At 60.9% G+C, this 57,671-nt stretch carries 42 protein-coding genes (1 of these 42 running past the window's edge); 35 read left to right on the top strand and 7 right to left on the bottom strand.

The annotated features are described in order from the left end of the window. Positions 1-4,400: retention module-containing protein (locus BMY54_RS26160; protein WP_139213444.1), on the bottom strand; the 4,400-nt coding region annotated here is incomplete at its 3' end. Positions 4,401-4,760: 360 nt separating this feature from the next. Between BMY54_RS26160 and BMY54_RS26165 the strand changes: the two genes are divergently transcribed. The 10 genes from BMY54_RS26165 to BMY54_RS26210 all read left to right on the top strand — a co-directional run bounded on the left by BMY54_RS26165 (position 4,761) and on the right by BMY54_RS26210 (position 18,216). Next, the gene (locus BMY54_RS26165) at positions 4,761-6,113 is read left to right on the top strand and encodes a TolC family outer membrane protein (RefSeq protein WP_093440182.1); all 1,353 of its coding nucleotides are present in this window, start codon (positions 4,761-4,763) and stop codon (positions 6,111-6,113) included. Positions 6,114-6,147: 34 nt separating this feature from the next. Further along, positions 6,148-8,304 carry a type I secretion system permease/ATPase gene (locus BMY54_RS26170; protein ID WP_093440187.1) on the top strand — a complete coding sequence of 719 codons (2,157 nt, stop codon included), beginning with the start codon at positions 6,148-6,150 and terminating at the stop codon, positions 8,302-8,304. After that, positions 8,294-9,661 (top strand): HlyD family type I secretion periplasmic adaptor subunit, encoded by a 1,368-nt coding sequence (locus BMY54_RS26175; protein ID WP_093440190.1) that lies wholly within the window; start codon positions 8,294-8,296, stop codon positions 9,659-9,661. The genes BMY54_RS26170 and BMY54_RS26175 overlap by 11 nt, the downstream gene beginning before the upstream one ends. Before the next feature lie 377 nt (positions 9,662-10,038). Continuing rightward, positions 10,039-10,935 (top strand): TauD/TfdA dioxygenase family protein, encoded by an 897-nt coding sequence (locus tag BMY54_RS26180; protein ID WP_093440195.1) that lies wholly within the window; start codon positions 10,039-10,041, stop codon positions 10,933-10,935. Positions 10,936-10,957: 22 nt separating this feature from the next. Continuing rightward, positions 10,958-11,818, top strand: coding sequence for an ABC transporter ATP-binding protein (locus tag BMY54_RS26185; protein WP_093440199.1), 861 nt, complete (start codon positions 10,958-10,960; stop codon positions 11,816-11,818). 20 nt (positions 11,819-11,838) lie between these two features. Further along, a complete protein-coding gene (locus BMY54_RS26190) occupies positions 11,839-12,705 on the top strand; it encodes an ABC transporter permease (RefSeq protein ID WP_093440204.1) in 867 nt (288 codons plus the stop codon). Positions 12,706-12,879: 174 nt separating this feature from the next. Continuing rightward, the gene (locus tag BMY54_RS26195) at positions 12,880-13,797 is read left to right on the top strand and encodes a LysR family transcriptional regulator (RefSeq protein ID WP_093440208.1); all 918 of its coding nucleotides are present in this window, start codon (positions 12,880-12,882) and stop codon (positions 13,795-13,797) included. A gap of 223 nt (positions 13,798-14,020) precedes the next feature. Beyond that, complete coding sequence (locus BMY54_RS26200; RefSeq protein WP_093440212.1) at positions 14,021-15,559, top strand: MFS transporter; 1,539 nt, start codon at positions 14,021-14,023, stop codon at positions 15,557-15,559. A 27-nt stretch (positions 15,560-15,586) separates the two neighbouring features. Beyond that, positions 15,587-16,657 carry an HlyD family secretion protein gene (locus BMY54_RS26205; protein ID WP_093440215.1) on the top strand — a complete coding sequence of 357 codons (1,071 nt, stop codon included), beginning with the start codon at positions 15,587-15,589 and terminating at the stop codon, positions 16,655-16,657. Next, positions 16,654-18,216, top strand: coding sequence for an efflux transporter outer membrane subunit (locus tag BMY54_RS26210; protein ID WP_175559668.1), 1,563 nt, complete (start codon positions 16,654-16,656; stop codon positions 18,214-18,216). Before BMY54_RS26205 ends, BMY54_RS26210 begins: the two co-directional genes overlap by 4 nt. Here the strand turns inward: BMY54_RS26210 and BMY54_RS26215 are convergent. Beyond that, a complete protein-coding gene (locus BMY54_RS26215) occupies positions 18,197-18,886 on the bottom strand; it encodes an NYN domain-containing protein (protein ID WP_093440220.1) in 690 nt (229 codons plus the stop codon). The genes BMY54_RS26210 and BMY54_RS26215 overlap by 20 nt on opposite strands. Before the next feature lie 486 nt (positions 18,887-19,372). Between BMY54_RS26215 and BMY54_RS26220 the strand changes: the two genes are divergently transcribed. The 4 genes from BMY54_RS26220 to BMY54_RS26235 are packed head-to-tail and all read left to right on the top strand — an operon-like array spanning position 19,373 to position 24,071. After that, positions 19,373-20,152 carry an efflux RND transporter periplasmic adaptor subunit gene (locus BMY54_RS26220; RefSeq protein WP_093440224.1) on the top strand — a complete coding sequence of 260 codons (780 nt, stop codon included), beginning with the start codon at positions 19,373-19,375 and terminating at the stop codon, positions 20,150-20,152. Then, a complete protein-coding gene (locus tag BMY54_RS26225; RefSeq protein WP_093440229.1) occupies positions 20,149-21,468 on the top strand; it encodes an efflux RND transporter periplasmic adaptor subunit in 1,320 nt (439 codons plus the stop codon). Before BMY54_RS26220 ends, BMY54_RS26225 begins: the two co-directional genes overlap by 4 nt. Then, the gene (locus BMY54_RS26230; protein ID WP_093440233.1) at positions 21,469-23,565 is read left to right on the top strand and encodes a site-2 protease family protein; all 2,097 of its coding nucleotides are present in this window, start codon (positions 21,469-21,471) and stop codon (positions 23,563-23,565) included. It begins immediately after the preceding gene. A gap of 11 nt (positions 23,566-23,576) precedes the next feature. After that, positions 23,577-24,071: a GNAT family N-acetyltransferase gene (locus BMY54_RS26235; protein WP_093440237.1), complete on the top strand. Its 495-nt coding sequence runs from the start codon at positions 23,577-23,579 to the stop codon at positions 24,069-24,071. Between the two features lie 42 nt (positions 24,072-24,113). On the opposite strand, the gene BMY54_RS26240 is transcribed toward BMY54_RS26235, so the two are convergent. Together BMY54_RS26240 and BMY54_RS26245 are read right to left on the bottom strand one after the other, a co-directional pair. After that, positions 24,114-24,425 carry a DUF6916 family protein gene (locus BMY54_RS26240; protein WP_093440242.1) on the bottom strand — a complete coding sequence of 104 codons (312 nt, stop codon included), beginning with the start codon at positions 24,423-24,425 and terminating at the stop codon, positions 24,114-24,116. 54 nt (positions 24,426-24,479) lie between these two features. Beyond that, positions 24,480-25,067 (bottom strand): phage tail protein, encoded by a 588-nt coding sequence (locus BMY54_RS26245; protein WP_093440246.1) that lies wholly within the window; start codon positions 25,065-25,067, stop codon positions 24,480-24,482. A 238-nt stretch (positions 25,068-25,305) separates the two neighbouring features. Between BMY54_RS26245 and BMY54_RS26250 the strand changes: the two genes are divergently transcribed. From BMY54_RS26250 to BMY54_RS26280, 7 genes are all read left to right on the top strand, one after another. Continuing rightward, a complete protein-coding gene (locus BMY54_RS26250) occupies positions 25,306-26,886 on the top strand; it encodes a glycosyltransferase family 39 protein (protein ID WP_093440252.1) in 1,581 nt (526 codons plus the stop codon). A gap of 150 nt (positions 26,887-27,036) precedes the next feature. Beyond that, complete coding sequence (locus BMY54_RS26255; protein WP_093440257.1) at positions 27,037-27,882, top strand: sulfotransferase family protein; 846 nt, start codon at positions 27,037-27,039, stop codon at positions 27,880-27,882. A gap of 56 nt (positions 27,883-27,938) precedes the next feature. Continuing rightward, the gene (locus BMY54_RS26260) at positions 27,939-34,346 is read left to right on the top strand and encodes an Ig-like domain-containing protein (protein WP_093440262.1); all 6,408 of its coding nucleotides are present in this window, start codon (positions 27,939-27,941) and stop codon (positions 34,344-34,346) included. A gap of 46 nt (positions 34,347-34,392) precedes the next feature. Beyond that, positions 34,393-35,910, top strand: coding sequence for a TolC family protein (locus tag BMY54_RS26265; RefSeq protein WP_093440267.1), 1,518 nt, complete (start codon positions 34,393-34,395; stop codon positions 35,908-35,910). Next, positions 35,894-36,499 (top strand): adenylyl-sulfate kinase, encoded by a 606-nt coding sequence (gene cysC, locus BMY54_RS26270; protein ID WP_093440273.1) that lies wholly within the window; start codon positions 35,894-35,896, stop codon positions 36,497-36,499. Before BMY54_RS26265 ends, cysC begins: the two co-directional genes overlap by 17 nt. Beyond that, the gene (locus BMY54_RS26275; RefSeq protein WP_093440282.1) at positions 36,496-37,281 is read left to right on the top strand and encodes an aspartyl/asparaginyl beta-hydroxylase domain-containing protein; all 786 of its coding nucleotides are present in this window, start codon (positions 36,496-36,498) and stop codon (positions 37,279-37,281) included. The genes cysC and BMY54_RS26275 overlap by 4 nt, the downstream gene beginning before the upstream one ends. Further along, complete coding sequence (locus BMY54_RS26280; RefSeq protein WP_093440287.1) at positions 37,269-38,252, top strand: sulfotransferase family protein; 984 nt, start codon at positions 37,269-37,271, stop codon at positions 38,250-38,252. The genes BMY54_RS26275 and BMY54_RS26280 overlap by 13 nt, the downstream gene beginning before the upstream one ends. Before the next feature lie 37 nt (positions 38,253-38,289). Here the strand turns inward: BMY54_RS26280 and BMY54_RS26285 are convergent, their stop codons facing one another. Together BMY54_RS26285 and BMY54_RS26290 are read right to left on the bottom strand one after the other, a co-directional pair. Next, positions 38,290-39,048: a slipin family protein gene (locus BMY54_RS26285; RefSeq protein WP_007917711.1), complete on the bottom strand. Its 759-nt coding sequence runs from the start codon at positions 39,046-39,048 to the stop codon at positions 38,290-38,292. Between the two features lie 2 nt (positions 39,049-39,050). Next, positions 39,051-39,602 (bottom strand): NfeD family protein, encoded by a 552-nt coding sequence (locus BMY54_RS26290; RefSeq protein WP_093440291.1) that lies wholly within the window; start codon positions 39,600-39,602, stop codon positions 39,051-39,053. Positions 39,603-39,755: 153 nt separating this feature from the next. Here BMY54_RS26290 and BMY54_RS26295 point away from each other — a divergent pair, with 153 nt between their 5' ends. From BMY54_RS26295 to pgaD, 14 genes are all read left to right on the top strand, one after another. After that, positions 39,756-40,217 (top strand): aminoacyl-tRNA deacylase, encoded by a 462-nt coding sequence (locus BMY54_RS26295; protein ID WP_093440296.1) that lies wholly within the window; start codon positions 39,756-39,758, stop codon positions 40,215-40,217. Positions 40,218-40,345: 128 nt separating this feature from the next. Further along, positions 40,346-40,591 carry a DUF2789 domain-containing protein gene (locus BMY54_RS26300; protein WP_093440300.1) on the top strand — a complete coding sequence of 82 codons (246 nt, stop codon included), beginning with the start codon at positions 40,346-40,348 and terminating at the stop codon, positions 40,589-40,591. A gap of 100 nt (positions 40,592-40,691) precedes the next feature. Then, the gene (locus tag BMY54_RS26305; protein WP_175559669.1) at positions 40,692-42,167 is read left to right on the top strand and encodes a Fic family protein; all 1,476 of its coding nucleotides are present in this window, start codon (positions 40,692-40,694) and stop codon (positions 42,165-42,167) included. 117 nt (positions 42,168-42,284) lie between these two features. After that, positions 42,285-42,713 carry a MarR family winged helix-turn-helix transcriptional regulator gene (locus BMY54_RS26310; protein ID WP_093440308.1) on the top strand — a complete coding sequence of 143 codons (429 nt, stop codon included), beginning with the start codon at positions 42,285-42,287 and terminating at the stop codon, positions 42,711-42,713. Then, the gene (locus BMY54_RS26315; protein WP_093440313.1) at positions 42,710-44,773 is read left to right on the top strand and encodes an FUSC family protein; all 2,064 of its coding nucleotides are present in this window, start codon (positions 42,710-42,712) and stop codon (positions 44,771-44,773) included. Before BMY54_RS26310 ends, BMY54_RS26315 begins: the two co-directional genes overlap by 4 nt. Continuing rightward, entirely contained in the window at positions 44,770-44,979 is a 210-nt protein-coding gene (locus BMY54_RS26320) for a DUF1656 domain-containing protein (protein ID WP_034151805.1), read from the top strand. Before BMY54_RS26315 ends, BMY54_RS26320 begins: the two co-directional genes overlap by 4 nt. Further along, positions 44,976-45,878, top strand: coding sequence for an efflux RND transporter periplasmic adaptor subunit (locus BMY54_RS26325; protein WP_093440317.1), 903 nt, complete (start codon positions 44,976-44,978; stop codon positions 45,876-45,878). The genes BMY54_RS26320 and BMY54_RS26325 overlap by 4 nt, the downstream gene beginning before the upstream one ends. Beyond that, positions 45,875-47,317: an efflux transporter outer membrane subunit gene (locus BMY54_RS26330; protein ID WP_093440321.1), complete on the top strand. Its 1,443-nt coding sequence runs from the start codon at positions 45,875-45,877 to the stop codon at positions 47,315-47,317. Before BMY54_RS26325 ends, BMY54_RS26330 begins: the two co-directional genes overlap by 4 nt. Positions 47,318-47,410: 93 nt before the next feature. Next, the gene (locus BMY54_RS26335) at positions 47,411-48,046 is read left to right on the top strand and encodes an NADH:ubiquinone oxidoreductase subunit N (protein WP_093440326.1); all 636 of its coding nucleotides are present in this window, start codon (positions 47,411-47,413) and stop codon (positions 48,044-48,046) included. Between the two features lie 303 nt (positions 48,047-48,349). After that, positions 48,350-49,855, top strand: coding sequence for a YdgA family protein (locus tag BMY54_RS26340; RefSeq protein WP_093440331.1), 1,506 nt, complete (start codon positions 48,350-48,352; stop codon positions 49,853-49,855). 250 nt (positions 49,856-50,105) lie between these two features. Beyond that, positions 50,106-52,586: a poly-beta-1,6 N-acetyl-D-glucosamine export porin PgaA gene (gene pgaA, locus BMY54_RS26345; RefSeq protein ID WP_093440336.1), complete on the top strand. Its 2,481-nt coding sequence runs from the start codon at positions 50,106-50,108 to the stop codon at positions 52,584-52,586. 12 nt (positions 52,587-52,598) lie between these two features. Further along, positions 52,599-54,596 (top strand): poly-beta-1,6-N-acetyl-D-glucosamine N-deacetylase PgaB, encoded by a 1,998-nt coding sequence (pgaB, locus tag BMY54_RS26350; protein ID WP_093440345.1) that lies wholly within the window; start codon positions 52,599-52,601, stop codon positions 54,594-54,596. A 1-nt stretch (position 54,597) separates the two neighbouring features. Further along, positions 54,598-55,953 carry a poly-beta-1,6-N-acetyl-D-glucosamine synthase gene (gene pgaC, locus BMY54_RS26355; RefSeq protein WP_093440350.1) on the top strand — a complete coding sequence of 452 codons (1,356 nt, stop codon included), beginning with the start codon at positions 54,598-54,600 and terminating at the stop codon, positions 55,951-55,953. Beyond that, a complete protein-coding gene (gene pgaD / locus BMY54_RS26360; RefSeq protein ID WP_093440355.1) occupies positions 55,950-56,477 on the top strand; it encodes a poly-beta-1,6-N-acetyl-D-glucosamine biosynthesis protein PgaD in 528 nt (175 codons plus the stop codon). Before pgaC ends, pgaD begins: the two co-directional genes overlap by 4 nt. A gap of 102 nt (positions 56,478-56,579) precedes the next feature. On the opposite strand, the gene BMY54_RS26365 is transcribed toward pgaD, so the two are convergent. After that, positions 56,580-57,671, bottom strand: the 3' portion of a protein-coding gene (locus BMY54_RS26365; RefSeq protein WP_093440360.1) for an FAD-dependent oxidoreductase. The gene runs 438 nt beyond the window's last position; 1,092 of the gene's 1,530 nt are visible here — the last part of the coding sequence; its start codon lies beyond the right edge, outside the window; its stop codon occupies positions 56,580-56,582.

Raw genomic sequence — 57,671 nt, forward strand, 5'->3', positions numbered from 1 at the left:
TCGGTAACGGCTGGCGTGGTGCTCGGGACCAGGTTCTCGAAATTACCGCCAGACACATCCTTGATGGTGACTTCGACTTTGCCGGCGTCTTTGTAGACGTCATCGGCTGGCGCAGCGACAGTCACGGTGCCGGTGGTTTTACCGGCCTCGATGGTAATGACCGAGCCGTTCGACAGGGTCACAGTCACCGGCGAGCCAGCCGGGTTGGTCAGCGTCGCGGTGTAGATGATCGAACCGCCCTCGGCGACCGAGTTGGTGGCGCTGAGCGAGAGGTCAGTGGTGTCGACGGTGTCAGTGACCGTGGTCGAAACTGGGGTCTTGTCGGCAACGAGGTTCTCGTAGTTACCACCGCTCACGTCAGTAATCGCGTTGGTCAGCGGCGTGTGGCCAGTCAGCGCATCGTTAGGTGCGGTGGTGGTCACGGTGCCGGTGGTTTTGCCGACTTCAATGGTGATGTTCTGGCCGTTGGCCAGAGTCACGACCACCGGCGAACCGGTCACCGGTGCGCCAACAGTGGCGGTGTAAGTGACGGTGCCACCTTCAGCGGCAGTCTCGGTGGCGGTCAGTTTGACCGTCGAGGTGTCGATGGTATCGGTTACGTCAGTGACAGCCGGAACGGTGCTTGGCACCAGGTTCTCGAAGTTGCCGCCAGTCGCGTCCTTGATCGTGACTTCGACTTTGCCGGCGTCTTTGTAGACGTCATCGACGGGCGCTGCAACGGTCACGGTGCCAGTGGTTTTGCCGGCCTCGATGGTGATCACCGAGCCGTTCGACAGGGTCACGGTAACAGGCGAACCTGCGGCATTCGTCAGGGTCGCGGTGTAAGTGATCTGGCCGCCTTCAGCCACGGTGCCCGTCGCGCTCAGGGTCAGGTTGGTGGTGTCAGTGGTGTCGGTGACCGTGGTGCTGACCGGGGTTTTGTCAGCCACCAGATCTTCGTAGTTGCCGCCGCTCACGCCTGTGATCGCGTTGGTGATCGGCGCGTGGCCAGTCAGCGCATCGTTTGGTGCAGTGGTGGTCACGGTGCCGGTGGTTTTGCCGACTTCAATGATGATGTTCTGACCATTGGCCAGAGTCACGACCACAGGCGAACCGGTGACTGGCGCGCCGACAGTGGCGGTATAGGTGACGGTGCCACCTTCAGCGGCCGTCTCGGTGGCGGTCAGTTTCACCGTCGAGGTATCAACGGTATCGGTCACGTCGGTGACGGCAGGAACGGTGCTCGGCACCAGGTTTTCGAAGTTGCCGCCAGTGGCGTCCTTGATCGTGACTTCGACTTTGCCGGCGTCTTTGTAGACGTCATCGGCGGGCGCCGGAACGGTCACTGTGCCAGTGGTTTTCCCCGCCTCGATGATGATCACCGAACCGTTCGACAGGGTTACGGTAACAGGCGAACCTGCGGCATTGGTCAGGGTCGCGGTGTAAGTGATCTGGCCGCCTTCAGCCACGGTGCCCGTCGCGCTCAGCGTCAGGTCGGTGGTGTCAGTGGTGTCGGTGACGGTGGTGCTGACCGGGGTTTTGTCGGCAACGAGGTCTTCGTAATTGCCGCCGCTCACGCCCGTGATCGCATTGGTAATCGGCGCGTGGCCGGTCAACGCATCGTTCGGTGCAATGGTCGTCACGGTGCCGGTTGTTTTGCCGACTTCAATGGTGATGTTCTGACCATTGGCCAGAGTCACGACCACAGGCGAACCGGTCACTGGAGCGCCGACAGTGGCGGTATAGGTGACGGTGCCACCTTCAGCGACCGAGGTGTCAGCCGTCAGCTTTACGGTCGACGTATCGATGGTGTCAGTGACGTCGGTCACGGCTGGCGTGGTGCTCGGCACCAGATTCTCGAAATTACCGCCAGACACATCCTTGATGGTGACTTCGACTTTGCCGGCGTCTTTGTAAACGTCATCAGCTGGCGCCGGAACAGTCACGGTGCCAGTGGTTTTACCCGCGTCGATGGTGATCACCGAGCCGTTGCTCAGGGTCACGGTAACGGGCGTGCCGGCCGGATTGGTCAGCGTCGCGGTGTAAACGATCGAACCACCCTCGGCCACGGAACCGGTCGCGCTCAGCGACAGGTCGGTGGTGTCGGCGACATCGGTAACAGTGGTCGATACCGGGGTCTTGTCGGCAACCAGATCTTCGTAATTACCACCGGAAACACCGGTGATCGAGTTGGTCAGCGGCGCATTGCCGGTCAACGCATCGTTAGGAGCGGTGGTGGTCACGGTGCCGCTGGTTTTACCGACTTCGATGGTGATGTTCTGACCGTTGGCCAGGGTCACGATCACTGGCGAGCCAGTCACCGGCGCACCGACGGTGGCGGTGTAAGTGACGGTGCCGCCTTCAGGCACCGAGGTGTCAGCCGTCAGTTTCACGGTCGACGTGTCGATGGTGTCGGTCACTTCGGTCACGGCTGGAACGGTGCTTGGCACCAGATTCTCGAAGTTGCCGCCGGAAGCGTCCTTGATGGTCACTTCAACTTTGCCGGCGTCTTTATAGACGTCATCGGCTGGCGCCGGAACGGTCACGGTGCCAGTGGTTTTGCCTGCCTCGATGGTGATCACCGAGCCATTGCTCAGGGTCACGGTGACTGGGGTGCCGGCAGGATTGGTCAGGGTCGCGGTGTAAACAATCGAACCACCTTCGGCCACGGTCCCGGTTGCCGTCAGCGACAGGTTGGTGTCGTCGATCGAGTCGGTAATCGTGGTGGTCGCTGGCGTCGTGTTCGGCACCAGATTTTCGAAGTTGCCGCCGGTAGTACCGGTGATGGTGGTGCTGACGGTGCTGCCATTGTTGTAAACGTCGTTGGCCGCTGTCGGCACGTTGACGGTGCCGGTGGTCTGGCCGGCGTCAATGGTGATGGTCGAGCCGTTCGACAGGGTGATCGTTACCGGAGTCTGCGCAGCATTGGTCAGCGTCGCGGTGTAAGTGATCTGGCCGCCTTCGACGACCGTACCGGTGGCGGTAAGGCTCACGCTGGTGGTGTCGATCGAATCGGTAACGGTGGTGGTCGCAGGCGTAGTGTTCGGCACCAGGCTTTCAAAATTGCCGCCAGTAGCGCCGGTAATGGTGGTGCTGACGGTGCCGCCATTGTTGTAGACGTCATTGGCCGCAGTCGGCACGTTGACGGTGCCGGTGGTCTGGCCGGCGTCAATGGTGATGGTCGAACCGTTCGACAGGGTGACCGTTACCGGGGTTTGCGCCGGGTTGGTCAGAGTCGCGGTGTAGGTGATCTGGCCGCCTTCGACCACTGTGCCGGTGGCGGTCAGGGTCAGATTAGTGGTGTCGATCGAATCGGTGATGGTGGTCACCGCTGGCGTCGGGTTCGGCACCAGGTTTTCGAAGTTGCCGCCAGTGGCACCGGTAATCGTCGTGGTGACAGTGCTGCCGTTGTTATAGACGTCGTTGGCCGGGGTCGGCACGTTGACGGTGCCGCTGGTCTGGCCGGCGCCGATGGTGATGGTCGAGCCGTTCGACAGGGTGACGGTCACCGGGGTTTGCGCCGGGTTGGTCAGGGTCGCGGTGTAAGTGATCTGCCCGCCTTCAGTGACACTCGGCCCAGCCGTCAGGGTGACGGTGGTGGTGTCGATGGTGTCAGTGACCTGGGTCGTGGCCGGAGTGGTCGGCGGGGTCACGGTGATGCCATTGCCGCCGGTGGTGCCGGTGACGGTCACGTCGATCTGGGTCGGGTCGTTGTAAACGGTGTCGTTCGGGGCCAGCGGCACGTTGACGGTGCCCGTGGTGGAACCGGCTGGAATCACAATCACCGCGCCGTTGGACAGGGTGATGGTCAGGTCGGTCAGCGGCGCCTGGGTCAGGGTCGCGGTGTACACCAGCACGCCGCCGGCTTCGGTGATGGACGGCGTGGCGCTGAGGCTCAGGGTCGAATCACGCAGGGCGTTGGTGGTGGTGTCGGTGGTCTGGCCGCCGGTAATGTTTTGCGCAGCTTGACCGGCAGCGTTGATGCCTGCGGTCGGGAAGCCAATGGTCGGGTCAACGCGGCCAGCGGTGGCGTCGAGCATTACAAAGCTGTGGCCACCACCGGCAGCACCGCCAGTGCCTGCAGCGCTTGGGCCGGCAGCGGTGGCATCAAGGGCGGTGGTCGGGTCGACACCGGCGGCGATGGCTTGCTGCAGTTCGGCTACCGACGGCGCTGCCTGCGCAGTGGCCTCGGCCAGGTCAGTGCTGGAGTCAGGCGCGTTGGCGCTCCACTGGGTTTCTCGGCCCAGATCGAGGGTGCGGCCATCAGCCAATTCAAGCGACACGGCGCCGGAGAGGCCGGTGTCGATCTGGTCACCCACGAACAGGCGATCGCCTTCAACGAGTACGCGACGTACACCCTCAGGGGAGACTACAAATACCTGACCGACAATGCTTTTGACGATGGCAACAACACTGCTCATTGAAGACTCTCCGGGGGTGTCACGTTCAGTTGACTTCCATAGACCTGATGGCTTTTGGCGCCGACTCAGTCTGGACGTACTTTTAAATTTTGCGAATCAAGTTTGACGCATCTAATCGTCAATAATTTGGCTATATTCTTTCGCTATTAACTTTATGCCAAACTATTGACCTTCTGGGTGCCATCCTAAACAATCGCCCCACTAATGTCACATTGATATTTCCGCGGCGACCTGTCCTTTAGCGTGTGATCCAGTTCCTGTTTTGAACTTTCCGACATACGGTCAATCTGGTTGCCATCATCCGACGCAGCGCCACGTTTTGCTGTGATTCAAGACAAGAAGTTCTGGGAAATTCCTATCATGCGTTCGCCCCTGCTTTTCGCCGTACCCTTCGCCCTCGCCGCCTCTTTTGTACAAGCACAATCCTTACCAGAAGCCATGCAGCAGGCACTGGATGTCCATCCGGAAATCCAGGCAGGGGTCAACAGTCGTTTGGCTGCGGATTATCAATTAAGAGCGGCGAAAGGGGGATACCTGCCGAAGGTCGATCTGCTCGGCGGTTATGGCCGTGAAGGCACCGACAGCGTCACCACCCGCGCCAATGGCGGCGGCAACCACTGGGAAACCCTGAACCGCAGCGAGTCAAGTTTACGTCTATCGCAAATGGTCTTTGACGGTTTTGCGACGTCCAGCGAAGTCGGGCGTCAACAAGCCACCGTCAACTCCCGCGCCTACTCGTTGCTCGGCACTTCCGAGCGCACCGCGCTGACCGTCGCCCAGGTCTACCTGGATGTGCTGACCCGCCGCGAATTCGTGCGCTTGGCCGAGGACAACCTCAAGAGCCATCAGCGCATCTACGACCAGATCCAGTTGCGCACCCAGCGCGGCGTCGGCAGCGGTGCCGACCTCGATCAAGCCGAAGCGCGGATGGCCCAGGCTCGCAACAACCTGATCACCGAGCAAACCAATCTGGCCGACTCGGAAACCAACTTCCTCAGCGCCGTCGGCCAGATGCCTGATCAACTGGAGCGGCCGGCACCGTTCATGGCGATGATGCCGGCCAACCTCAATGAAGCGCGCCAGCAGATGCTGGAAAACAGCCCGATCCTGCGTTCGGCCGAGTCCGATATCGCCGCTGCCGAGAAACAGTACGAAACCGCCAAGTCGACCTTCTACCCACGTTTCGACGCCGAACTGGGCCGTACCGCCGACAACGACCTCGACGGCCAGAACGGTCACAACAACGAATGGCAAGCGATGCTGCGCATGCGCTTCAACCTGTATTCCGGTGGCAGCAACAAGGCTGATCTGGAATCCAAGTCGTACCTGTCGAACCAAGCGCTGGACATCCGCAACAACGCCCTGCGCCAGTTGAACGAAGAACTCGGTCTGGCCTGGAACGCCTTGAACAACGCCAACGCGCAGGTGCCGATCGCCCAGCAATATGTCGACCACAGCACCTCGGTGCGCACCGCCTACCAGCGTCAGTTCAGCCTCGGCGAACGGACCCTGCTCGATTTGCTCGACAGCGAAAACGAGTTGTTCACCGCTTCGCGGCGTCTGGCGGAAATCAAAAACATTCAGTTATTTACTCAGTACCGAATCAAGGCGACCATGGGCGAGTTGCTCAGAAGCCAGGGAGTGGTCGCACCGTTGGCATCCGTTGTGCAGAACGACGTGAAGCCCAAGGTCCAGCTGCCTGGGATGAATTGAGTTATCCCTTTTCAACTGTCAAAGAGTGTCGAGCGTGGAATCAGAAGTCAGTCGAGTTCAACTCAGTCATGATCCACGCGCGTTGCACGACGATCCTTTACTGGACGGTCTGCTCGCCCTTTGCATGCTGCACCAGAAGCCCGCCAGCGCGGCGATGCTGACCACCGGCCTGCCGCTGCCCAAACAACGCCTGAGTGTCGAGTTGCTGCCCCGCGCGGCGGCTCGCGCCGGCCTGCAAGGTCGGGTGCTGCAGCGCAAACTGGAAGAAATTCCGGCGATCGCCATGCCGGCCTTGTTGCTGCTCAAGGATGGCCGCAGCGCCGTCCTGCTCGGTTGGCAGGGTGACCACGAAGCGCGGGTGTTGCTCAGCGAAACCGACGGTGGCGAGTCCATCGTCAGTCGCGAATTGCTCGCTGACGATTACACCGGCAAAGTCTTCTTCGCCCAGCCGCAACACAAATTCGACGTCAACCACGGCACGCTGATTCCACGTGCCCGCTCGTGGTTCCGCGATACCCTCAAGCGCTCGCGCTGGCTGTACGCCGATGCCATCGCCGCGAGCTTCCTGATCAACATCATCGCCATGGCCGCGCCGCTGTTCGTGATGAACGTCTACGACCGCGTGGTGCCGAACCAGGCCGAAGCGACCCTGTGGGTTCTGGCGCTGGGTATCACCGGCGCCTATATCTTCGACCTGGTCCTCAAAAGCCTGCGCAGCCTGTGCCTGGACCTGGCCGGGAAGAAAACCGACCTGATCATCTCCGCGACGCTGTTCGAGCGCATTGTTGGCATGGCGATGAAATACCGCCCGGCGCGGGTCGGCAGTTTTGCGCAGAACATCCATGAGTTTCAGAGCCTGCGCGACTTCCTCGCCTCGCTGACCCTGACCAGCCTGATCGACCTGCCGTTCACCATCCTCATCTTTATTGTCATCGCCATTCTCGGCGGGCACCTGGTGTGGATTCCGGTGTTGGCCTTCCCGATTGCCTTGCTGATCGGCTACGCGTTGCAGAAACCGCTGGTGGCGACCATGGAGCGCACCATGGCCCTCGGTGCCGAGCGCCAGTCGAGCCTGATCGAAACCCTCGCCGGCCTCGACGCGGTGAAGGTCAACAACGCCGAGAGCGAACGCCAATACCAGTGGGAACAGACCATCGGCACCCTCAGCCGCCTCGAGCTGCGAGTGAAAATGCTCTCCGGTCTGGCGATGAACATCACCCTGCTGATCCAGCAACTGGCCGGGGTGATCATGATCGTCTTCGGCGTCTACCAGATCATCGCCGGCAACCTGAGCATGGGCGGTCTGATTGCCTGCTACATGCTTAGCGGCCGCGCCCTCAGCCCGTTGGCCTCGCTGTCCGGTCTGTTGACGCGTTACCAGCAGGCGCGAGTGACCATGACCTCGGTCGACCAGATGATGGAGCTGCCGCAAGAACGCAATTTCGAAGAGCGCCCGCTGAGCCGCAAGGTGCTGCAAGGCGCGATCGAGTGCCGCCAGCTCAGCTTCACCTACCCGGAACAACAGAACCCGGCGCTGAAAAACATCAATCTGGTGATCCGTCCCGGCGAGAAGATCGGCATCATCGGCCGCAGCGGCTCGGGCAAGAGTTCGCTGGCGAAACTACTGGTCGGCCTCTATCAACCGGATGACGGCGCCTTGTTGGTCGACGGTGTGGATATCCGCCAGATCGATGTCAGCGAATTGCGCTACAACATCGGTTATGTGCCGCAAGACATCCAACTTCTGGCCGGCACCCTGCGTGACAACCTCGTCTCCGGCGCGCGTTATGTCGAAGACGAGCTTGTCCTGCAAGCTGCCGAACTGGCTGGCGTACACGAATTCGCCCGTCTGCACCCACAAGGTTACGAGCTGCAAGTCGGCGAGCGCGGGCAGAACCTCTCCGGCGGGCAACGGCAGAACGTTGCACTGGCCCGGGCGCTGTTGCTCAATCCACCGATCCTGTTAATGGACGAGCCGACCAGCGCCATGGACAACACCGGTGAAGAACGCCTCAAGCAACGCCTCGCGGCAGTGATAGAAAACAAGACCGTGGTGCTGGTGACGCACCGGGCGTCGCTGCTGTCGCTGGTGGATCGCCTGCTGGTGGTCGACCGTGGGCAGATTCTCGCCGATGGCCCGAAAGCCGCCGTGATGGAAGCGTTGAAGAAGGGGCAGATCAGTGTTGCTTAAGTCGGGTTTCAAGGATTCGATCCGTCGCTACTTCAAAGGCTCTGCCTCGCTGCAGGGCCAGCCGCTGCCGGAGGTCAACAAAGCGCTGATCGAAGACGCCCCGCGCGTCGTGCGTCTGACCATCTGGGCGATCATCGGCTTCTTTATCTTCCTGCTGCTGTGGGCCAACTTCGCCGTGATCGACGAAGTGACCAAGGGCGACGGCAAGGCGATTCCGTCGTCGAAGATCCAGAAAATCCAGAACCTCGAAGGCGGGATCATCTCCGAGCTGTTCGTCAAGGAAGGCCAGATCGTCGAAGCCGGTGCACCACTGATTCGCCTCGACGACACACGATTTGCTTCCAACGTCGGCGAAACCGAAGCCGATCGCCTGTCGATGCTGCTGCGCGTAGAACGCCTCAGCGCCGAAGTGGATGACCGTCCGCTGAATTTCCCCGATGACGTGCTCAAAGCCGTGCCGGGTCAGGCGAAAAGCGAAGAGTCGCTGTACATCAGCCGTCGTCAGCAACTGCACGACGAGATTGGCGGTTTGCAGGAGCAGTTGATTCAGCGTCAGCAAGAGCTGCGCGAATTCGCCTCCAAGCAAGCGCAGTATCGTCAGCAACTCGGCTTGCAGCGTCAGGAAATCAACATGTCCGAGCCGCTGGTGGCGCAGGGCGCGGTGTCCCCGGTGGAAGTGCTACGTCTGAAGCGTGCCGAGGTGGAAACCCGTGGTCAGCTGGATGCAACGACGCTGGCCATCCCGCGTGCCGAATCGGCGATCAAGGAAGTGCAGCGCAAGATCGACGAGACGCGCGGCAAATTCCGCAGCGAAGCGCTGACCCAACTCAATGAGGCGCGCACCGACCTGAACAAGGCCAGCGCGACCGGCAAGGCCCTGGAAGACCGCGTCAGCCGTACGCTGGTGACATCGCCAGTGCGCGGCATCGTCAACAAATTGCTGGTCAACACCATCGGCGGCGTGATCCAGCCGGGCAGCGACATGGTTGAAATCGTCCCGCTGGACGATACCTTGCTGGTCGAAGCCAAGATTCGTCCGCAAGACATCGCGTTCCTGCACCCGGGGCAGGAAGCGATCGTTAAATTCACTGCCTACGACTACACCATCTACGGCGGGCTCAAAGCCAAGCTTGAGCAGATCGGCGCTGACACCATCACCGACGAAGACAAGAAAACCACTTACTACATCATCAAGGTGCGCACCGAGCGCAGCCACTTGGGTACCGATGAAAAGCCGTTGCTGATCATTCCGGGGATGGTCGCGTCGGTGGACATCATCACCGGCAAGAAGTCGGTGTTGAGTTATCTGCTCAAGCCGATCATTCGTGCGCGGGCAGAGGCGTTGCACGAGCGTTAGATCTTCAGCGCGGCTGCCGGCCTCTTCGTCGGTTCGCCGCCCGGAGCAGGCTCGCTCCCACATTTGGATTTCTTTTGAACACAGAATTTGTGTCCACTGAAGATCAACTGTGGGAGCGAGCTTGCTCGCGAAGGCGTCAGTCGGATCGCTGCATCTGTCAGGAAGTGACAAAAACCGTCACTCACCATCCAGTCCATTCCGCCATATCGTTATTCATTAACGGTATTTAATTTCCAATTCTTATAGCTATAAAGTCATCCCCCTGCGTACCTGCCGACCAATCGGCGCGCCGCACGACCTGAACCAACACGCAATCCAGCGTGAGTGTCTGATCGACGAGCGCGCCCGTGAGCGTGCCGTGCGTGGGAGATGGAAAGATGTCCGCAGCTACTGCTTCCCCAAGCGCCGCGACCGCCGCGCCGCAAGCCTTTGAAATCCGACCGTTCAGCGGTGCCGTCGGCGCCGAGATCATCGGCCTCGACCTCACCCGACCGATCAATGATCAGGACTTTGCGCGCATCCATCGCGCGAATCTGGATCACCACGTCGTGGTGTTCCGCGACCAGCAAATCACCCCGCAGCAACAGATCGACTTCAGCCGCCGCTTCGGCGTGTTGCAGATCCATGTGCTCAAGCAGTTCCTGTTGGCCAACCACCCGGAAATCCTCATCGTTTCCAACATCATCGAAAACGGCCAGAACATCGGCCTCGGTGATGCTGGCAAGTTCTGGCACTCCGACCTTTCCTATAAAGAGCTGCCAAGTCTCGGCTCGATGCTGCATGCGCAAGAGCTGCCTTCCGAGGGCGGCGATACGTTGTTCGCCGACATGCACAAAGCCTGGGACAGCTTGCCCGAGGCCTTGCGCAAAGCTGTTGAAGGTCGTTCGGCCGCGCATTCCTACACCGCCCGCTATAGCGAAACCAAATTCGAAGGCAACTGGCACCCGACCCTGACCCCGGAGCAACTGGCTCAGGTCGCGGAAGTGGTGCACCCGGTGGTGCGCACGCATCCGGAGAACGGTCGCAAGGCGCTGTTCGTCAGCGAAGGGTTCACCACGCGCATCGTCGGCCTGCCCGAAGACGAGAGCCAGCAGCTGCTGACCGAGCTCTACGCCCACAGCGTGCTGCCGCAAAACATCTACCGCCATCAGTGGCAGCCCCACGATCTGGTGTTCTGGGACAACCGTTCGCTGATCCATCTCGCCGCCGGCTGCTCCGCGCACCTGCGCCGCAAGCTGTATCGCACGACCATTCAGGGCGACGCGCCTTTCTGATTCGCCGGAGATTGATCAAGCCATGAACGCTCCCTTGCCAGGCCACGCGGCCAGCAACCTGATCGCCCGCAGCGACGCGTTGCTGGCGGTCGATCACGTCAGCCTCGAATACCGCACGCCGCAACGCGTGGTGCGTGCCACCCACCAGGTCAGTTTTGAAATCGACCCGGCCGATCGCTACGTGCTGCTCGGCCCGTCCGGTTGCGGCAAATCGACGTTGCTCAAAGCGGTCGCCGGGTTTATTCAACCGTGCGAAGGCGAGATCCGTCTGCAAGGCCAGCGCATCGACGCGCCGGGGCCGGACCGGATCGTGGTGTTTCAGGAGTTCGACCAACTGCCACCGTGGAAAACTGTCAAACAGAACGTGATGTTTCCACTGCTCGCTTCGCGCACGCTGAAGAAAAAAGAAGCTGAAGAACGCGCGCTGCACTATCTGGAAAAGGTCGGGCTGGCGGCGTTCACCGATGCTTATCCACACACCTTGTCCGGCGGCATGAAAGCACGGGTGGCAATTGCCCGGGCGTTGGCCATGCAGCCGAAAATCCTCTTGATGGACGAACCGTTCGCCGCGCTCGATGCACTGACCCGACGCAAGATGCAGGAAGAATTGCTGCTGCTCTGGGAAGAGGTGCGCTTCACCCTGCTGTTCGTCACCCACTCGATTGAAGAAGCATTGGTGGTCGGCAATCGCATCCTGCTGCTGTCGCCGCATCCGGGTCGAGTGCGCGCCGAAGTGCACAGCCATCAATACGATCTGCACAGCCTCGGTGGCGTGGCGTTTCAGGAATCGGCGCGGCGTATTCATCGCCTGCTGTTCGACGAAGGCCAGTCGCCGGAAACCGAGCGTGACCACGACTTCAACGACATTCGCATCGCCTATTGAGCGGCCAGGAGGACTACCCGATGAGCCATTCATCACCCGTGCGTGAAGAGTTTGAAATTGTGCTGGAACCGTTGACGCAGGTGCCGGTCGAGCGAGAGCTTTCGCTCGGCACGCGACTGTGGCAGCAGGGCTGGCTGCGTAAAAGCCTGATCCTGATTGTGCTGGCGGTGTTGTGGGAAGTGGTCGCGCGGATTCAGAACAATGACCTGATGCTGCCGAGTTTCCTGCAGACCAGTCATGCGTTGTTCGACGGGCTGCTCAGTGGTGAGTTATTGGCCAAAGTGTGGATATCGCTGGTGGTGCTGATCAAGGGTTATCTGATCGGCATCGTTCTGGCATTTGCCCTGACCACGTTGGCCGTATCGACGCAGTTGGGCCGCGATCTGCTGAGCACGATGACCTCGATGTTCAACCCGCTACCGGCGATTGCCCTGTTGCCACTGGCGCTGCTGTGGTTTGGTCTGGGGCAGAACAGCCTGATTTTCGTCCTGGTGCATTCGGTGTTGTGGGCGCTGGCGCTGAATACCTATGCCGGGTTTCTCGGTGTCTCGGAAACCTTGCGCATGGCCGGGCGCAATTATGGTTTGAAGGGCTTGCGACTGGTGCTGTTCATCCTGATTCCGGCAGCGCTGCCGTCGATTCTCGCCGGGTTGAAGATTGGCTGGGCGTTTGCCTGGCGCACGTTGATCGCGGCGGAACTGGTGTTTGGCGCGACCAGTGGCAAGGGCGGTCTGGGCTGGTACATCTTCCAGAACCGTAATGAGCTGTACACCGACAAGGTGTTTGCCGGGTTGGCGGTGGTGATCCTGATCGGGTTGCTGGTGGAGAACCTGGTGTTCGATACGCTGGAGCGGGTGACCGTTAAGCGGTGGGGGATGCAGCGGTAACTCTGTGGCGTTGCGTCTGGCCCCTTCGCGAGCAAGCTCGCTCCCACAGGAGAATGCATTCCAAATGTGGGAGCGAGCTTGCTCGCGAAGGCGTCAGTAAGATCAACGCCTACTCTGAAAGATGTTTGCTAGCATTGCGCCCAGATCAATCCTGATCAGCCATGAGTGCTCAGCATGCAACTTCCGGACATGAACCTTCTGGTCGCCCTCGACGCCTTGCTCGACGAGGGCAGTGTGGTCGGCGCGGCGCGGCGGATGAATCTCAGCCCGGCCGCCATGAGCCGTACCCTGACGCGGATCCGCGAAGCCATCGGTGACCCGATCCTTGTGCGCGCCGGTCGTGGCCTAGTGCCAACCCCCAAGGCGCTGGAGTTGCGCGAACAGGTGCGCGATGTGGTCGAGCAGGCCGCGCTGTTGTTCCGTTCCGCCGACACCGTGGAACTGGGCACGTTACGCCGTCGTTTCAACATCCGCGCCAATGACTTTTTCATCGGTGTTTACGGCGGCAAGCTGTTCGACACCCTCGATCAATTGGCGCCGCACTGCGAATTGCGTTTCGTCCCGGAAGGCGATGGCGACGATGAGGCACTGCGCGAGGGCCGCATCGATCTGAGCGTCAGCAACACCCGACCCGTCACCCCGGAAGTCAAAGTGCAGAACCTGTTCTCGACGCATTTTGTCGGCTTGGTGCGAGAAGACCATCCACTGCTCGACGGTGAAATCACCGCCGAGCGCTACGCCGGGTTTTCCCATATCAGCATGTCGCGCCGTGGCATCGCGCGCGGCCCGATCGATACGGCGCTGAATGCGCTAGGCCTGGAGCGGCGCGTGGCGGTGATCGCGCCGAGTTTCCATGCGGCGATGTTTGCCTTGCCGGATTCCGATCTGATCTTGCCGGTGCCCAAAGAAGCGCTGCTCAGCGTGCGCCGGCTGGGTTTGAAACTGCGCTCATTCGACCTGCCTATCCCGTTGCCGACCTTGATGCTGACCCAAGCCTGGCACCCGCGCTTCGACAAGGATCCGGCACATCGCTGGCTGCGTGAAACCCTCAAGACTTGCTGCGACGAAACCTGGCTGGCGGCCCAGCCTTAACCTGCGAACCCACACAAAACCCTTGTAGGAGTGAGCCTGCTCGCGATAGCGGTGTGTCAGTCAACACATACATTGGCTGACCCAACGCTATCGCGAGCAGGCTCACTCCTACAGAGGTTAATTGTTGCGTCTGGCGCACTTATAACCTGCCAATAAGTCAATTTTCGTCATTGCCAAGCCCGACTAAGATGCTCCGGTATTTTTCCCTCCGGAGTGTGTACTCATGACATCCCTGACGGCCGCGATGCCCATCGCTGCGGCCAGCCCGGCGAAGGCGGCGACGCCACCGGTGTTCGGGGCGCGGATCATCATTGGCCTGGTCGGCGTGCTGCTGGCGGTGCTGGTGTCAGGCCTCAACGAGATGGTCACCAAGGTAGCCCTGGCCGACATCCGTGGCGGGTTGCACATCGGTTACGACGAAGGCACCTGGCTGGTCGCCAGCTACACCGCCACCTCGGTCGCGGCCATGGCCTTCGCGCCGTGGTGTTCGGTGACCTTCTCGTTGCGCCGCTTCACTCTCTGCGCCATTGGCCTGTTCACCTTGCTGGGTGTGCTGTGCCCGTTCGCGCCGAATTACGAAAGTCTGCTGCTGATGCGCATCCTGCAAGGTCTGGCCGGCGGTGCGTTACCGCCGATGCTGATGACCGTCGCCCTGCGCTTTTTGCCGGCGAACATCAAGCTTTACGGTCTGGCCGGCTACGCACTGACGGCGACATTCGGCCCGGGTCTCGGCACGCCGCTGGCCGGTTTGTGGACCGAATACGTCGGCTGGCAGTGGACGTTCTGGCAAATCATCGTGCCGTGCCTGATCGCCATGGCGATGGTCGCGTGGGGTATTCCGCAGGACCCGCTGCGCCTGGAGCGCCTCAAATCGTTCAACTGGAAAGGCCTGCTGCTGGGCTTTCCGGCGATCTGCATGTTGGTGATCGGTTTGCTGCAGGGCAATCGGCTGGACTGGTTCGAGTCGAGCCTGATCTGTGGATTGCTCGGCGCCGGCTCGCTGCTGCTGGTGGCGTTCCTGATCAACGAGTGGTCGCAGCCGATCCCGTTTTTCAAATTGCAGATGCTCGGTATTCGTAACCTGTCGTTCGCCTTGATGACCTTGGCCGGTGTGCTGATAGTTCTGCAGGCGGTGGTGTTGATTCCGTCGAGTTATCTGGCGCAGGTGCAGGGTTATCGCCCGGCGCAGACCGCACCGATCATGCTGATCGCCGCATTGCCGCAACTGATTGCGCTGCCGTTGGTGGCAGCGTTGTGCAACCTGCGCTGGGTCGATTGCCGCTGGGTGCTTGGCATGGGTTTGAGCATGTTGACGCTGTCCTGCCTGGGCGGATCGCTGCTGACTTCAGAATGGATTCGCGACAACTTCTACGTTCTGCAATGGCTGCAGATCTTCGGCCAGCCGATGTCGGTGCTGCCGCTGTTGATGCTCTCGACCGGCAGCATCCAGCCAACGGACGGTCCGTTTGCCTCGGCGTGGTTCAACACCGTGAAAGGTCTGGCGGCGGTGGTCGCCACCGGGGTGCTTGAGGCGCTGACTACGGCGCGTCTGCATTTCCACTCGACCATGTTGGTCGACAGCCTCGGCAATTCGCCGCTTGCCGATCGCAGCGATCCGGGCCTTGCCCATCGCCTGCACGAACAAGCCGTGGTGCTGACTTCTTCCGATCTCTATGTGTGCATGGCCGGCGTCGCGGTGGCGTTGATCCTGCTGATTTTCTGGCTGCCGACGCGGATCTTTCCGCCCCGCGCGTCGACCTGATTACTGCACTGAACAATGAAGGTTTTTATGACGACTCAAGCAAAGCAAAAACTCGCGGTGGCCATCGCGGCCGCGCTGGCCGTCGGCGTGCTGGTGTATCTGGCGCTGCCCGGCGTGTTTGGCAAACGCACCCAGCAAAACACCAACGACGCCTTTGTCTCTGCCGACTACACCCTGGTGGTGCCGCGTGTGGCCGGTTTCATCAAGGAAGTGCTGGTGGAAGACAACCAGCAAGTGAAGGCCGGGCAATTGCTGGCGCTGATTGATGATCGCGATTTGCGCGCGTCAGCCGAAGCGGCGGACGCGCAGACCCTGGTCGCGCGGGCGCAATTGCAGAACGCCAAAGCGACGCTGGAACGCCAGACTTCGGTGATCGCCCAGGCGCAGGCCTCGGTGGTGTCGGCCAAAGCTGAAATGGCTTTCGCCCAGCAGGAGTTGAATCGCTACAACCATTTGGCCGGCGTTGGTGCCGGTACGGTGCAGAACGCGCAACAGGCGCGTACTCGCATCGATCAAGCCACGGCGCATCTCGACACCGCCACGGCGAAACTGGCGGCAGAGCGCAAGCAGGTCGACATTCTCACGGCTCAGCGGGATGCCGCCGAAGGCAGTTTGAAGCACGCACAAGCGGCGCTGGAAATCGCCAGTTTTGAACTCTCTTACACGCGTATCACTGCACCGCAGGACGGCATGATCGGTGAGCGCGCCGTGCGTGTTGGTGCCTATGTGACGCCGGGCAGCAAGCTGCTGGCGGTGGTTCCTTTGAAGCAGGCATATGTCGTGGCGAACTTTCAGGAGACGCAACTGACTGACGTGCAGCCAGGGCAAGAGGTGCAAGTACGCGTCGACAGCCTGGGTGGTGAAGCGCTGACCGGTCGTGTCGAGAGTATCGCTCCGGCGACGGGCGTGACCTTTGCGGCGGTGAAACCGGACAACGCCACCGGTAACTTCACCAAGGTGGTGCAGCGGATTCCGGTGAAGATCATGCTGGAACCGGGGCAGCCGTTGGCCGAACGGTTGCGGGTGGGCATGTCGGTGGAGGCGAGCATTGATACCAGAAGCTCGGCGACGTCGGTGCGTGAGGTGACTCAGCGATGAGCCGTGTTGATCGAACCGACGCCTTCGCGAGCAGGCTCGCTCCCACATTGGACCTCGGCAACACCGCAGCCCCCCTGTGGGAGCGAGCTTGCTCGCGAAGAGGCCAGTGGCAGCCACTCACTTTAAGTATCTTGCTTGCAGTAAGCCTCAGCGCCTGCACCGTAGGCCCTGATTTCCAGAAACCCGAAGCCACACAAATCGCCGACTGGGCCAAACCTGCCAATTCCGCCCCCAGCCAAGCCATCAGCGAACCCCTGAACGAACGCTGGTGGGAAGTCTTCCACGACCCGCAACTCTCCGCGCTCACTCAACGTGCGGTGCAGAGCAACCTCGACCTGCAACTAGCCAGCAGCCGTCTGCAACAAAGCCGCGCCGCTCGCCAGGTGATCACCGCTGATCGTTATCCGAACACCGCCGCCACTGGCAGTTACGCGCGCGAACGCAACAGCGGCAAAGGCCTGAACGATCCGTCCGGACACAACGGCGATTCCGCTTTCAACCTGTGGGACGCCGGTTTTTCCGCATCGTGGGAACTGGATTTCTGGGGTCGCGTGCGCCGCGAAACCGAAGCCGCCGACGCCAACCTCGAAGTCGCCGAAAACGACCGTCGTGGGGTGTTGCTGGCGGTGCTTGCCGACACCGCACAAAACTACATTCAACTGCGCGGCGTGCAAAACACCCGCGCCGTCACCGAGCGGAACCTCGACGTCGCCCGGCACAGCCTGAAACTCTCGCAACTGCGCCTGGCCGACGGCGTGGCGACTGACCTCGACGTTGCCGAAGCCGCCGCGCAAGTCGCCGCGATCGAGTCGCGCCTGCCCGCGCTGGAACAGCGCCAATCGCAACTGATCAATGCGATCAGCCTGTTGATGGGCGAACCGCCACAGGCATTGGCCAAGGAGTTATCTACAGACGCAGCCGTGCCGCAGTCGCCGCTGCAAGTCGCCATCGGCCTGCCGTCACAACTGGCCGAACGCCGCCCGGACATCCGCCAGGCCGAAGCGCGTCTGCATGCGGCCACCGCCAATATCGGCGTGGCCAAGGGTGATTTCTATCCACGTATCACCTTGTCCGGCAACTTCGGCTCGCAAGCCATGCAACTCAGCGACTTTGGCTCGTGGGGCTCACGCGCGTTCGGCATCGGCCCGCAATTCAGCCTGCCGCTGTTCGACGGCGGACGCCTGCGCGGCATGCTGCAACTGCGCGAAGCCCAGCAGCAGGAAGCGGCCGTCGCCTACCAGCAAACCGTACTGCGCGCATGGCACGAAATCGACGATCAACTGACCGCCTACAACGCCAGTCAACGCCGCCGTGACAGCCTCGCCGAAGCCGTCCGCCAGAACCAGATCGCCCTGCGCACCGCGCAACAGCAATACGTCGAAGGCGTGGTCGATTTCGTCAACGTCCTCACCGTGCAAAGCGCGCTGCTGGCGACGCAGGAGCAGTGGGTTGAGAGTTCGACCGGTGTTTCGTTGGCGATGGTGGGTTTGTACAAGGCGTTGGGTGGGGGATGGGAGTCGGTGTATCCGGCAGAAGTACCTACCAATAATCCGGTTTGAACGCTGGTTTTTTGTGCGTGGCTACTCGGCCTGGAAACTGATTAATGAGCAATTCTTCCTCTGTGATCACGCGGCGCAGCCAGTGAGAGTGATCTTTCAGAGAACCCGGGGTGGGCCGATTCAAACCTGCCCTGTGAGGAAGAATGACGCCGATGGTTAGGTGAGGAAAGTCCGCACGTATTGCTCTCAATGCGGGGGTGATATCAGTGTCACTCGAAACCAGTACGAGTTGTTCGACGCGATCTTGCGTTGCGAACATTGCCTGGTGGCAGGCAGTGCGATACATGCTGATCGCGATATGAACGTCGGTTTCCTTTTCTTCAAGCTTCCAGATGTCGACCTTGTCCTGACGTGAGGCCTTGGTGTTTTTGTCGATGAATCGAGGCGCTTTAGCCTGCTCAAGATGATGCCGACCAAAATGCACTCTGACATTGGTCGTGCGCAGTGCCCTTATGTAAGTGTCTTGGGCCTCTTTTGAAATTCGGCCCAGCGTCGCGAGTTCTGGTTTTATTGATGAGGTGAAATAGTCAATCGAGACAACGGCGTTCTGCGGGTTTTCGATGTGTGCGACATGAATCAGCAAACCTTCGAGATTGAGCCATTTATAGGGGGTGCCCGCGAGCAGCCCATAGAACAAGTTGTAGCCATCAACAAAGAAAGCAGTACGCACAAATTATTCCTCAGAAACGAAAAAACCGGCCTAGGCCGGTTTCTTCACCCCAACTGCCAGCGAACTGAATCGCTACGTACGGGGTTGAGTAAGGCAATCCTAGATTGAGCGCGTCATGCAGGTCAACCACCAAATAATTGCACGCTCACTCCGCTGGTTTAGCTCCAGCACCGGCTTGTCAGTTTTGGTTGCTGGTATCCGCCATGGTCAAGCCATTTAAGGGCTTGTGTATTAGAGGTTGTTGCAGAGAGAGGTAAATTCGCTCCGCGCCTATTTGCATAGGTAGCCTGTCTATCGCCGTTTTCGCAGTGAGCAATCAGCAGTATCCCCAACTCGTGTAGGACGCCGGAATTTGCCTACATCTCTTAAACGGTCATTGAGCGGCTTTCTCTTTTGAAACATTACATTTCCGAAGAGTGATGGCCTTTCGCTTGACGCTAACCCCCGCTGTCGTAGACTCCGCACATCCGTCAGGGAGTAGCGGTTATGCAGCGTTTTCGCGGTTGGGTTATCGGATTGACCTTAATAACGTGTGCAGTTCAGGCGCAAACGCCCGGGCCAGACGATCCGCTGCTGGATAATCCGGCGACGGGGTCGGCCACTGCGAGCAGTGAGGCGCGGGGGGTGTTGCGGGCGCGCGATCAGGCGACGCTGGCCAGTGAGCTTTCCGGGCGGATTGTCGAACTGCCGTTCAGTGAGGGCGAGTCGTTCAAGAAGGGCGATACGTTGGCCCGTTTCGATTGCTCGGCCTATCAAGCGCAGCTGAATGCCGCACAAGCGGCCAGCCGTGGTGCCGGTGAAGAGCTGGCGCATAACAAACAGTTGGCTGCACTCAACTCTGTCGGGCGTTTCGAAGTGGCGCGGGCCGAGGCCAAGGTCAGCGAAACTCAGGCGCAATCCCAGGTGTATCAAGTGCAGGTCAAGCGCTGCAGCGTCGTCGCGCCGTTCGACGGGCAAGTGGTCGAGCGCAAGGTGCAGCGCTATGAAAGCGTGCCGGCCGGTGCACCGCTGCTCGATGTCGTCGATAACCGCACCCTCGAAATTCATTTGCTGGTGCCGTCGCGCTGGATGGCCAGACTCAAGCCCGGCCAGACCTTCAGCTTCGTTCCCGATGAAACCGGCCAGGCCATCGACGCCACGGTCAAACGCCTCGGCGCGCGAATCGATGAGGGCAGTCAGACCCTGTTGCTGGTCGCAACACTTCCCGAAGCCAAAGGTTTGCTCGCCGGCATGAGCGGCACCGCGCGTTTCCCGGAGCTGAAGTGAACGCGCCGGTGAGCGGCGGCGCTGAACAGGTGTTCGCGCGGTTTCTCGACCTTGAACGGCAGACTCGCGCTGCCCGTGATGCCGCGCAACTGGCCTACAGCCTGGTCAATGACGGCCAGTCGTTGTTTGGCTTTCGCCATGCCGCGTTATTGATCGCCGGCAAGGTACAAGCCGTGACGGGCGTCAGTGCGGTCGAACCGAATGCGCCGTTCGTGGCGTTCGTTGAGCAGGCCGTGGCGCAGTTGTTCAAGCAGGGTGTGCTGAAGCAAGCGCGGGTGATCGCGCCGGAACTGCTCAGCGAATCGATCCAGGCCGACTGGCGCAGTCTGTCCGCTGCGCAGGTGTTCTGGTTACCGCTGGTGGATCGCGACGCGCAGGTGTTCGGCGGCTTGTGGCTGGCGCGCGATGTGCCGTGGAATCCTTCCGAACAAGTCTTGCTGTCGCAACTCGGTGACACCTACAGCCACGCCTGGCTGGCGCTGCAACCGCGCAAACCGTGGCGGCTGCGCTGGACCCGCAAGCGTCAGGTGGCGTTGCTCGCGGTGCTGTTGCTCGGGCTGTTGCTTCCGGTGCGTCAATCGGTGCTGGCCCCGGCCGAAGTGGTACCGCTGGGTGGCCGCGTGGTGGTGGCGCCGCTGGACGGAGTAATCGCCGGGTTTCTGGTCAAACCCAATCAAACTGTAAAAAACGGCGATGTGCTGGTGCGTTTCGAAAGCACCACGCTCAAGGCGCAGGCCGACGTCGCTGAGCGTGCGCTGGGTGTGGCCGAAGCTGAACTGAAATCCAATTCCCAGCGCTCGTTTGCCGATGCCGAGTCGAGCGCAAAAGTCGACTTGCTCGCCGCTCGGGTTGAGCAGAAGCGCGCCGAACGTGACTACGCCCGTGAGCTGCTCAAGCGCAGCGAAGTGCGTGCCGAACGTGATGGCATCGCGGTGTTCGCCGACGCCGAGCGCTTGACCGGCAAACCGGTGCAGACCGGCGAACGCCTGATGGAAATTGCCGACCCCAATCAGGCTGAACTACGTATCGAACTGGCGGTGGGCGACGCGATCTCGTTGGAGCCTGGTGCCGAAGTGGCGTTGTTTCTCGACAGCGATCCGCTGAAGCGCCATCTCGCCACACTGGAACGCTCGGCGTACGAGGCGCAGCCGACGGCGGGCGGGCAACTGGCCTATCGGCTCGACGCCAATTTTACCGAGGCACCGCCACGCATCGGCCTGCGCGGCACGGCGAAAATCTTCGGCGACCGCGCGCCGCTGGCGCTGTACTTGCTGCGCCGGCCACTGGCCGGTTTGCGCCAGAGTGTGGGTCTGTAGATGAATCTGCCGAGCCTGCGTGCCGACCTGCAACTGTCGCCCGCGGCACCGGCCTTGGACGGTTCGCCGCGCTGGACCCTCGCCGATCCGGTGCGCGGGCGTTATTTCAAACTGGGCACGGCGGCGATGCGCTTGTTGCGCCATTGGTCGTTGGGCGACGCCGAGCAAGTCTTGCGCGCGGCCAATCGCGAGCCGGGTTTACCGTTGACCGGCACCGAGCTTGAGCAGTTGCTGGAGTTCTTGCGCGGACACGATTTGATCAGTGCGCTCGACGATCAACAGCGCGCCAGCTACCGCCTCAAGGCCTTGGCACAGAAGCAAAGCCTGTGGCAAATCCTCCTGCATCAATATCTGTTTTTCCGTATTCCGCTGTGGCGCCCGGACGCATTTCTCAATCGCGCGTGGCCGTGGCTTGCGCGCTTCGGCCCGCGCCTGCTGCGTTACGGTTTCCCGGCGACGCTGGCGTTGGGTGTGTTTCTGGTGGCGCGCGACTGGCAGCGTTTTATCGGAACGTTTCCACACCTGTTCAGCCTCGGCGGCGCATTGGCGTTTGGCGTGGCGTTGTTCTTTGCCAAGCTCTGTCACGAATTCGGCCATGCGTTCATGGCCAAGCGCGCCGGGTGTCGAGTGCAGAGCATGGGCGTGGCGTTCATGGTCTTGCTGCCGATGTTCTACACCGATGTCAGCGACGCCTGGCGGGTCAATGATCGCCGTGCGCGATTGCTGATCGGTGCCGGCGGTGTGCTCGCGGAATTGCTGTTGGCGTGTATTGCGCTACTCGCATGGTCGTTGCTGCCGGATGGACCGGGGCGCACAGCGGCGTTCATGCTCGCCAGCGCCACGTGGATCACCACGCTGGTGGTCAACCTCAATCCGTTCATGCGTTTTGATGGTTATTTTCTGATCAGTGATTTCTGGGAAGTCGACAACTTGCAGGGGCGCGCATTTGCCCTGTGCCGTTGGCGCCTGCGCGAGTTTTTGTTCGGTTATGGCGCCCCGGCGCCGGAGCCGTGGTCGCCGAAGATGCAACGGCGTTTGCTGATCTGGGGGTATGGCTCATGGTTGTGGCGTGCAGCGTTGTTTTTCGGGATCGCACTGGCGGTCTATCACCTGTTTTTCAAGGTGTTGGGGATCTTCCTGATGCTGGTGGAACTGGTGTGGTTCATTTTTCTGCCGATCATGCGTGAGTGGCGCCAGTGGTGGAGCCGCCGCGAACAGGCGCACGGCCCGCGCGTGCTGCTCAGTGGGTTGGCGCTGCTCGGATTGTTGCTGGTGCTGATCGTGCCGTGGCGCAGTTCGGTGGAGTTGCCGACCATGCTCGAGGCCGGGCGCGCCAGTGCCCTGCACGCGCCGACGGCGGCGCGGGTCAAAGCGGTGAAGGTGACGGACGGGCAGAAAGTCGCGCAGGGCGATGTGCTGATCGAACTGGAGTCACCGGATCTAGAATCGCGGCTGGCGATCGTGCGCCGGGAAATCCAGATCCAGCAGCTGTTGATGCGTCGTCAGGCCAGTCGCAGCGAAACCGCCGCCGACGCTGGCATTGTCGAGCAGCGATTGGCCGAAGCGGTCGCCGAATACCGCGGGCTGACGGCGCAACGCGAACGCTTGCTGCTGCGCGCACCGCAGGCCGGCAACGTGCGTGATCTGCTGCCGAACATGACGGTCGGGCGCTGGCTGTCGAGCAAGGATGCACTGGCACGGGTCGTCGAAGACGGCGCGCGCCTGCGCGGTTATCTCGCCGAAGCCGAATTGTGGCGAGTCAAGCCCGGGGCCAGTGGCCGCTTCATCGCCGATGACCCGATGCACCCGGCGCTCGCCGTGCAATTGAATGAAATCGACACCAATGGCGTGGCCTACGTCGATCAGGAGGCGCTGACCTCCGATCACCACGGGCCGATTGCCGTGCGCCGCGATCAACAGCAGCGGGCCGAACCGGTGCAGGCGCAATACGGCGCACGGCTCAGCGTGCTCGATACCGCGCCGACACCGCCGCAACCGTTGCGCGGTGTCGTGATTTTGCAGGGTAGCGGCGAATCGTTGCTCGGTGTGGCATGGCGCCGAATGGCGGCGCTGGGGGTCAGGGAAAGCGGTTTCTAACGGAGAGCACGATGGCGGACAACGCAGCAGTGGCGGCAGACGGATTGGTGGTGCGACCTTCGCGGGCAACCGACGCGCCATTTTTGCAGGGCCTGTATCAGACGGCGCGGCCGGACCTGCAATGGGTCGACGGCGAGCAGGAACAGGTGCAGCAACTGGTCGCGCAGCAGTTTCAGGTGCAGGAGCAGGGCATGGGCGACAACTACCCCAACGCCATGCACTACGTGGTAGAAAAACTCGGCACGGCGATTGGCGCGTTGAGTACTGATTTCGGCGCCAACGAGATTCGCGTGTTGTACCTGGCGTTCATTCCGCAGGCGCGTGGCCATGGCTTTGGACGGGCGGTGCTGCAAGGCGTGCAGAAAGCCGCGCAGCAGATTCGCTGCCCGGTGGCGACGGTGGTCTGGACCAGCAATCCCCATGCGCGACGGCATTACCTCGCGCTCGGGTTTGCGGTTGAAGAAAGCAACCCGGCGGCGGAGCGACTGGTCTGGTATCCCCAGTAATCTCCGTGCAGGAGCCGCCGAAGGCTGCTCCTTGGGTTCGGGTCAGTTGAAGGTGATGTGGAAGTAAGCCAGCTCTGGCGGCCGCCCCATCGGTGGTACGCGCGACACGAAGATGCCGTCCACTCGCCCCAGTTCAGGCAACTCCAGTGTACATAAACCATCGACGAATTCAGTCGCTTCCAGGCTGCTCAGTTCGACGCTGAATGGCATGCGCTCGCTGTAACGCATTTGCGCCAGCGGTTTCTCTGCGAGTTCGCCGATATGGATTTGCAATGCGCTGCCATCGGGCAGATACAGGGTGCCGATCCGCCCGAGAAGGGCCTGGAAATGTTGGCTTTTAACCGATTGCAGCATGGTCTCGCTCCGGCAAAGTGGGGAGCCGGGGGAGGGTGATCCCCCGGTGGTCGATCAGTTACGCGAAGGGAAAATGCCGTTCAGCGCGATGCTGAAGTTCATCACCAGATACGGGTTCATGATGGGCAGCGGCAAGCCGTTGCCAGTTGGCGAGATCGTGCCGCTGATAGTGGTGGCCGCGCCTTTGAGCGGAACGGGTGATGCGCCCTGAGCATCGGAAAAGATATTCGCCAGACCTGGTCCGGTCCCCGAAGCACCAATGTAGGCGTTGGTCGCGGTCGGCGCGCCCGCCGGATTGCTGGCCGGGTTGGCCAGTTGCACGGTGGTGGTGGCGGTGAGGCCGGCGAGGGTGTGAGTGTGGTTCGGCAGGTTGTTGAGGGTGGCGGTGATTTGTTCGGCGCCGGAGATTTCGCCCATGACTCTCGGCGTCAGGCCCCCGCCATTGCCTTGGCAGATCGGCATGCGGCTCTGCAGGTTGGGCAGGCCGAAGTTGACGGTACCGTTGCCGCCGTAGGTGGTGCCGAGCAATGCAAACAACGCCTGGTTCTGGTTGATGCCGATGATCTGACCGTTGCACAAGGCCCAGCCGCTGGGCGCGTAGTTGAAGGCAAACGTCAGAACAGTGCCCATGTAAACGTCCATAAAGTCCTTATCCTTCTGATTGGTTGTCGGCGGGCCGCTAGTGGGATCAGGCTGGTGCTATTGCCTTGGCACTCCGTGGCCAGGTCACGCCACGCCAGAGCGTAGACGCGGATTGGCAAGGTTGCCGGGTGTCGTGAAGTCGCAAATCGGCATCGACGGTTCTCCTGCGCCTGACCTAGAGTGACTGGCAGGTTCGGGCTCATACAGGCGTGGTGTCGTGGCACGGCAAGAGGAAGCGATGGCGGTCAACAGAGTGACACCGGTGGGCGACACACAGGATCCGCATGCGACGCCGGGTTCGTGGTTTGTCCGCTTGCCCTTGATCCGTTGGGCGAGGGAGCACTGGCTGCTGCCGATCCTGCTCTTGGCCGCCGCTGTGCGTTTTTACGACCTGACTGCGGCGGCGATCTGGGGCGACGAAGGTTCCAGCCTGCTACTGGCGCGCTACTCGCTGGGCGATATCTGGCGCCACGCGGCGTTTGATGTGCATCCGCCGCTGTACTTCATGCTGCTGCATGGCTGGATCGAACTGTTCGGCGACGGGATTTTTGCCATTCGCTGTCTTAGCGCTCTGGCCGGCCTCGCCGTAGTCGGAATGGGTATCTGGCTGGTGGATCGCTTGGCCACGCGCCGCGCTGCGATCCTCGCCGGCCTGCTGCTGGCGCTGTTGCCGACGGCGGTGCGCTACAGCCAGGAAGTGCGCATGTATTCGCTGCTCGGCCTGTTGTTGATCGCCGCGACGCTGGCGTTGGTCTACTGGATCCGCCGGCCGCAGCGTCATCGCTATCTGGTGGTTTATGCGCTGTTGATGACGGCGGCGTTCTATACCCATTACTTCGCGGTGCTGGCGGCGCTGTGTCACTGGGTTTATCTGGGAGTAATCCGGTTCCAGCGCGGCTATCGCTTGCGGCAAATCCAGCGCCCGGGCTGGTGGCTGGCGAATCTGGCCATCGCGGCGTTGTACCTGCCGTGGCTGCCCAACCTGCTCGATCTGACGCAGCACATGGAACAACTCAAGGTCGGTGGCGATGTCGGCTGGGAAGACCCGGTGACGCTGGCGTCGTTGCCGTCGATGATCTGGACATGGCTGATCCAGGATGACGGCGAACATCTGCCGTTGCTGGTGTTCGGCGCGTTGCCGCTGGCATTGCTGCTGCTGACGGCGGTGGCGGTCATTCGTGATCGCAGCGTGTCGCGCGGCAGTGTCCTGCTGGCGTTGTACACCGGCTTACCGCTGTTGCTGGTGTTTGCGGTGTCGTTCATCACGCCGGTATTCATCGAGCGCTACCTGACCGCCTACGCCCTGGGTTTGCCGCTGCTGGCGGCGCTGGCCATCGACCGTTTGTACAGCCGCGTGCGGGTCCTCGCGTTGGCGGTGCTGGTGGTATTGCTCGGGGTGGAAATGGTTGGTCTGAACAACAACGCCGCGGTCGACAGCAGTGATCAGTTCGATCGCGTGGTGAACTACGTCAATCAGCATTTCCAGCCCGGAGATCGCATCATCACCAGCGACATGCTCTGGTACTTGAGTTACGTCTACTACGATCGCACCGACGCACAGGTGCGGCTGTACACGCCGCCGGCTGCAGACGGCCGCTCGACGCGGCCGAATCAATATGGTTTCGGTACGCTGGTCAGCGACGATGTCTACCTCGACAGCCTTGCCGAGGTTTCTGGCAACGCGCGGATATGGCTGGTCGGCACCCAGGATGACCCGACAGAGTTTGCAGCGCTGCCCGCCACTTGGCAGATCAGCGCGCAAGTCCATGCGGGCGGGGCACAAGTGCGCTTGATCACGCCGAAATCCGCAGCCGAATAGCGACTGTTCAGACTAAAACGTTTCACCTTTAAATCCGCGATAAAAAAATAACTGGTTAGTTCTTTTTGCTCTGAATTGATATCAAAACACTACTAGTCGCAGGGGGGTTGTTGGACTACGCTTTGTCGGACAAAGGGACTTTTGATCAGGGTGAAGGGATTGCAGCAGTTCCACTTTATCTCCGGCTTGCCGCGCTCAGGCTCCACCCTGCTTTCTGCGATTCTTTTGCAGAACCCGCGCTTTCACGCCGGCATGACCAGCCCGGTCGGATCGCTGTTCGCCAGTGTCCTCGAGCAATGCAGCGCCGGCAGTGAATACGGCGCGGTAATTGACACCGACATGCGCCGTCGTCTGTTGCGTGGTCTGTTCGACTCCTACTATGCCGACAAGGCCGACAAACCGGTGGTGTTCGACACCAATCGGCAGTGGAGCTCGCGTCTGCCGGCACTCAACGATCTGTTTCCGCAAGCCAAAGTCATCGCCTGCGTACGCAACGTCGCTTGGGTCATGGACAGTCTTGAACGCTTATACCGCGCCAATCCCTTTGAAAACACCAAGCTGTTTGGCGATGCCGTCGAGCGCAACACGGTGTACAGCCGTTGCGAAACCCTGGCTCAGCGCAATCGCCTGGTAGGTTTTGCCTGGGCTGCGCTCAAGGAAGCCTATTACGGCGAACACGCTGACTCACTGCTGATCATCGATTACGACTTGTTGACCCAGGCGCCGGAGCGCGTGCTGCGGCTGGTCTATGAGTTTATCGGTGAGCCCTGGTTCGAGCACGATTTCGAACATCTGGCCTATGACGCGCCGGCGTTCGACCAAGGCCTTGGCCTGGCTGGCCTGCACAAGGTCAAACCGAAGGTGGCCTTGCAGTCACGGCGCACCATTCTGCCGCCCGACCTGTTCAAGCAATACGCTGATTTGTCCTTTTGGCTCGATGGTTCAGCCAGCGCCGCCAATGTCATTCGTATGAAATCCGACGCCGCGATCAGTTGATCGCGGCGTTTTTCATTGATGCCTTACGTACCTTCGTTCGAGTTCGGGTGAGCAGCATGTGGTGGAGCATTTTTGGCGGTGCAAAAGTCAGGTCTCGGGCAACCGCAGGTCAGCGTTCGCTGGCCTCGCCGATGATCATGTCGCTGGAGCCGCGCATGCTGTTCGACGGCGCGGTGGCCGCCACCGTGGCCGATACCGCTGCGCAAGCCGACAGCCATGCACCCCCCGCTGCCGATGCGGCCAAGGCGCCGGCAGCCGATCATCCCGTAGCGAGCAAGGACACCCACGGCCAGGCTGATGCCACGCCGGCGGCCAGCCCGGTCGCGGTGCCCGGTCAGAGTGTGGTGTTCGTCGATTCGCGGGTGAAGGATGCCGACAGCCTGCTGCAAGGCATTGCTCCCGGCACGCAAGTGGTGAAACTCGACGCCAGCAAGGATGGTTTGCAACAGATCGCCGACTTCCTTGATCAGCATCACGGCGTCAGCTCGGTGCAGATCATTGCCCACGGCAACGCCGGTGACTTGTGGCTGGGCAACAGTTATCTCTCGGCAGACAGCGTCGCCCAGCGCAGCGCGGTCCTCGCGGAAATCGGCAAGGACATGAACGCCGGTGGCGACATCCTGATTTACGGCTGCTACACCGCCGAAGGTGATCGTGGCTTGAGTTTCGTCGACTCGCTGGCGCAGTTGACCGGACGTGATGTGGCCGCTTCGAACAATCGCACCGGTGTCGGCGGCGACTGGGATCTGGAGATCGCCACCGGCACCATCGAAAGCGCCAACGTGCTGTCGAGCAAAGCCATGAGCGAGTACCAGTGGGGCCTGGCCACCTGGACGGCGACCAACAACCTCAACTCGGGTGTCGGCTCCCTGCGCGCGGCGCTGGCTTCGGCGCAGAACGGCGACATTGTCACGTTCAGTTCCGGCATGACCGTTCAGCTCACGTCGGAATTGCTGATCAACAAGAACATCACCGTCGATGGCGACCTGAACAACGACGGCGTCGCCGACGTGACCCTCGATGGTCAGTACAAAACCCGCGTGGTGGAAGTCACCTCCGGCAGCACCGTGACTCTCGACGGCCTGGTGATCACCAAAGGTCTGGTGGCGGGCAACGGCGGTAATGGCGGCTCGGCGGCGGCGGGCGCCATGGGCGGCGGTATTTTCAACGCCGGCACTCTTACCCTGAACAACGTCACCGTGACCGCGAACGCCGCTTCCGGCGGTGGTGGCGGCGGGGGGGTGACCGGCGGTTATGTCGGCGGTGGCGGTGGCGGTGGCGCGGGTATCGGTGGCCAGACCGGTGGCCATGGTGGTTCGTCCGGCCCAGCCACCGGCACTTATGCCGGCGGCGCAGGCAGTGCCAATGCCGGCGGTTATGGCGGTGGTTACAGCCCGACCGACATGGGCGGCCGAGGCGGCACCAGCACCGGTGGCGTGGGCGGCAATGGCGGCAACGCCGGTGCCGGTTACAGTCATGGCGGCAATGGCGGTTCGGCGAGCAACGGCAGCCTGTCGATTGGCGGCGGCGGCGGTGGTTCCGGCTGGGACAAAGTCGGCGGCGTCGGCGGCAATGCGGCGGGCGGTATCTACAACGCTTCGAGCGGCACCCTGAAAGTCATCGGCACCTCGGTCATCAGCAACAACATTGCTGCCGGCGGCGGCGGTGGTGGTGGCGGTGGGGTCGGCAGCAACGGTGCCGATGGCGGTGCCGGCGGTCGCGGCGTCGGGGCGATCTGGAACAACGGCGGTGTGGTGCTGATCACCGCGAGTAACTTCGCGGCGATCAGCGGCAACGGCGCCGCCAGCGGTGGCGGGGGGCTTTCCAACGGCGGTTCGACCGGCACGACGCCGAGCGCACTGGTGGGAATCTACAACAACGGCGGTACGCTCAACACCGCTTACGTGGAACCACCCACCGCCACCGTCGTGGTCGCCGATACCGCGCTGAGAATCGGCGAAACCTCGCTGGTGACCATCACCTTCAGTCGTGCGGTCAGCGGTTTCACCAACGCCGACCTGACCATTGCCAACGGTACGCTGACCAGTGTTTCCAGCGCCGACGGCGGAATTACCTGGACGGCGACCTTCACGCCGACCAACAACATTACCGACACCACCAACCTCATCACCCTCGATAACACCGGGGTGGCGGCAGTGTCCGACAGCGTGGCCGGTGTTGGCACCACCAACTCGAACAATTACGCGATCGATACTCAGCGCCCGACCGCGACCATCGTCATGGCCGACACCGCGCTGAAAATTGGCGATACATCTCTGGTGACCATTACCTTCAGCGAAGCGGTATCCGGTTTCACCAACGCCGACCTGACAATTGCCAACGGTACGCTGACCAACGTCAGCAGCGCCGACGGCGGCATCACCTGGACAGCGACGTTCACCCCGAACGCGAGCATTAGCGATGCCACCAACCTGATTACCCTGGACAACACCGGGGTGGCGGATCTGGCCGGCAACGCCGGCAGCGGCACCACCGATTCAGCCAATTACGCGATCGACACCGTGCGTCCGACAGCGACCATTGTCGTTGCCGACACCAATCTCGCGGCAGGCGAAACCTCTGTGGTGACCATCACCTTCAGCGAAGCGGTGAGCGGCTTCACCGCCGCCGACCTGACGGTGGCCAACGGCACCTTGAGCGGACTGAGCAGCAGCGACGGCAGCATCACCTGGACCGCCACGCTGACGCCAACCACGAGCGTCACCGACACCACCAACCTGATCACTCTGGACAATACCGGTGTCAATGACCTGTCCGGCAACGCCGGCACTGGCAGCACCAACTCCAACAACTACGCGATCGACACCGCGCGGCCGACGGCGACCATCGTGGTCGCCGACAACGCGCTGAAAATCGGTGAAACCTCTCTGGTGACCATCACCTTCAGTGAGGCGGTCAGCGGTTTCACCAACGCCGATCTGAGCATTGCCAACGGTACGTTGAGCGCAGTCAGCAGCGCGGATGGCGGCATCACCTGGACGGCCACTTTCACGCCGACCAGCAGCATCACTGACGCCACCAACCTCATCACGCTGAATAACAGCGGGGTCACCGATCTGGCGGGCAATACCGGCGTCGGCACCACCGATTCCAACAATTACGCGATCGACACCGTGCGGCCGACCGCCACCGTGGTGTTCGCGCAAAATACTTTGAAAATCGGCGATACCTCGCTGGTGACCATCACCTTCAGTGAAGCGGTGAGCGGTTTCACCAACGCCGACCTGACCATCGCCAACGGCACTCTGACGGCGGTCAGCAGTGCGGACGGCGGGATTACCTGGACGGCGACGTTTACGCCGAGCGCGAACATCACCGATGCCACCAACCTGGTGACGCTGGACAACACCGGTGTCGCCGACCTGGCCGGTAACGCTGGCAGCGGCACCACCGATTCGAACAATTACAGCATCGACACCCAGCGGCCGACCGCGACCATCGTGATCGCCGATCCTGCCCTGAGCGCCGGCGAAACCTCACTGGTGACCATCACCTTCAGCGAAGCGATCAGCGGTTTCAGCAACGCCGACCTGACCGTGCCCAACGGCACGCTCACGGCGGTCAGTAGCGCGGATGGCGGCATCACCTGGACAGCGACGTTCACGCCGACCGTGGGGGTCAACGACACCAGCAATATCATCACCCTGGCCAACACCGGGATCGCTGACCTGGCCGGGAACGCCGGCACGGGCACGACCAACTCGGGCAACTTCACCATCAACACCGTGGCACCGACCGCGACCATCGTCGTCGCTGACAACAGCCTGACGATTGGTGAGACGACGACGGTGACCATCACCTTCAGCGAAGCCGTCAGCGGTTTCAACAATGCCGACCTGACGATTGCCAACGGTACGCTGACGGCGGTGAGCAGCAGCGATGGCGGCATCACCTGGACGGCGACGTTCACGCCAACCAGCAACATCACCGACGCCTCCAACCTGATCAGCCTCGACAACAGCGGCGTGCAAAACGCCTCCGGCAACGCGGGCAATGGCACCACCAACTCCAACAACTACGCCATCGACACCCAACGCCCAACGGCAACCATTGCACTCGCCGACTCGGCACTGGGCGTCGGCCAGACCACCACTGTGACCATCACCTTCAGCGAGGCGGTCAGCGGTTTGACTCTGGCCGATCTGACCGTGGCCAACGGCACGCTCTCCGGATTGAGTACGTCGGACAACATCACCTACACGGCGACGTTTACGCCGTCGGCGGGCATCACGGACACCAGCAACATCATCACCCTGGACAACACCGGCATTACTGACGTGGCGGGCAACACCGGCAGCGGCACCACCGACTCGGGCAACTATGTGATCGACAGCCAGCGCCCTACCGCCACCATCGTTATCAGTGATACCGACTTGCGCCCGGGCGAAACCGCGCTCGTCACAATTACCTTCAGCGAGGCGGTCACGGGCTTCGACAATTCCGACCTGAGCGTCGCCAACGGCACGCTGAGCAACGTCTCGTCGAGCGACGGCGGCATCACCTGGACCGCCACGTTTACCCCGACCATTGGCCTCAGCGATGCGACTAACCTGATCGTGCTGAATAACGCTGGCATCAGCGATCTGGCGGGCAATGCCGGCACCGGCACCACCAACTCGGCCAACTACGCGGTGCAAACCGAAGTGCCGACGGCGACCATCGTCGTTGCGGACACCTCGCTCAAGGCCGGCGAAAGCTCGACGGTGACCATCACCTTCAGTGAAGCGGTCAGCGGTTTCAGCAACGCTGACCTGACCATCGCCAACGGCACCTTGAGCAATGTGGCCTCCAGCGACGGCGGCATTACCTGGACCGCTACGCTGACGCCGACCGCCAACATCACCGACACCAGCAACCTGATCACCCTCGACAACAGTGGGGTGACCAACGCTTCTGGCAACAGTGGCGTCGGCACCACCGATTCGAACAATTTCGCCATCGACACGGCGTTGCCGACTGCAACCATCGTGGTCGCCGACAATCGCCTGGGCATCGGTGAAACCACCACAGTGACCATCACGTTCAGTGAAGCAGTCAGCGGTTTTGACCTGTCGGACATCAGTGTCGCCAACGGCACATTGGCGAACCTGACCAGCAGCGATGGCGGCGTCACCTGGACCGCCACGCTGACGCCAACCGCCAACGTCAACGATGCGACCAACCTGATCATCGTCGACACCGCCGGCGTGCAGGATCTGGCCGGCAACCTTGGCGCCAGCATCGCCATTTCCAACAATTACGCGCTGGATGCGACCCGGCCAACGGTGGACATCGTGGTCGCCAATTCGCACTTGGGCATCGGCCAGACCACCACGGTGACCTTCACTTTCAGCGAGGCGGTGAGCAATTTCGACTTATCCGACCTGAGCGTGACCAACGGTGATCTGAGCAACCTCAGCAGCAGTGATGGCGGCAAGACCTGGACCGCGACCTTCACGCCGACCGCCAACGTCAGCGATCCGAGCAACTTCATCGCGCTGGACACCAGCAACGTCACGGATCTGGCCGGTAACGTCGGCAGCACGGTGGCGGTGTCGAACAACTACGCACTCGACAGCGAACGGCCCACGGCGACGGTGGTGATTGCCAATCCGAATCTCGGTCTCGGCCAGACCTCCCAGGTAACCATCACCTTCAATGAGGCGGTCAGTGGTTTTGATCTGGCGGACATCAATGTTGGCAATGGCACCTTGTCCAACCTGAGCAGCAGCGACGGCGGCAAAACCTGGACCGCGACCCTGACGCCGAATGCCAACGTCAACAGCGCCAGCAATGCCATCAGCGTCAACAGCGCCGGGGTCAGTGATCTGTCCGGCAACAGCGGCAGCGGTGTCAGCAGCTCGAACAATTACGCGATCAACACCGTGCCGGCGGTCGTTCCTCCCACTACGCCAACCAGTGTGGTGATTCCCGATCCACTGATTCGCAGCAGCGATCCGGTGGCGCCGCCACCGCCGCCGAACGTGCCGTTACAACCGATCATTTTCACCGCGCCGACCGGCGATCTCGGTTCCCCGCTGACCTTCGCGCCGCTGTTCGAGCAACGGGTGATCGGCAATGGCATCCGTCCGCTGGGCGATATTTTCATGAATCACGGAGCCCTCAGCCCGAGCTTCATCGCGCAAGTGTTCAGCAGCAGCGACAGCGGCGCTGATGGATCCGGTCACGGCTTCCTCGGTTTTGGCGGGGGTGACGGCGGCGTGTTCGGCAGCAGCACACTGGCGAGCCTGTTCAATCAGGACAGTGCCACCGAGCGCGATTCATTGAATGCGTTCGGCAGTCAGTCACTCAAGGCGGGTGATGTTTCTCAAGGCCTGCGTGGCGTATTTGGCGCGCCGACGCTGGGCCAGCAACTGCAACAACTCAAGGACAACGAACAGCACCGGGTCGACAACCTGGCGGCAGCACTGCAACAGGTCGGCATCAGCGAAATATCGGCCTGAAAAAACCATAACTCAACACTGTGCGGGACCTAGGGGCGATCCAGGGATGAAGAGAAGTCAGAAGTTGTTCGGCGCCAGCCTGCTGGCGCTGGCGATCAGCGGATGTGCAGTGACCAGTGAACCGATTGAGCGCAGCGTCAGTGAACAGCGTGCCAAAAGCGATCTGCAAGGCATGTACAAGGATCAGGAACCGCTGCGCGGTCCGTTGACCTTGCACCAAGCCATGGCCCGCGCCGTGAAGTACAACCTCGAAGGCCGCTTGAAGATCATGGAGGAAGCGCTGGCCAAGCGGCAGCTCGACCTCGCCAGTTTCGACATGCTGCCGCGCATGGCGCTGGACGCCGGCTACGTCGGGCGCAACAACGTCAACGCCTCCAGCAGCCAGAGCGTACGCACCGGCACCCAGTCTCTGGAACCGTCGACCTCGCAGGATCGTGACCGCGAAGTCGCCGACCTGACCATGGTCTGGAACGTCCTCGACTTCGGCGTCAGCTACATCAGCGCCAAGCAGCAGGGCGATCAGCGCCTGATCGTCCAGGAACGGCGCCGCAAGGTGATCAACACCATCGTTCAGGACGTGCGCTCGGCCTATTGGCGGGCGATGGCCGCTGAACGTCTGCTCAAGCAGATCGACAGCCTGATGGCACGAGTGCAGACCGCCCGCGACAACAGTCAGACCCTGAGCGATCAACGCATTGGTGATCCGGTGCAGTCGCTCGGTTACCAGCGCTCGCTGATCGAAGCGACCCGGCAACTGGAAGAACAACGCCGCGCCTTGTCGCTGGCGAAAACCGAACTGGCGACGCTGATCAACTTGCCGCTGGGCACCCCTTTAACTTTGGCCACCGATGACGGTTATCAGATTCCCGAACTCAAGGTCGATCTGGCCAAACTCGAACAGGAAGCCCTGACTAGCCGCCCGGAACTGCGCGAGCAGGATTACCAGACGCGCATCAGCGCCGCTGAAACCCGCAAGGCTATGCTGCGCTTGCTGCCGGGCCTGGAGTTTTCTGCTGGCGGGCATTACGACAGCAACTCCTTCCTTGTCGAGCAGGGCTGGGCCGACTATGGCGTGAAAGTCACCTGGAACCTGTTCAACGTGATCTCCGCTCCGGCGGCGATCAACGTCGCCAAGGCCGGCGAAGAAGTGGCCACTGCGCGGCGACAAGCAATGTCGATAGCGGTGCTCGCGCAACTGTATGTGGCGAATGCCAACTATCAAGAAGCCTTGCGCCAGTTCAAGACCAACCAACAGTTGTCGGACATCGACGGGCAAATCGTTGGCCAGTTACGCAACCGTCATCAGGCTGCCGGGATTGGTGAGCTGGAGTTGATTCAGGGCGAGTTGAACAACCTGCAAGCCGACTTGCGCCGTGATTTGTCGTACGCCGATCTGCGCAATGCCTACGGCCAGATCTTCGCCAGTGCCGGCCTCGATCCGCTGCCGGATCAGGTGCAGTCCACCGAAGTGCAGTCGATCGCCACCGCGCTGGCCAACCGCGAGTCGGCGTGGGCGTCGGGGGATATCTCGGTGCCGGTGGTGGCGCATGCCCCAGCGCAGTGATGTGCTGGCGCCCGTTGCCAGCGTCAGCCGCACGCAACGCGAGGTTCGTAATGGGCATCGCGGTGCAGCGATTCTGTTGACCGGTTTGCCGGCGGCGGGCAAGTCGACACTTGCCCAGGCGCTGCACGCCGAGTTGTTCGGGCGAGGTTTGCAAAGCGTGGTACTGGATGGCGACGGTTTGCGCATCGGGCTCAATCGGGATCTGCGATTCACCGACGCTGATCGCCAGGAAAATATTCGTCGCGCCAGCGAGCTCGCCGCGTTGCTGGTGGAAAACGGGCAAATCGTGATTTTGGCGATGATTGCGCCACTGGCCGAACTGCGTGAGGTGTTTGCGCAACGCTTGGGGGACGACTATCGCGAAGTCTGGTGCAGCGCTTCGCTGGCGGTGTGCGAGCAGCGTGATCCGAAAGGGCATTACGCCCGTGCGCGACGCGGTGACCTCGCTGGATTTACCGGAGTGTCGGCACCGTATGAGCCGCCAACGCAGGCGTCGCTGGTGCTCGACACCGGTGCGCAAACGGTCGAAGCCTGCCTTGATCGATTGCTGACCTGGCTCGGCGAGTGCGCGGTGTTGCCCAGGACATGAGCCGGCCGGCGTTCTCGCGTTTGCCGGTGACGGTGGATTTGCCGCTGTTGCTGCAAGCGCTGGCGGCGATTGCCGACGACGCCTGGCGCAGTCACTTCAACACCGAGTATTTCTCGGGTGACTGGAGTGGCGTCGCGCTGATTTCGGCAGCCGATGCGTTGACCGAACTGTCGCCCGGTCGCGGTGAGCCGTTGCTACGCGAACCGTGGTTGCGTGATGAGCGCTGGCGCCACGGCTTGCGCAATCTGTCGCTGAATATCGTCAGCGCTCGACTGCTGCGCCTGGGCCCTGGCGCGCGCATTCACGAACATCGCGATTACGATCTGAATGGCCCGGACGCCGATCGCCGTTTGCACATTCCGTTGCTCAGTCCGCCCAATGTCGACTTCTGGCTCGACGGCCAACGCGTGCCGATGGCTGCTGGGGAATGCTGGTTTCTCGATCTCGCCCGTCCGCACCGAGTGGATAACCGCGATACCTCTGCGCGTATTCATCTGGTCATCGATTGCAAACCCGATGCCTGGCTCGAACAGATGATCGTCGAAGGTTTGCCCGACACACCAGCGCCGGGTTTGGCCGATACCGACTTGCAGCGCTTTCAGCGGCTGGTGGCTGAAGATGTTTCGCTGTCTCTGGCCTTGCGTACGCTGCATGACCCTGAGGTGTTTATCGCCCGAACGCTGGAACTCGCGACGGAACGCGGCTTGGTATTTTCTCGCGAAGAACTGCGTACCGCGATGCGCAATGGTCGGCGGCAATGGAACGAACAATGGAGCTGTTGAGTTTCGACGGTTGGTTGCCGATTCGTGTCTGGCCGGTTGACGGGCAGTGGCAGGTGGATTGGTGCTGGTTCGGCGACACGGCGCTGCATCAGCCGTTCTTTCGCGATGCGGTCGAGGATGCATTACGGCTGCCGTTCAATCAGGCGTTTCGGCGCCAGACGTCTTTGGCAGCGCTGAGTGAATGGCAAACGCAGAGCCCTGGGCTTGCACCGAGTGCATTTGTGCTGCACGCCTCGCGTTGCGGTTCGACGCTGATCAGCCAGATGCTCGCCCGCCTCGACGATCACATCGTCGTGTCCGAGCCACCGCCGCTGGACGCCTTGTTACGCAGTGATTTACCCGCCGGCGAGCGCCGGGCCGCCATCGTCGGGTTGCTCTCGGCCTATGGTCAGCGCCGACGCGGTGTGGAGCAGCGCCTGGTGATCAAACTCGACGCTTGGAACATCGGTGAATGGCCGCTGCTGCAGGACTGTTTCGCAGATACGCCGTGGCTGTTTCTCTATCGCGATCCTTTGGAAATTGCCGTTTCTCATCTGCGCCGGCCGGGGATGCACATGGTGCCGGGGATGCTCGGTGATTGCGTATTGGAGGATGGTTTGCCGTTTGAAGGACGTGAAGATTTTATCGCGCGGCGTTTGGGGCGCTTGCTTGAAGCCGGGTGGCTGCATTGCCGTGATTCCGGCGGTTTGGCGGTGAATTACAGTGAGTTGCCTGATGCGATGGCAGGGCGTTTGGCGCGGTTCTTTCGATTGAATGATGTGCAGCGTCAGCAGGTGTTTGCCGCTGCCGCGCAGCATGCGAAACAGCCTTCGCAAGTGTTTGTTGCCGATGGTGAAGACAAGCGCCGCGAGGCTTCGGCGCTGTTGCAGGAACGTGTGCGCACTTTTGCGCTAGCACCATTTGAAGCCCTGGAAGAATTGCGCGGCATTCAAAAGATCGCAGCCTTCGGCGGCTCCTGCATTGAAATGTGATCCCCTGTAGATGCCGCAGGCTGCGATCTTTTGCTCTTCAGGACTTGCCGGACAAATCCGCCATGCCCTTGAGCAATTCGATCGGCAACGGAAAGACAATCGTCGAACTCTTGTCTCCGGCAATCGAACTCAAGGTCTGCATATAGCGCAACTGCATCGCCCCGGGCTGGCGTCCGAGCATTTCCGCCGCTTGCATGAGTTTTTCCGAGGCCTGCAATTCGCCTTCGGCGTGAATCACTTTCGCGCGCCGCTCGCGTTCGGCTTCTGCCTGTTTGGCGATGGCGCGGACCATCGATTCGTTGAGATCGACATGCTTGATCTCGACGTTGGCGACCTTGATCCCCCAGGCATCGGTCTGCGCATCGAGCACCTGCTGAATGTCGATGTTCAACTGCTCGCGCTCGGCCAGCAGCTCATCCAGTTCATGCTTGCCAAGCACCGCGCGCAGGGTGGTTTGCGCCAGTTGGCTGGTGGCAGAAAGATAATCCTCAACCTGAATAATCGCCTTCTGCGGATCGAGCACGCGGAAATACAGCACGGCGTTGACCTTGACCGAGACGTTGTCGCGGGTGATCACGTCCTGCGGCGGCACGTCGAGGACGACCGTGCGCAGGTCGACCCTGACCATTTGCTGGACCACCGGGATCAGCAGGATCAAACCGGGGCCTTTGACCTGCCAAAAACGGCCGAGCTGAAACACCACGCCGCGTTCGTATTCGCGCAGGATGCGAAACGTCGAGCCGGCCAGGGCAATGACCAGTAACAGCAGCGCAACAAAACCGATTTGCAGACCCATGATCACTCTCCGAGCGGTGCCGCGTCAGTCGCGGCCACTTGCAGCAACAATCCCTTGCGCGCCACCACGCGCACCGGTTGCCCGGTGTGCAGCGGTGTGGCACTGAGCACTTGCCAGCGTTCACCTTGCAGTTGCACCCAGCCGTTACGGGCATCGCCCGGTTGCACCGTGGTGATCGCGGTCACACTGCCAAGCAGGCCGGCGTCGCCACTGACGGCATGGCGCGGGCGGGTTTTCAGGGCGCGAATCAGCAGCGCGAGCAACAGCAGCGTGCTGATCAGACCGAGGCCGATCATCATCGGCGCCGGCAGTTCGGCGTTGCTGAGGATCAGCGCGCCGATGACGAACATGATGATCCCGCCCAGCCCGATCACTCCGTAATTGGGCAGCGCCGCTTCGGCGATCAGAAAGACGATGCCCAAGGCAATCAACCACAAACCGGCCGGACTCATGGCCGGTAACGGGCTGTCGGCAGCCAGGGCTGATCCGCTGATCAGCAGGAGCAAGGCAAACGCACAACATCGGCTGTTCACGTGACCCTCCGCGAGCGTCATGTCTGGTTTTTACAGTCTAGTTGAGGGTTGTCCTGTATGAATTTTGATCAATGTGCAGACATGTCCGGTGAGCGGATTTCCCTGCGCCAGACACCCGCCGAACTAGACTCAAAGACACGGCAATCACCGTTCAGCGCAACACCGAGGTGCATCATGCGTATGGCAAGAAAGGTGCAGAGCAGCCTGAACCGGGCGCACTGCGAATACGACATCGTCGCCCATCGACACTCGTCCAGCAGCCTGGAAACCGCACGGGTCGCCGGGGTACCCGCCGAGCGCGTGGCCAAATCGATCATTCTCGACGACCACCACGGGCATTACCTGATGGCCGTATTGCCGGCCAGTCGTCACCTGGACCTGAGCAAGGTACGCACCAGCGGCGAATGGCAACTGACCCGCGAAAGCAATCTGGCGCATATTTTCGACGACTGCGAACGCGGGGCAGTGCCGCCGCTGGGTGACTCCTATGGCCTGGACATGGTCATCGACCCGTTGCTGACGCGGCAGAAGGATATTTATCTGGAGGCGGGCAACCACAACTACCTGCTGCACATGAGCATGCCCGAATTTCTGAAAATGGTGCCGCATGCCGAGGTGCGGGAGTTGAGTGATTAGGATTTATGGCGCCGGCACTTACGCCTTCGCGAGCAGGCTCGCTCTCACAGGTTGATCGCATTCCCCTGTGGGAGCGAGCCTGCTCGCGAATAATCTTCCAAACACCCCATTCATCAAGGAATTGCTCAATGGAAAGCCCAACGCACAGCTTGCCATCCCTGTTCAAACAACTCGGCCTTCCCGACGATCCGATCAACATCGACAAATTCATCGCCACCCATTCCCCGCTCGAACCTGAGCTGCATTTGGCTGATGCGTTTTTCTGGACGAAGAGCCAAGCGGAGTTTTTACGGGACGAGATTCTGGATGACGCCGACTGGGCGGAGGTGGTGGATCAGTTGGATGTGTTGTTGAGAAAGGGCAGAAGTGTGTAAAAAAAATTGTAGGAAAAGGCTGAAATGTAAAAAAAACATGCGCGATGTAAAAAAAACTGGGCTTTAATCGTCGCAGTGAATTTTTATGTGGACGATGACGATGCCAACTGTTGGATATGCCCACCTGCGTGATGCGCTGAAGCTTAATGCATTTGCCCCCAAGCGCATTGCGATGATCAAACCGGTTACCCGGATTACCTTGATCGGTGAGTGTCTAGCGGTTCCAAACGGCGTCGCGCCGGCACAGGGTTCGACACTTGAGCACATCTTGTTTGCTCTGAAGCATGAGGGAATAAACCTGTGCATTCTTGCTCAGGCGCTTGAAACCGTTGAAGCGGACGAGTTGCTAGGTGAGTTGAGCCGATCACCTAACGGGGTATTTATCCGCAAGGCCTGTTTTCTTTGGGAAAGTTTCACGGGCAAACAGCTGGAATATTCCGTACCGGTTCGGGGCAACGTTGTCGCTTTGTTTGATCCCAAGCGTTATGTCACCGGGCCTGCAATTCGAAATAGTCGTTGGCGGGTAGATTTTAACGGGTTGGGGTCAATGCGTTACTGCGCCACAGTCGAGCGTACGACGGAGCTGCAGGCGCTGCTTGATCTGGACATCCTTGGTCGAGCCCAGGCTTTTATGGCGACGTTGCCGCCGGAAATGATGGATCGGGCAATCAATTGGGCCTATCTGCATGAGACCCGCGATTCTTTCGCCATTGAGAAAGAAGAGCCCAACGAAGAAAAGTCGCGCCGTTTTGTTCGGCTTCTGCGCCAAGCCCATGAGCGAACAGAGTTGAGCGAAGACTATTTGGTCGAGTTGCAGAACAGTACGGTTTCCAATCCTTTCGATAAAGCTGTGCTTTTCCGTCATGAACAGAACCATTTACACAACGGCTTGAGAGGCGCAGCTGGCGTCAGCTATGTCCCGCCTCCGCCGCAATTGTGCAGGGAGTTGATGGACGAGTTGATGAGTTTTGCCAATCACTCAGCCAAGCAGGTTGATCCGTTGATAGCTGCAGCGGTTGTGGCTTTCGGGTTTGTCTTTCTTCACCCGTTCATGGATGGCAATGGTCGACTTTCACGTTTCCTGATTCACCAGACGCTTTGCCACTCTGACGCTCTAAAAAATGGTTTGTTGTTACCGGTTTCCGTAGCGATGAAACACGAAGAGTCTGGCTATCTCGAAGCGTTAAAGGAGTTCTCGAAACCAGCAAGAGAGTTCTGGAATGTCACTTGGCTGGACGCTGATCAGATGGCTTTCGATTTTATTGGGCACGACTCAATCTATCGATTCTGGGACGGGACTCAATGTGCAGAATTTACCTTGCAGATGGCCTTGCGAGCATTGGAAGTGGAGCTGCGCGAGGAGACCGAGTTTCTTGAAAAATACGACTACGTCATCAAAGAGGTGAATGGGCGTTTTGACGTACGGGGGAGCGACCTCTCGAAACTGGTAATGATGTGTCTGGATAACGGTAACAAAGTATCAAAGCATCGACGTAAGCAGTTCCAGTTCAGCGTGCCGGAGGAGGTTTTCGATTTCATTGAGCAGATAGCGGGTGATTTCGATTCGGTAGGCTAACCCTGAACAGGCAATTTGTTTCAAAACTTGACTGAAATTCCCCTCCAATGCGATATTGATAGTTAGCAAACTAACAGTGTGCATTTCCTCGTGCCGAACGAACTCGACGCTCTCCAGATGAACATCAGCAGTGCCATGGTGGTGGCCGCCAGGCATTGGCGGAAGATCTGCCAGACCACGCTGGTCAACTACGGAATCTCCGAAGCCTGCGCCGTGCCGCTGTTGATGATCGGCCGCTTGGGCGAGGGCGTGCGCCAGGTGCGGGTGGCGCAGGCCGCCGGGATGGAGAGTCCGTCGCTGGTGCGTCTGCTCGATCAGTTGTGCCATTCCGGCTACGTCTGCCGCACCGAAGATGCCCAGGATCGCCGGGCCAAATGCCTGAGCCTGACCGACACCGGTCGTGAACTGGTGCAAGCGGTGGAGATCGAACTGGTGCGCTTGCGTCACGAGGTGCTCGAAGGCATCGAGCAAAGCGATCTGGAAGCTACGCTTCGGGTACTCAGAGCTTTTGAGGCGGCCAGTCCGCCTTTGGTGGTCAATTCTTGAACGGTTTTTTCTCCGGCATTCCGCCGGCCCGTGACTGGTTCTACGGGGTCCGTACGTTTGCAGCGTCGATGATCGCGCTGTACATCGCCTTGCTCATGCAAATGCCGCGTCCGTATTGGGCGATGGCCACGGTGTATATCGTCTCCAGCCCGTTTCTCGGGCCGACCAGTTCCAAGGCCTTGTACCGTGCCATCGGGACTTTTCTCGGTGCCGCGGCGGCGGTTTTTTTCGTGCCGATGTTCGTGCAGAGTCCGTTTGTGCTGGTGGTGGTCATCGCGCTGTGGACGGGTATTTTGCTGTTCCTGTCCCTGCAACTGCGCACGGCCAACAATTATGCATTGATGCTCGCCGGTTACACCCTGCCGCTGATTGCCTTGCCGGTGGTGGATAACCCGCTGGCGGTGTGGGACGTAGCAGAGGCGCGCACCGAAGAGATTTTCCTCGGCATCGCCGTTGCCGCCGTGGTCGGCGCGATGTTCTGGCCGCGTCGTCTGGCGCCGGTGTTCAACGATGCCGTGAGCAAGTGGTTCGCCGACGCAACGACCTACAGCCTGAAATTCCTCAGCCGCGACGTGCAGCCCGAAGAAGTCACTGCGCTGCGCATGGCCATGGTTGCCAACTTCAACAGCCTCGAATTAATGATTGGCCAGTTGCCTCACGAAGGTGCGCGACCGCAAACCGTGCGCAACACCAAAGAATTGCGCGGGCGGATGATTCATCTATTACCGGTGATTGATGCGCTGGAAGATTCGCTCTACGCCCTCGAACGGCGCACGCCGGAACTGGTGGAAAAATTCGCACCGCTGCTTACCGCGACCCGTGAATGGCTCGGTCACCCGGACGCCGATCTCGACCGTTGGCAAACGCTGAAAGATCAGCTCGAAGCCCTGCAGCCGAGCGTCGAGGCGCTTGAGGATCGTAGGCAATTGCTGTTCTCAAATTCGATTTATCGTCTCGGCGAATTCATCGATCTGTGGCAAGACTGCCGCAGTCTGCAGGACGCGATTCTTTGCGAACGCCAGGACAGCTGGCGCGCGGTGTATCGCCACTGGCGACTGGGTCGACTGACACCGTTTATTGATCGTGGACTGATGCTCTACTCGGTGGCCTCGACCGTTCTGGCGATCATCACCGCCTCGGTGCTGTGGATTCTGCTCGGCTGGCCGGACGGCGGCAGCGCGGTGATTCTCGCCGCGGTGGCCTGTAGCTTTTTCGCCTCGATGGACGACCCGGCACCGCAGATTTACCGGTTCTTTTTCTGGACCGGGATGTCGGTGCTGTTCGCCAGCCTTTATCTGTTTCTGATTCTGCCCAACCTGCATGACTTCCCGATGCTGGTGCTGGCGTTTTCCATCCCGTTCATCTGCGTCGGCACGTTGACGGTACAGCCGCGGTTCTTCCTCGGCATGCTGCTGACGCTGGTTAACACCTCGTCGTTCATCAGCATTCAGGGCGCTTACGATGCGGATTTTTTCGCCTTCGTGAACTCCAACCTCGCTGGACCGATCGGCCTGCTTTTCGCTTTCATCTGGACGCTGGTCGCACGCCCATTCGGCGCCGAACTGGCAGCCAAACGCCTGACCCGTTTCAGCTGGAAAGACATCGTCCACATGACCGAGCCGGCCAACCTTGCCGAACATCGCAAATTGGGCGTGCAGTTGCTCGATCGACTGATGCAGCACCTGCCGCGTCTGGCCCTCACCGGCCAAGACACCGGCATCGCCATGCGCGAAGTCCGCGTCGGCCTGAACCTGCTCGATTTACTCGCCTATACCCCACGGGTGACGGGCGCGCCGAACGCGCTGTTGCAGCAAGTGGTCAGTGAAGTCGGCGAGTATTTCCGCGCTTGTCTCAAGGCTGGCGAACGCTTGCCGGCGCCAGCGCCGTTATTGATGACCCTCGATCGCACTCGTCGCGCACTCAATGGCCAGGGCGACGATGAAACCCGTCTGAACCTGTTGCATGCCTTGAGCGGTTTGCGTCTGGCGTTGTTGCCCGGCGTCGAATTCGTCGCCAGTGCCGACTCCGAAGAACCGCTGCCCGATGGAGCGCCCCTATGATCGGTGATCTGGACATCAGCGGCATTTTCCTGCCGACCCTGCTGGTGTTGATGGGCATTACTTATGTGCTGTTTTTGTTGGTGCATGGCGTACTTCAGCGCGTGCACTTTTACCGTCTGGTCTGGCACCGGGCATTGTTCAACGTGGCTCTCTACGCGGTACTGCTGTACGGCGTGGACTCACTCAGTCGATACCTGATGACATGAAAAAACCGTTTTTGACCATCGGTCGCGTGGTACTGACCCTGCTGATCGTGACTTTTGCCGTTGTCCTCGTCTGGCGCATGGTGATGTATTACATGTTCGCGCCGTGGACCCGTGACGGCCACATTCGCGCCGACATCATCCAGATCGCCCCGGACGTTTCCGGGTTGATCCAGCAGGTTGAAGTGAAAGACAACCAGTTGATCAAGCGTGGCCAGGTGCTGTTCAGCATCGACCAGGATCGCTTCAAACTGGCCCTGCGTCAGGCCAAGGCGGCCGTCGCTGATCGCGAAGAAACCCTCGCTCAAGCCCAGCGCGAGGCCAAGCGTAACCGTGGCCTCGGTAACCTGGTGCCGGCCGAGCAACTGGAAGAAAGCCAGTCGAAGGTCGCCCGCGCGCAATCGGCACTGGCCGAAGCCATGGTCACCGTGGACAGCGCTCAGCTCAACCTCGACCGCTCAGTGATCCGCAGCCCGGTGGACGGCTACGTCAACGACCGTGCGCCGCGTCCGCAGGAATTCGTTACCGCCGGGCGTCCGGTGTTGTCGGTGGTCGACAGCAATTCGTTTCACATCGACGGCTATTTCGAAGAGACCAAACTCGACGGCATTCATGTTGGCCAGTCGGTGGATATTCGTGTGATCGGCGACCGCGCCAAACTGCGCGGGCATGTTGAAAGCATCGTCGCCGGTATCGAAGACCGCGACCGTACCAGCGGCAGCAATCTGTTGCCGAACGTCAACCCGGCGTTCAGCTGGGTGCGGCTGGCGCAGCGGATTCCGGTGCGGATTGCCTTTGATGACGTGCCGGCAGATTTCCGCATGATCGCCGGGCGCACTGCCACCGTTTCGATCATCGAAGACTCAAAGGTCGACGATAAAACGCAGGAGCCCGCGCAATGAGCAGGGCGCTGATGATCGCCGGGTTGGGCGTGATGCTCTCGGCCTGTCAGATGGTCGGGCCGGACTATCAGGTGCCTGAGGATGCAGCGGTGCAGCGCAAGGATTTTCAGGGCGAACTGGCGGTGGCCGGCAAACCGGTAGTCTCGGCGCCGGTGCCGGCGGATTGGTGGCGTCTTTATAAGGATGCGCGGCTGGATCAACTGGTGCAGCAGGCCATGGCCTCCAACACCGACCTGCGCGTTGCTGCTGCCAACTTGCAGCGGGCTCGCGCTCAGGTCGATGAGGCCGAAGCAGCGGGCGGCTGGAGCGCAGGTGTGAAGATGGGTGCGCAGCGTTTGCAAGAGTCTGGTCAGGCATTCTTGCTGCCGGAAAAAGTCCCGGTCGATAACGTCGGCGACATCGGCATCAGCGCTTCTTATCAGTTCGATCTGTGGGGCACTTTGCAACGCGGCATCGAAGGCGCAAAGGCCAATGCCGACGCGACCCAGGCAGCGGCAGACACGGCACGGATCACCTTGGTGGCAGACGTCGTGCGTGCTTACACCCAAGTCTGCGCGGCCAACGAAGAGCGGGAAATTGCCCAGCACTCCCTTGACCTGCAATCGCAAGGCACCACGCTGATTCAACGTCTGCGCGATGCCGGCCGTGGCGACGAAACTCAGGTGACTCGCTCGCAAACCCAATTCAAATCCTTGCGCGCCGACATGCCGCGTTATGAAGCCGCGCGTCAGGCCGGGTTGTACCGTCTGTCGATGCTGCTGGCAAAACCGGTCGATCAATTGCCGGCCGGTACCGCCACCTGCGCAGAACTGCCGAAAATCGCCCAACTGGTGCCGGTCGGCGATGGCGCTGCGCTGCTCAAACGTCGCCCAGACATACGTCAGGCCGAACGTCGTCTGGCCGCTTCGACCGCCGGCATCGGCGTCGCCACTGGCGAGTTGTATCCGGACATCAGTATCGGCGCGACCATCGGCACTGTTGGTCTCATCGATGACTTGGGTGATCCGTCGACCAACCGCTGGGGTTTCGGCCCATCGCTGAGCTGGAAAGTGCCGACCAACGGCGCTCGTGCGCGAATCCGCGAGGCAGAAGCGGCGACCCAAGGCGCACTGGCGCACTTCGACGGCGTGGTGCTCAATGCCATTCGCGAAACCCAGACCGGTCTGGCTCAGTACAGCGCCTTGCTGCAACGCCGCGATGCGCTGGCCGATGCCGAGCAGTCAGCGAAACTGGCCGCCGACCAGACCCACCGCTTCTTCCAGGCCGGCCGCGAGTCGTTCCTCGCCGACCTGCAAGCAACGCGCACCTACACCGATGTCACCGCGCAACTGGCCGCCGCCAACACCCAGGTTGCGATGAGCCAGATCGATTTGTTCCTCGCCTTGGGCGGCGGTTGGGAAAGCGGACGAACGCACGCTGCAAGCCCCAGCAAACCCTGAGGCCGTTGCTATGCTTTGAAGTGTTGGAAGGGTGCCCCGAGCAAGGCGCCCTTTCAGCGCACATTGCTAGCGCTGGTCTAGGGGAAACCAATAATGAAAAACCCTTACGCTCTCGGCTTCTGGTGCGCCCTCGCAGCGCTGGTGCTGCTCTCGGCGACCTATTTCTACGGCATCATGCTGGCCCATCAGATCGACAAGGCCATGGTTTTCCTCGACAGCGCCGTCGCGCTGATTGCGGTCATGGCCATCGTCGTGGTCGCCTGGGCGTCGGTTCAGGTGCAGCGCGTGAAGAAGCGGCAGCTTGAACAGGGCAAGACCCTGGTGCTGATCTGGGACACCAAAGTCGCCCTGCGCCGGGTCGAAACCGTGTTCGACCGGTATTTCTGGGGCAGTTACTGGCAGCCGGGGCGCACCTTCGCCGAAGTCATGGGCGAACTCACCGGCACGCCGCTGGAAAAAAGTCTCGAAGCGCTGAAAAAGCAGTGCCTGGAACTCGACAAGCAGATCGATGATGAGGGCTGGCATTGGTTGAACAACGCCCGCGAATTGTCCGATGTCGCCACGGCCATGGCCCGCGAGCGCTATCAGTTGGATTTCTGCGACCCGCGCGCCGAGGGGCCGGGCGGGGCGGTGATCGATCGGGACTTTGAAGTGCTGGTGTACACCTGGACCGCGCGGCTGAAAAGCTTTGATCATCAACTGGATGAGATTGAGGTTCAGTATTCCTGATTCTCTGCTGAATCATCTGGCCCCTTCGCGAGCAAGCTCGCTCCCACAGTGGATTTGCGTTGAGCACAGATCCATTGTGGGAGCGAGCTTGCTCGCGAAGGCGGACTGAAAAACAGCGAAACTCTCACTGCCCGCCCACTGTCCACTCTCCCCAAAGACACTCTTTAACCTTTAAACATTGGGCCGTCTTGCGCGCCCGGTGCTAATCTCCACCGCTGAATTCAGCGCAGTCGAGCCGCGACCCGGTCACGGGTTCAGGGAAGACGACCACACTCACAGCCACGGAAATCGATCAGGTCATTCATGAATAAATCAGCAGGCGTGCTTCTCGGAATTGTTGTTGCCATCGGCGCGATCAGCGCGGGCGGGGCCTGGTACACCGGGACCAAGATCGAAGGCGTGTTGAACAACGCCGTCAGCAATGCCAACCAAGAGCTGCAAACCGCCATGGCCGGCTCCAACGGCACCGCGTCGCTGGAACTGGTGTCGCTGGAACGCCACACTTTCACCAGTACCGCGCACTATCGCCTCAAGGGTGAAGGCGAGATGTTTGGCGACAAGCCGGTCGAACTGTTGTTTGTCGACCACATCGAACACGGTCCGCTGCCGTTCTCGCGTCTGGTTTCGCTGAAATGGCTGCCGGTCATGGCCACCAGCAACTACGAACTGGAAAAGAATCCGGCCACCGAGAAATGGTTCGCCGCCACCAAGGGCGCCGCGCCGCTCAAAGGCGTAACCAGCATCGGCTACGACGAGTCCACCACCAGCACCCTCGACCTGCTGCCGTTCGAAACTGCGCTGGATGAGCAATCGAGTCTGAAATTTTCCGGCCTGACCATGAACATCTCCGCTAACGCCAAAGCGCAGAAGGTCAAGGCAGACGGCTACATGGATAACCTGAAACTGGTTACTGTGGCTGAAGACCAGGCGCCGGTGCAGGTCGAGCTCAACGGTCTGACCCTGGCCAGCAACCTCGCCAAGAGCAGCTACGGCTACTACACCGGGGAAAACACCCTGGAGCTGACCAACAGCAAAACCACCTTCGGCACCAAGCAATCGGTGCTCGGTGTGAAGAACTTCGAAATGAAGAACCTCACCGAAGAAAACGGCAGCAATGCCTCGGGTCGTGCTGATTACAAAATTGGCGAAGTCAGCATCAACGACAAGAAAGTCGGTTCGGCGAACATGGCCATGAGCCTGAAAAACCTCGACATCCCGTCGACCCTGTCGCTGATGCAGATCTACCAGACCAAATTGCAGCCGTATGAAAAAGCCGCGGCCGAGGCTGCAGCCCAGGGCTTGCCAGCGCCGGAGCTGAACCTCACCGAAGCTGAAAACGCCCAGGTCAAAGCCGACCTGCAGAAATTGCTGGCCGCCGGCCCACAGATTGCGCTGGAAAACCTCTCGTTCAACACCGCCAACGGCGAGAGCAAGGCCAATCTGGTGATCGACCTGACCAAGCCGCAATCGATGGATTTGCCGCCGGATCAACTGGGCAAACAACTGATTGCGTTGCTTGATCTGAATATCCAGGTGTCCAAGCCGATGCTGGTCGATCTGCTTAGCGTACAGGCGCAACTGGATGGTCAGACCGATGCCAAAGCCATCGTCGATCAGTCCAAGGAAGCGGCTGACATGTTCGCCGGCATGGCGGTCGGTTCGCAGTTGGCCGTCGTCGACGGCACCAACGTCGTGACCAAGCTGCACTACGCCGCCAATCAGGTCGAATTCAACGGCCAGAAGATGACCGTTGAGCAGTTCGTCGGCTTCCTGATGAGCAAGTTCGCAGGCGTCACGCAAGTGCAGTAATTCTGCGTTCTTAATAGCAGCGCCCGGCCTCTGTATCGCACGGACGCCGGGCGTTTTGCTGTCTGGCGTTCGGGTTTTCGGCTGAACCGCCAGCACGATTCTGAACAATTATTGTGTTCTGGATGTTGCTCTACGCTTGCGTGCAAAACTGCCTGACTAAGCTTGGCCGTTGCATGTGCATTGGCGGCCACCGTTACGAATGGGCAAGGAGGGCATTGCGACCCGGCTGGCCATGTAAGGATGCTGACGAATGCCGCGTATTGATGTTCCTGTATTACATCGTGGTTTACGCCCTTTGTTCCGAGTCGCGCTGTGCAGCCAGTTGCTCTGGCCGGCGCTGGCGTTTGCCGACACACCCTACGATCAGATGGTGCGCGACGCTCGCGCCGGGCAGTACACGCCGGCGCTGACGGTTTTGCGTCAGGTGCCACCCGGTCAGTCGACGACCGGGCAGATCAGCGATCACCTGCAAATCGCCAGTTGGGCCGGCCTCGATGCCGAAGTGGTGCAGGTTTATGAAACCCAGGGCCGCGACCGCGTCCTGCCGGTTCAGGCGCTGACCGCCACCGCCCGTGCCTATCGCAACCTCAAGCGCTGGGACCAGGCGACTCAGGTCTACAACAAGGCCCTGGCGCTGGAGCCGGATAACGCCGATCTGCAACTGGGCCTGGCCCTGACCCAGGCTGACGCCGGTAAACCCGACGAAGCGGTGACCCGCGCCAAAGCGCTGGTGGCGGCCAAGCCCGATGATCCGTCGCGCCGTCTCGCCTTGGGCTATGCCCTGACCCGTGACAACAAACCTTACGATGCCCTGTTCGAATACGATCAGGCCTTCAAGCGCGCCGGCAGCAAGCCGGAAGTCGCTCGCGAATACGTGGTTGCTCTGCAAAAGGCGCGTTTGCCGGAACCGGCGCTGCGTCTGGCCAATCAGCGTCCGGGGTTGATCGATCCGGTCACGTTGCGTCGCCTCGAAGGTGATCTGGCCGCCGAGCGCGTGCGTCTCGCCGAACTCGCCACCCGCAGCGAAAAAGAACGCTACGTCATCGCCGACCGTGCGCTGGCCGATTACGACAAACTGCTCGCCACTTGGACGCCCGACGCCACAGCTCACGACGACGTCATTCGCTGGCGCATCGACCGCATGGGCGCACTCAAGGCCAGGGTACGCACGGCCGAGGTCATCACTGAGTACCAGAAGCTGCAAGCCGAAGGCGTGAAGATTCCGACTTACGCCCTGCGCTGGGTAGCGGCGTCGTATCTGGATCAACGTGAACCGGAAATCGCCGCGGACTTGTATCGCCAGGTGCTGTCGGCGCCGGACGCTGATGTCGGTGATCGCCTCGAAGACACCACCGCGCTGTATTACGCATTGCTGGAAAGCGACCGTGCCGATGAAGCGCGCAAAGTCGCCGAGGACGCTGCCAAGTCCCAGCGTCCGCGTGTCGAACTCAAAGGTTTGCCCATCGGCAATCCCAACCATGAATGGATGGACGCCCAGCAGTTGGCCGCGCAGGCCGGGACCTATGGTTCCGACTTGCCCCACAGCGAAGAACGCTTGCAGACGCTGGTCGATCAGGCCCCCGGCAATGTCGGCCTGCGTCTGGCCCAGGCTGACCTGTATCTGGCGCGGCAATGGCCGCGCCGTGCGGAAATCCAGCTTAAGGAAACCGAGAGCATGGTGCCGCGCGGCATGGGCCTGGAAGTCGCGCAGGCGCGCACGGCGATGACGCTGCAGGAATGGCGGCAGATGGATGCGCTGACCGATGACGTGGTCGCGCGTTTCCCTGATAACCGTCAGGTCCAGCGTGCAGCGCGCGAGCGCGAAGTGCATGACATGTCCGAACTGCGCGTTGAAGCCTACGGCGGCAAGGCCAATGGCGGCGGCAGTGGCGATGCCGGAGCCGTCAGCGGCAGCCGCGATTTTGGTATCCAGACCACCCTGTACAGCCCGCCCATTGATGAAGACTGGCGCGTGTTCGCCGGGGCCGGGTATGCCACCGGCGACTTCGCCGAAGGCACCGGGCACCACCGCTTTCAGCGTGTCGGCCTGGAGCGCCGCACTCGTGACATGACCCTTGAAGCCGAGGTGTCCAATCACGATTACGGTTTCGGCGACAAACAGGGCGCACGGCTGGCGATTGCCCGCGACATCAATGACCACTGGCAGTACGGCGGCAGCCTCGAATACCTGTCGGCCGAGACGCCATTGCGCGCGCTCAACAGTGACATCAAGGCCAATGGCGGCAGCGGTTTCATTCGCTGGCGTGCCAACGAAAGCCGCGAGTGGCGCCTGTCGGTAAGCCCGTCGCACTTCAGCGACGGCAACAACCGCGTTGAAGCCTTGCTCACTGGCCGCGAGGGCGTCTACAGCGCGCCGAACGTGCAGGTCGACGCCGGTCTGGAAGTCGGTACCAGCCACAACTCCAAGTCCGATGACGTGCCGTACTTCAACCCCAAATCCGACTTCAGCGTGATGCCGCTGGTCAACGTCAATCACGTGCTCTACCACCGCTACGAAACCTCCTGGAGCCAACAATTCCAGGCCGGTGCAGGCACGTACAGCCAGCGTGAGCACGGCACCGGCGGCATGGCCCTGCTCGGTTACGGCCAGCGTTATGCCTGGAACGACGTGTTCGAGGTGGGCGGTTTGTTCAGTGTGATCAACCGGCCTTACGACGGTGATCGGGAGACCGATCTGCGTCTGCTCGTCGACCTCACTTTCCGCTTCTAGAAGAGTTTGAAGATGCCTTTGATTTCGCGTTTCATCCTTCTGCTGGGAGCGCTGCTGGTCAGCGCCTGCGCCCAGCAAGCTCCGGCCTTTGCGCCGCCGTCCGAGCGTCCGCTGGCGGCCAGCGAAAAACCGTGGCCGAAAAATCACGTGCTCGGCATCGCCTATCACGATGTTGAAGACCGCGATCCCGATCAGGCCGTGGTGGCGGTGCGCACCGAGCGCATGATCGAGCAGCTCGCGTGGCTGCGCGAGAACGGCTACAAACCGGTGACGGTCGACCAGATCATGGCCGCGCGCAAGGGCGGCCCGGAGCTGCCTGCGAAAGCGATCCTGCTCAGTTTCGACGACGGTTATGCGAGTTTCTACACCCGCGTGCTGCCGGTGCTGCGTGCCTACAACTGGCACGCCTTGCTGGCCCCGGTCGGCGTCTGGATCGACACGCCGCTCAATCAACCGGTGGATTTTGCCGGTGCGCCGCGTGCGCGTTCCGACTTCCTGACCTGGGAACAGGTGCGCGAAATCTCGCAATCCGGCCTGGTGGAAATTGCCGCGCACACCGACGCCAACCACAAAGGGATCCTGGCCAACCCGCAGGGCAACCTGCAGCCTGCTGCTGCGACCCGGCGCTATGACCCGGTGACCAAACGTTATGAGTCCGAGGCCGATTTCCAGGCACGGATTCGCATCGACGTGAACAACATCTCGGAAAAAATCCGCAAGGTCACCGGCAAGAAACCACGCGTCTGGGTCTGGCCGTATGGTGCGGCGGATGGCACATCGCTGACCGTGGTCGGCGAGGAGGGCTACGAAATGGCCCTGACGCTGGACGACGGTCTCGACGCCCTCGACAACCTGATGAGCAGCCCGCGCTTCCTGGTTTCCTCCGATCCCGACGGCGAGGTTTTCTCCAATAGCATCGTCGACGTGCAGTCGGATTTCGTCATGCGTGTGGTGCACGTTGATCTGGACAACGTCTACGACCCGGATCCGGCACAACAGGACATCAACCTCGGAAAACTGGTGCAGCGCATGGCCGACATGGGCGCCAACACGGTGTTCCTGCAAGCCTTTGCCGATCCGCAGGGCGATGGTCTGGTGCACTCGCTGTACTTTCCCAACCGTCACTTGCCGGTACGTGCGGATATTTTCGACCGCGTGGCCTGGCAACTGCGTACTCGCGCCAATGTGAAGGTGTTTGCGTGGATGCCGGTGCTGAGTTTCGGCCTTGATGCGAAGCTGCCGCGTGTCACGCGCTGGGATCCGAAAACCGGCACCACCGCAATCGATCCGGATCAGTACCAACGCCTGTCACCGTTCGATCCGGAGGTGCGGCGGATCATCGGCGAAATCTACGAGGACGTGGCGCGGCTGACCTCGGTCGACGGCATCCTCTATCACGACGATGCGATTCTGTCGGACTTCGAGGACGCCGGCCCCGAAGCGTTGAAAGCCTACGTCGCCCACGGTTTGCCAGGTTCAATTGCCGCCCTGCGCGATGATCCGGCGGCCCTGCAGCGATGGACGCGGTTCAAGAGCCGCTACCTGATCGACTTCACCAACGAGCTGACCGCTAAAGTCCGCGCCATTCGGGGCCCGCAGGTGCTGACCGCACGCAATATTTTCGCCGAGCCGATGCTCAATCCCGGCAGCGAAGCCTGGTACGCACAGAACCTCGACGATTTCCTGCAGACCTATGACTGGACCGCGCCGATGGCCATGCCGCTCATGGAAAAACAGACCCAGGCCGAGTCCGGCCCGTGGCTGGAAACCCTGGTGCAAACCGTCAGCAAGCGCCCCGGAGCCCTGAACCGCACGGTGTTCGAATTGCAGGCCCGCGACTGGACGAAAAAGGATCAGGCCGACATCGACGGCGCACATCTGGCGGACTGGATGGGCCGTCTCAAGCGTCAGGGCGCGACCAGTTTCGGTTACTACCCGGACAACTTCCTCGACAACCTGCCGGACCTGAAAACCGTAAGGCCTGCACTCTCCAACAAATGGAATCCATAACATGCTGGATAGACTGTTAGCCCTGCTTGTTCTGGCGCTCGTCCTCGGCGTGCCGCTGGGGCTGATCTTCCTGGTCACCGGGCAGTTCCTGATGGACTTCGTGTTCTTCTACCCGCTGTTCATGTCCGGGTTGTGGATTGCCGGCGGCCTGTACTTCTGGCTGCACTGGGAACGCCACTGGCCGTGGCAGGACGACACACTGCCACCGCCACTGGAAGGCGAGCCGCTGATCTCGATCCTGATCCCTTGCTACAACGAAGGCGACAATGCCGCCGATACGATCCACGCGGCGCTGGCCCAGCATTATCCGAACATCGAAGTTATCGCGATCAACGACGGCTCGAAGGACAACACCGCGCAAGTGCTGGATGCGCTGGCCAAGGAAGATCCGCGCCTGCGCGTGCTGCACCTGGCGGAAAACCAGGGCAAAGCCGTCGCCTTGCGCATGGGCGCTATCGCAGCGCGCAGTGAGTATCTGGTATGCATCGACGGTGATGCGCTGTTGGCGCCGAACACCGCAGCCTATCTGGTCGCACCGATGCTGGATAACGCACGCCTTGGCGCGGTGACCGGTAACCCGCGGATCCGAACGCGCTCGACGCTGGTCGGGCGGGTGCAGGTCGGTGAGTTCTCCTCGATCATCGGCCTGATCAAGCGCACGCAACGGGTATTCGGGCGGATTTTTACCGTCTCCGGTGTAATCGTCGCGTTCCGCCGTACGGCGTTGAACCGCGTCGGTTACTGGAGCCCGGACATGATTACCGAAGACATCGACATCAGCTGGAAGCTGCAACTCGACCACTGGAGCATCTTCTACGAGCCGCGCGCGCTGTGCTGGATCCTCATGCCGGAAACCCTCGGTGGTTTGTGGAAGCAGCGGTTGCGCTGGGCACAGGGCGGCGCCGAAGTGCTGTTCAAGAACATCCGTGGCATCTGGCAGTACCGTCACCGTTACCTGTGGCCGCTGCTGTTCGAATACTGCCTGTCGACCGGTTGGGCGTTCACCTTCTTGTTGTCGGTAATCTTCTGGGGCGTCGGCAAGTTTGTGGTCATGCCCGAGGCGATCGCAGTGGATCACCTGATGCCACCGGCATTTACCGGTTTGTTGCTGGCGTTCGTCTGTCTGGTGCAGTTCGCGGTAAGCATCGTCATCGATCGGCGCTATGAGCCGGGATTGGGCCGCACGATGTTCTGGGTGGTCTGGTATCCGTTGGTGTTCTGGCTTATCAGCCTGCTGACCACGTTGGTCAGCTTCCCCAAAGTGCTGTTCGGTCAACATCAGAAACGTGCGCGTTGGGTCAGTCCTGATCGGGGCATCAAACCGATCGGCGACGACGAAGAGGAGGTCATCAAATGAAAATCATCCGGACCCGCCAGCGGCCCTTTCTGGTCGTGATCGACGTGATCCTTACGGTCATTGCCTGGGTTGGCCTGCTGTTTCTGCTGATCCGTGGCTTGTGGCCGCTTATTGAAACTCACGCGGGCGGGCCGCTGCTCGATAAGTCGGCGTTCGACGCGCTGGGCACCTTGCAGATTTATCTGTGGATTGCCTTGGTCAACGCGGTGATTCTGATTTCCTGGGCGCGCTATCAGCAGCGCAAAAGCCGCAGCTTCGCCCAGCGCCGCTTGCCATCGCCGGTGATTGACGATGAAGGGCTGAGCAAGAGTTTCAAACTCTGCGATGACCGCTTTCAGAAACTGCGCACGCCTGGGGTGATGACCATTCATAACGATCAGGAGGGTGACATCAGCCATGTGGTGACACATTTCTGGCCGGTTCATCCGCAGGAATTGCCACCGCCGCTGGCACCACTGGAGCATCCGCGGGTGATCTTTCTGCATGCTGAAGATGACGATAATCGCGAACCCCTTCCCCGTTAATTAATCGTTCCCACGCTCCGCGTGGAAATGCCTCTAGGGACGCTCTGCGTCCAGTGACGCGGAGCGTCACGGGCTGCATTCCCACGCAGAGCGTGGGAACGATCAAGCGTAATCGCGGATCAATGTCCAGGCCTCTTCCATTGCCAGCGGTTGCTTCATCCGTTCGGCCAACAGCGCCATTGCACGTTCTTTTTCGCAGGCGACTGCAGCGACCAGCACACCGTTTCTGCCGAACAGACCGATAAAGGGCGGATTTTCGGGTTCGCCGAGAAACTCCACTTCATCCCAGTGTTCGGCGTGGCCGAGGTAGTCGTAATTCTTGCCGAAGTGCCAGGTCCAGAAAAACGGCACATCGAGATAATGTTCTTCGCCACCGAGCATATTGGCCGCGGCGATGCGTGCGTGTTGCTGGGCCAGGCGCCAGTGTTCGATACGCTGCAACTGGCCGTTCAGCGGGAAGGTGGCGATGTCGCCGATCGCCCACAGGCCGTCCGTAACGCGCATGCCGTCATCGACGCGCAGTGACTGATCTTTTTCCCTCGGCAGTGACGCAAAGGCTTCGGTAGCCGGGTGCACGCCGACACCGGCCAGCACCAGATCTGCCGAAAGACGCAGACCATTGTCCAGCAATACGGCCTCGACTTTGCCTTCGCCGATGATCTCGGTGGCTGCGTGTTCGGTGATGAACTTCACCCCGTTCTGTTCGTGCAGCGCGCGAATCGCTTTGCCCACGGCTTCACCGAATTGCGCAGCGAAGGGAATCGCGTGGCGAGCCAGCACCGTGACATCGAGACCATACTGGCGCAGGGCCGACGCGCATTCGAGGGCGATGAAGCTGTCGCCGATGATCACCGCACGTTGCTCCTCTCTGGCAGCGTTCATGATCCGTTCTGCCTGAGCTTTTGAGCGCAGCACGAATACCTGCGGAAGATCTGCGCCGGGTAAATCCAGCGAATTGGGCTCGCCGCCAGTGGCGAGCACCGCCGCGTCATAACTCAGCGTCTGGCCGTCGATAAGGTGCAGGGTTTTGTTCGGAGCGTCGATTGCGCTGATTTCGCCTTGTTGGCGTTCAATGCGCTGGTCTTTATAGAAATCATCCTCACGCAGCGGCGGTATTTCTTGCGGGGGCATCTCCCCGGCAAGGACAAATTTGCTCAGCACCGTACGGTCGTAACCCGCCCCCGGCTCGTGATC

This window comes from Pseudomonas sp. ok266 (genome assembly GCF_900110195.1).
Taxonomy (GTDB): Bacteria; Pseudomonadota; Gammaproteobacteria; order Pseudomonadales; family Pseudomonadaceae; genus Aquipseudomonas; species Aquipseudomonas neuropathica.

Excerpts from the sequence above, each read along its gene's own strand:
- BMY54_RS26220 (WP_093440224.1), top strand. The coding sequence starts at position 19,373 with ATGCAGCGTTTTCGCGGTTGGGTTATCGGATTGACCTTAATAACGTGT.
- BMY54_RS26300 (WP_093440300.1), top strand. The coding sequence starts at position 40,346 with ATGGAAAGCCCAACGCACAGCTTGCCATCCCTGTTCAAACAACTCGGC.
- BMY54_RS26245 (WP_093440246.1), bottom strand. The coding sequence starts at position 25,067 with ATGGACGTTTACATGGGCACTGTTCTGACGTTTGCCTTCAACTACGCG.
- BMY54_RS26275 (WP_093440282.1), top strand. The coding sequence starts at position 36,496 with ATGAGCCGGCCGGCGTTCTCGCGTTTGCCGGTGACGGTGGATTTGCCG.
- BMY54_RS26190 (WP_093440204.1), top strand. The coding sequence starts at position 11,839 with ATGAGCCATTCATCACCCGTGCGTGAAGAGTTTGAAATTGTGCTGGAA.
- BMY54_RS26325 (WP_093440317.1), top strand. The coding sequence starts at position 44,976 with ATGAAAAAACCGTTTTTGACCATCGGTCGCGTGGTACTGACCCTGCTG.
- BMY54_RS26260 (WP_093440262.1), top strand. The coding sequence starts at position 27,939 with ATGTGGTGGAGCATTTTTGGCGGTGCAAAAGTCAGGTCTCGGGCAACC.
- BMY54_RS26205 (WP_093440215.1), top strand. The coding sequence starts at position 15,587 with ATGACGACTCAAGCAAAGCAAAAACTCGCGGTGGCCATCGCGGCCGCG.
- BMY54_RS26285 (WP_007917711.1), bottom strand. The coding sequence starts at position 39,048 with ATGGGTCTGCAAATCGGTTTTGTTGCGCTGCTGTTACTGGTCATTGCC.
- pgaD (WP_093440355.1), top strand. The coding sequence starts at position 55,950 with ATGAAAATCATCCGGACCCGCCAGCGGCCCTTTCTGGTCGTGATCGAC.
- pgaB (WP_093440345.1), top strand. The coding sequence starts at position 52,599 with ATGCCTTTGATTTCGCGTTTCATCCTTCTGCTGGGAGCGCTGCTGGTC.
- BMY54_RS26180 (WP_093440195.1), top strand. The coding sequence starts at position 10,039 with ATGTCCGCAGCTACTGCTTCCCCAAGCGCCGCGACCGCCGCGCCGCAA.
- BMY54_RS26235 (WP_093440237.1), top strand. The coding sequence starts at position 23,577 with ATGGCGGACAACGCAGCAGTGGCGGCAGACGGATTGGTGGTGCGACCT.
- BMY54_RS26335 (WP_093440326.1), top strand. The coding sequence starts at position 47,411 with ATGAAAAACCCTTACGCTCTCGGCTTCTGGTGCGCCCTCGCAGCGCTG.
- cysC (WP_093440273.1), top strand. The coding sequence starts at position 35,894 with ATGCCCCAGCGCAGTGATGTGCTGGCGCCCGTTGCCAGCGTCAGCCGC.
- BMY54_RS26340 (WP_093440331.1), top strand. The coding sequence starts at position 48,350 with ATGAATAAATCAGCAGGCGTGCTTCTCGGAATTGTTGTTGCCATCGGC.
- BMY54_RS26195 (WP_093440208.1), top strand. The coding sequence starts at position 12,880 with ATGCAACTTCCGGACATGAACCTTCTGGTCGCCCTCGACGCCTTGCTC.
- BMY54_RS26230 (WP_093440233.1), top strand. The coding sequence starts at position 21,469 with ATGAATCTGCCGAGCCTGCGTGCCGACCTGCAACTGTCGCCCGCGGCA.
- BMY54_RS26305 (WP_175559669.1), top strand. The coding sequence starts at position 40,692 with ATGCCAACTGTTGGATATGCCCACCTGCGTGATGCGCTGAAGCTTAAT.
- BMY54_RS26310 (WP_093440308.1), top strand. The coding sequence starts at position 42,285 with ATGAACATCAGCAGTGCCATGGTGGTGGCCGCCAGGCATTGGCGGAAG.
- BMY54_RS26250 (WP_093440252.1), top strand. The coding sequence starts at position 25,306 with ATGGCGGTCAACAGAGTGACACCGGTGGGCGACACACAGGATCCGCAT.
- BMY54_RS26280 (WP_093440287.1), top strand. The coding sequence starts at position 37,269 with ATGGAGCTGTTGAGTTTCGACGGTTGGTTGCCGATTCGTGTCTGGCCG.
- pgaC (WP_093440350.1), top strand. The coding sequence starts at position 54,598 with ATGCTGGATAGACTGTTAGCCCTGCTTGTTCTGGCGCTCGTCCTCGGC.
- BMY54_RS26265 (WP_093440267.1), top strand. The coding sequence starts at position 34,393 with ATGAAGAGAAGTCAGAAGTTGTTCGGCGCCAGCCTGCTGGCGCTGGCG.
- BMY54_RS26210 (WP_175559668.1), top strand. The coding sequence starts at position 16,654 with ATGAGCCGTGTTGATCGAACCGACGCCTTCGCGAGCAGGCTCGCTCCC.
- BMY54_RS26295 (WP_093440296.1), top strand. The coding sequence starts at position 39,756 with ATGCGTATGGCAAGAAAGGTGCAGAGCAGCCTGAACCGGGCGCACTGC.
- BMY54_RS26185 (WP_093440199.1), top strand. The coding sequence starts at position 10,958 with ATGAACGCTCCCTTGCCAGGCCACGCGGCCAGCAACCTGATCGCCCGC.
- BMY54_RS26200 (WP_093440212.1), top strand. The coding sequence starts at position 14,021 with ATGACATCCCTGACGGCCGCGATGCCCATCGCTGCGGCCAGCCCGGCG.
- BMY54_RS26240 (WP_093440242.1), bottom strand. The coding sequence starts at position 24,425 with ATGCTGCAATCGGTTAAAAGCCAACATTTCCAGGCCCTTCTCGGGCGG.
- BMY54_RS26320 (WP_034151805.1), top strand. The coding sequence starts at position 44,770 with ATGATCGGTGATCTGGACATCAGCGGCATTTTCCTGCCGACCCTGCTG.
- BMY54_RS26165 (WP_093440182.1), top strand. The coding sequence starts at position 4,761 with ATGCGTTCGCCCCTGCTTTTCGCCGTACCCTTCGCCCTCGCCGCCTCT.
- BMY54_RS26290 (WP_093440291.1), bottom strand. The coding sequence starts at position 39,602 with ATGACGCTCGCGGAGGGTCACGTGAACAGCCGATGTTGTGCGTTTGCC.
- BMY54_RS26330 (WP_093440321.1), top strand. The coding sequence starts at position 45,875 with ATGAGCAGGGCGCTGATGATCGCCGGGTTGGGCGTGATGCTCTCGGCC.
- pgaA (WP_093440336.1), top strand. The coding sequence starts at position 50,106 with ATGCCGCGTATTGATGTTCCTGTATTACATCGTGGTTTACGCCCTTTG.